Genomic DNA, 57,671 nt, shown 5'->3' with positions numbered 1-57,671 from the left:
ATCGACAGAAACCGTTTGCTGCTGAAGTGGATCCTCATTACGAATAAAGCTCAAGAATGCAGAATCATGGGAGTTATCAGAATAGTATCGTTTAACCCGATTGAGGAAGGGCTTAAGTAATAGGTATTTGGCCTGAATAAGCCGATATTCAGAAGGCCTGACCAAGGGCGCTAACAGGATACGGTGTAGAATCGAATCATCTGATTGGGGGTATAATCGGTGGTGTTCAAGAATAATAGCACCACCCGTACTTTGCCCCACCAATACCATAGGGCCATGATCAGCATGAGGTATTAAGTTAAGCACACGCTGCAATTGCAGCGCGTACTCAGAAAAATGCAAAATAGCATGGGCATCACCCGAGGAAACGCCATGCCCTGGGAGATCATAACTGAGCACATTCCAGTTCAAGGCAAGCAATTGGCGAATAATCTTGGTATACAGCCCAGCATGGTCCATATAACCGTGAACAATAATGACCGTACCAGCGGCTGGTCGTTGTACTTGCTGGTATGAGTAAACGGCAAGCTGATGCTCAGCACTTTCTACTAAGCCAATAGAAACATGATAACTCGATAATATGTTATCTAGTTCATAGATCTTAAAATAATTCTGCCAATCCGATGAAGGCGAAAAACTATGCTCATACGCAAAAACAGGAAGCACATCTCGCAATATTTTCCCTGTGAAAAGGGCCATTAAGATCCTCCTGTGAAAGCCGCACTATTTTTAATTCTTATAGTCAGAGATACTATCAATTAGCACACACCATCAATACGTTACCATTTTTTCAGGGCAACCATGACTAGTATTCGCTTCATCCTCATTTCACTCTTCTTTTGCATTAGTGGCCTGACGTTTGCCGCCAACCAAGATGCCGTAACACAATACAAGCAACGACTTGAACAGATCAATGTCGATGAAAGCAACCCTCTATCTGTTGCCCAAAAAGAGCTATATCAACAAATTCTGAGCGCCTACCAAGAGGCAGTGCAACACGAAGAAAGAGCTGTGCAGCTCAGAAACCTGCTGGAGAGGCAACCTGAAGAAACTAAAAAGTTAGAAGGGTTGCTAAAAGAAGAGGCATCACCGCCTAACTCATTCGCACTCCAAAAATTCAGTCTAGCGGAACTTGAGCAAAAACTCGCCCTAGCAAAAGCTCGCTCTCTTGAACTTGAGCAATCAAGAGACCGATTACGTAAGGAGATAGAACAGAGTGATCAGAAACTTATCTCCCTTCGAGAGACACTCGTTCAACTAAAACAGAAAGCGCTCCCTAACGGTCAGGAGAATGTCGAATTATCAGATGCACTTTTTGCATTGCGCGCTGCGAAAATTCAGGCGCTTGAGTTAGAGATACTGAGTTTACCTGGCCAGAATGAGCATAACCGCCTCAACTTAGAGATTACCAACCGAAAGCTAGACCAAGAGAGCCTGCTCATTATCCAGCTGCAGGACCTTATTCAGTCAAAGCGTCGCGTCGATGCTGAAGAAACCCTACAAAGCCTCAGCGCCGATGATGCTAAAACATCCATGAATCCGCTAATTGCGGCACAACTCTCTGAAAACCAAGCGCTCAGCAAGCAACTAAGGGATGTGCTTGCCGATGGTGAAAAAGCGCTTAAACAACGACGATTTCTTGAAGCAAAGCTCAACCTTGTGAGAGAGAGCTACATCGCCGTACAGCAACAGCTTGAACTGAGTACTAAACCGCTTGGTGTCGAGTTACGCAAATTTACCCGACGACTCACGAAACCCATCAACACAGAAGAGACGCGCGGACAAATTAATCAATTACGATTGATTAATTTGGAGATCGCGCAGCAGCAATTTACAGCAGAGCAACCTGAAAAATCGCTTCCTTTTTTGACAGAAGAGGAAGCCAGTAAGCTGGAGCAATTACTGAATGATAGACGTACACTCTCAAATCGTATTCGCGAGGCAAGTAATCAAACCATTAATGAGCTGTCACAGCTGCTATCGATTCAGGAACAGATTAACAAGCAGATTAAACTCGGTAAGGATTTGATATCCAAACACCTGCTTTGGATTCCAAGCATTTTACCTGTTTCAACCAACTGGTTAACAGAGATCCACCAAGGACTACCTGCTTTACAGAATCTGATACTGCCCAACCAAACGCATACGCTTTGGAAAGCACCCGAAAATTGGCTTCCTGAAGCAGTTGTATTGGTGCTACTTAGCCTTTTGGCAGCCTTTGCAAGAAAGCACTATCGACGTAATGCACTTCGTTGGAAAGAGCAGATTGGCAACGTCATACATGACCGATTTAGTCACACCTTCAATTTAGTTTTGCTTCCATTACTTATTACACTACCGATTCCAGCCAGTATCCTGTTTCTATCGCAAGAGGTGTTCAACACGCTGGCATGGAGCCACGAAGCAATCCCCCTTATCAGTCAGATGCTAGCCGTATTTAGCTGGGCCTATGCAACATTACTATTATGGCTCAACTCCGAACACGGGCTGATGCAACACCACTTTTCGGCACCCGAAAAGCTCTGCAGCACACTGATCAAACTGCTACACCCTCTCTTTTGGATCGCGACCCCATTGGTCACACTGATTCTATTAATTGATGAATCGGACTCTATAACACTTCGTTCAGGTATTGGTCGCTTGGCATTTTTGATGTTGGCGATACTGATTACACTGTTCTGGACCGCCCTTTGGAAAGTTGCCCCGCAGATTAATCAGGTGACTCACAGCACTCATTGGTGGCAACGTGCCCAACTTTGGTTAGCGGGTTTAGTCGGTGTCCACTTACTGATTATTCTGGCGGCTTTTTTGGGCTACGTGTTCACCGGCAGCGTAATCATGCTGATTCTGCTGGTACTTACCAGCATTTTCTATGCGACCTTCATTTTCTTCAAGCTAGGTAACCGCTGGCTGCTGATCGAAGAACGCTGCCTTGCATTCGACCGTGCAAAAGCACGCCGCACAGAAATCCTTGAAGCAAGGGAAAAGAATGAGGATGTTCCGCCTTTAGAAGAGAACTATATCAACCTGCAAACCATCTCTGACCAAGCTAGGGTACTGCTCAAGGCAGCTACGGTGCTCGTGTTCTTTTCATTGGTGTGGCTATTATTGAAAAATGCTCTGCCCACACTGGATGTGCTGGATAAAATCGTACTCTGGAGCAATGATATCACGACCTCAACAGGCATTATTTCGGAGTCGATCACCCTTAAGAACATTCTTTTTAGTATCAGTATTATTGTGCTTTGTATCCTTGCAGCTTATAACCTCCCTGGCCTGCTGGAACTACTCGTACTCAGGCACATAGACTTATCCCCAGGCACCTCCTACGCCATTACCAGCATAACCAAATATATTCTGTTGGTTGTCAGTATTATGGCCGGAGCTTCCCAGTTGGGTCTGGAGTGGGCCAAACTACAATGGCTAGTGGCCGCCTTGGGTGTCGGTTTAGGTTTTGGCTTGCAAGAGATCGTCGCTAACTTTGTCTCCGGTTTGATTCTGTTATTTGAAAAACCGATCCGTATTGGCGATACCGTGACGATCGGTAATTTTTCGGGCACCGTGACACGGATACAAATTCGAGCCACGACTATTGTCGATTGGGATAGAAAAGAGGTGATCATCCCCAATAAAAACTTCGTCACCGACCAATTGATTAACTGGTCTTTGACCGACCCTATCACCCGCCTTGTCATTCCTGTGGGGGTTGCTTACGGATCCGATACCCATCTGGCGCAAGAGCTTCTGCTAGACGTTGCTCATCAGCATCCCAAAGTTCTCAAGGACCCCGAACCTAATGCGTACTTTTTAGCTTTTGGTGCCAGCACGTTGGATATGGAACTGCGCTTATTTGTGAGTAGCATGTCAGATCGTCTGACGACCACTCATGAAATCAATCAAGCCATTGATGCAGCGTTTAAAGCCCATAATATAGAGATTGCCTTCCCGCAACTGGACATACATCTTCACCGAGGCAATAAACCCTGAACGAAAATGTTATTCACAAACGGCAGCCGCTCACTTATTGTCTCTGATCACACTAAATGATCAGAGACACGCCAATGAGTACCGACAAGGGAAAACTAATCTACAGTTGTGATATCGCTGTCCGCTGGGGAGATATGGACGCTTACGGACATGTGAATAACGCCATGTACATGCGATACCTCGAAGAGGCCAGGGTACAATTACTGGCTGAGATGGGCGCATCCATGGACGGGGGCGGCACCGACCCTGTTGTGATTAATGTCGGCTGTACCTTTTTCCAACCTGTCGTCTATCCTGACACGCTCAAAATCAACTGCTACGTTAAAGATCCTGGCCGCTCCAGCTTTATGACGCTATATGAAATTTTTAGTGCATCCAACCCAGAAAGCCCCGTCAGTGAAGGTTACGCCAAGGTCGTCTGGATGGATCATCACAGCGGAAAGTCTGTCCCGCTTCCTGATGCAATTCGCACTAAAATCATCCCCTGATCTTTATGCCCGAAGCTCTCATACTTTAGGCGTGACAGGGGCGACAAACACGTCTTTTTTGATGTATTTTTGCATTGCACAATCCCTGTTGTCTGGGATGTGACTAACCATAACGACCGGCCATGGTTGCCTCGCTCCAGGCTGGACAATATACAATGAGGCATTACTACTATGAGTCAAAGGGTACAGACCGGCGGCCTGAGCGTTGCACAAGGTCTATATGATTTCGTTAACAACGACGCAATTCCTGGTACAGGAATCAGCAACGAACAGTTCTGGGCAGCGCTGGATTCTATTATCCACGACCTAGCGCCACGAAATCGCGAATTATTAGCTAAGCGCGATGATCTGCAAAAACAGATCGATCAGTGGCACTTGAGCCGAAAAGGCCAAGGGTTCGACGCGCAAGCATACAAAGCGTTTCTACAGGAGATTGGCTATCTGCTGCCAGAAGGTGAAGACTTCACAGCAGAAACCAACAATGTCGACCCTGAAATGGCGACGATGGCAGGCCCACAGTTAGTGGTACCTGTGATGAACGCTCGCTTTGCCCTGAACGCTGCAAATGCACGCTGGGGTAGCCTATACGATGCGCTCTACGGCACCGACGCCATCTCGTCAGAAGGCGGCGCAGAAGCTGGCAGCAGCTATAACCCGGTTCGCGGCGCAAAAACCATTGCTTTTGCACGCAGCTTTTTAGACGAAGCGGCACCATTATCCGCAGGCTCTCACAAAGACTCTGCTGGCTATAGTATCCAGAATGGACAACTGGTTATCTCCTTACGTGATGGCAGCGAGTCGGCTCTGGCACAACCAGAAAAACTCGTAGGCTTTATCGGCGAAGCAGGCGACCCTGACAGCATTCTTCTGAAAAATAACGGCCTGCATTTTGAGATCCAGATCGACCGTAACAGCCAAATCGGTAAAGATGACGCTGCTGGTGTAAAAGATATCGTCATGGAGTCTGCGCTAACCACGATTATGGACTGTGAAGACTCCGTTGCTGCTGTGGATGCTGACGACAAAATCGTTGTATACCGTAATTGGTTGGGCCTCATGAAAGGAGACCTGTCTGAGGATGTGAGCAAAGGCGGTAAAACCTTTACCCGTGTTATGAATCCTGATCGTGAATACACCGCTCTGGACGGCAGCACGATAACACTGAAAGGCCGCAGCCTAATGTTCGTGCGTAACGTAGGTCATTTAATGACCAACAGCGCCATCATCGACAAAGAGGGTAATGAAGTACCAGAAGGCATTATGGACGCCATGATGACCACACTGGTGTCGTTACACGATATGAAGGGCTTAGGTAAGTTCCGCAATACGGTTACCGGCTCCATGTATATCGTAAAACCGAAAATGCATGGCCCTGAAGAGGTTGCCTTCTCTAACGAACTGTTCGGGCGCGTCGAAGACGCACTTGGTCTCGATCGTTATACCCTGAAAATGGGTATTATGGATGAAGAACGTCGTACTACCGTTAACCTGAAAGAGTGCATCCGCGCCGCTAAAGAACGTGTGGTCTTTATCAATACAGGCTTCCTTGACCGTACCGGCGACGAAATCCATACCTCTATGGAAGCTGGTCCAATGGTTCGTAAAGGGGACATGAAAGCCGCGAAATGGATCAGCGCTTATGAAGACTGGAACGTTGATACTGGCTTGATGTGCGGTTTAAGCGGTCGCGCGCAAATTGGTAAAGGCATGTGGGCAATCCCTGACCAGATGGCTAACATGCTGGAAGCTAAAATTGCACACCCAATGTCGGGGGCTAATACCGCATGGGTTCCGTCACCAACAGCGGCAACACTCCATGCTTTGCACTACCATAAAGTCGATGTGTTTGCCCGTCAGACTGAGTTGCGCAGTCGTCCGCGCGCAAGCTTGGATGATATCCTTACGATCCCGGTTGAAGCCAATCCAAGCTGGTCAGCTGAAGAGGTTCAGCAAGAATTGGATAACAATGCTCAAGGCCTATTAGGCTATGTGGTGCGTTGGGTAGACGGTGGTGTAGGTTGCTCAAAAGTACCCGACATTAACAATGTTGGCTTGATGGAAGACCGCGCAACACTTCGAATCTCCAGCCAACACATCACTAACTGGCTGCACCATGGCATCTGTACCAAAGAGCAGGTAATGGAAACCCTCAAGCGCATGGCAGCAGTGGTCGACGGTCAGAATGCAGGTGATCCAACCTATCGCCCAATGGCGACTGATTTTGACGGCAGCGTTGCCTTTGCAGCAGCGTGCGAATTGATCTTTGAAGGTTGTGCACAGCCTGCCGGTTATACCGAGCCCGTGCTGCACCGTCGTCGTATCGAGGCTAAAGCCAAGTTTGGTATTTAAAATCTAGTCTTACACAAAAAGCCACCGACCGGTGGCTTTTTTATACCCGTCACTTAAAACCAGCGTTTTTTCTTAAACAACCAAACCAAACCAGCCGCCAGTAGCAACATCACCCCGAGCAGTACAAAGTATCCATAACGGTAATGCAGCTCCGGTATATGCTCGAAATTCATTCCATACAAGCCAGCCAGAAAGCTCAAAGGTACAAAAATCGCCGTGATGACTGTTAATACACGCATCGTGTTATTTAGCTGATGAGAGGTAATCGACAGATAGCCATTGATTAGATCACCACAAATATCGTAGTGCATCCGCGAGAGACTATAGAGGCGTTCAAATCGATCATTCAAATCGTTAATGCGGTGCTGGCTCTCTTGTGAACAACTGACCGGCAATCCCCCCTCCTCCTCTGTGACTAAGCAGTGAGAAATAGAAAGGTGGTAATTAAAGGTTCTTATTAGCTTCAATAGCCGGGATTGATAACTGGTGAGCTCACGTAAAGTTTGATCATTACCAGCATTCAGCAGTACATCCTCAAGAGTCGCTAGCGTTTCATCAAATTCTAATATCGACTCCAAATAAATGCCTGCCGATAAGTGCATGATTTTACAAGCCAAATCCAAAGGGATATTAATTAACGACTGGATATTGCCCTGTAAAACTTTATTGATCCCCTGTACCTCTCGCCGATGAACACTGATCAACAGGTTTTCCGATATAAAAAAAGCAATCTGCTGGTGCTCAAAAGAGAGCGTATCCTCCACCTGATGAATACCTCGGTAAAGGATAAAAATCTGATCATCAAAATACTCTATCTTAGGCGGATGTCGATGGCGCAAAGTATCCCCTATCGCCAACTCATGGCAATGCAATGCAGTCAACAGTGTTTTTATTAACTGATCATCATTGGAGTAGAGATCCACCCAAACGGGCTCTGTCACCTCAGGTAACAGATCCAGCAGCTCACTCACCTGTGTACATTGTTTTTCAGGCTTATTAACATACCTAATCGTAATCACTACATCTCTCCCTCAAGGCCATAAGCTGATGACTAGCTCCAAACACCGTTGTCATATACCCTCACACCTTATACTTCATCATCATGGTCTGTAGTTTGACATATTCTGAACATCAAAAAGGGATTTTTATTGCCGCCTGCGGTGTGTTTATACTCAGCTTTGATGCCATGCTTATTCGCTTGGCAGGTGCTAGTGCGTGGGATATTGCTTTTTGGCGGGGCTGGTTAATGTGCGCCACCTTCACTACTCTGAGCTTACTGGCACGAAAACAAACCGTACTACCACCAAACGCGCGTAGCTGGCAGCTGGCACTTGCGGTTGCTCTCCTTTATGGCATCAACACTTTACTGTTTGTCTACTCTATCAGCCATACAAGCACAGCGAATACGGTTATAATTCTTGCCAGCTCCCCATTATTTTCGGCGCTTTTTTCTAGCCTGTTTTTAAAAGAGAAGCTAAAAACGAGCACGCTGATCACAATGCTTATCACCTTTTGCGGCGTGATTTACATCTTTGCTGGATCATTAGACTCATTGCATTGGAAAGGTGATCTGGCTGCCCTGATCCTCGCTATCTCTACCGGTGCGGTACTCACTTTGCTACGCCGTGCTCATAATTTCTCTATTTTGCCCGTCATTGCCCTATCTGGGGCTGTCGCAGGCTTGCTTTCTAGCAGCCAAGCTAACCCGTTATCACTACCGCCACAAAGCTATATCTGGCTGGGCATTATGGGTATTTTCCAAATCCCTGTAGCGACTTGGTTACTGATGAGAGCACCCCGCTATTTACCCTCAGCGGAAGTCAGTTTATTTCTACTGATAGAAACGATCTTAGGCCCAATTTGGGTATGGTTCGCTGTCAATGAACAGATCCCAGAGCGCACTTTCTTAGGCGGTGCCATTATTCTATCGGCCATCGCACTGAACTCTGTTTTAACGATGAGGCAAAGAACAAAACCTGAAAGCTAGCGTTAAAGTCAGGTAAATGGAATGGGCCGCTGGCATAGCATGATGTCCAGCAGCCTCATTAGCCAATTATTTTATTCTATTTCATGACACACATTATCTTTTTCATTAACTGCACTATCGGTAGACACTTTAATGCAAACAGACCGGCTTCCACTGAAACCAATTGTATTGCCTTGTATATCAATATTGTTACTTCCTGTATTAACATGAATACCATGCGACAAGGTCTGATTAATAACATTATCCAAAATTGATAGATCGTGAGATTCTGTAGATATCTGCAATCCATTAATTTCATTTCCTTGAAGTGTTACATTTTTCGCCTTGCTAAAAACTGAAACTTTACTATCAGTAGATGTTGTGAAGACATTATCTTTAACTTCCATCATATAAGCACTTTGATTTGGTTCGGTATTTATTCCCTGAACCCATAGCGGGTTACCCCTTACATGTACTTTATTACCATTAAAGCTAACATTATTTACTGAGAATCTTGCTCGCATACCATTATAGCTTTTTACTCTACCATCACTATCAGTGCTAGGAGCATCGTTATCAACCACTGCTTTATTATTAAAGATATTTGTATCTTTTGCTCTATATATAGAGAAGGCCAATGGAGCATTTATTATAGTGTTATCATAGATATCAGTATTACTTCCCGAGATAAAGATACCTGCATTTCGGAGCTCATTATTAGCAATAATATTATTTTCCAGTGGCACACCATCAGTGATTGGGTAAAAAGTTGTTTCCCCATCGTGACCATTGAGTATGGCAAATTTTGCGGTATGAGAGCTGTCGTTGTACGTCACTTTATTATCAGTAATAGTTACAAAAGAGGACTGTCCTATACCTAAACGACTTTCAGTCGTATTTTTGATGATGTCGATATGATCACCTATAGCGGCAATGAAAGCACCCTCGTAGCTATTTTTCTCGACATTGTTACTGATAACAATGTTATGCGGACGTTCAATATAGTAAAGCTCGCCCTCGTTATTGCGTAAGCGAGCCCCCTCAACATCCAGCGCCCAACCGGGAGAGGCAAAAGTAGAGTATTCAGTAGGTTGGCCTGAGTTTAAGAATGTATTGCTATCCACTAAGATATCGGAACCACTGGTGATAGCCATACCAAGTCGACGGTTATTGTCAAAAGTACTATTAATGACCGTAACATCTTTCGTTTCAATGTGGTCAGGTCGACCATACCCTCGAAGAGAGCTGATTGATAGGCCATCACCCATCGCATCAATAAAGCTAACGCCATCAATCAAAACATTCGTCGAACCTTGGATCCGCATTAGCGTGCCAGCCCACTGTTTATTCTTATCTGAAAGCGGGTCTTCGTAGTTATGCTGATCTCGCTCACCAATTAGCACCCCACCTTTTACCTTAACATTACTAGCATTGAAGGTACCAAGCAGACTGTACTTTTCGTATCCATTTGGTTGTACACGCAATGTAGTATCTGCGTGCATTACTAAATTAGTGTTCGAAGGTAATAGCATTCCACTTTTACTACCATCAATACGCGAATCGTATTGCCCTACTAAGAAATAAACATCAAAGCTAGGCAATGTAAATGTAGCTATCTGGATAGCGGCCATTTGATTGAAAGCGTGCTGAAGAATTTGTCTATTTATTTTTGCAACAGAATCTTCAACAACACCCTCAGTAAGAGGCCAGCGTTTTTTATCTAACAGATAATTGTCCGATGTAGGACTAACCCCCACACCACTAACGGTAACAGACGAGTTCAGTAATCGAGGATCGATTTCACCATCAGGCATATGCAAAGTGCCGTTAATAACGTCGCCACCAGCCGCAAGTAAAGAAACACCTTCATTAAGGAATACATGCTGATTATTTAAATCAAGCAAACAGTCTAATTTAATATAACTGTATGCAACGATATCACTCACATTATAATTACAAACCTTGGTTGTTCTTGGGGTAAGAAAACTATTTACAAGGTACTCAGGCTCGGTTGTTATCTCACTCTCTGTAATTATCGCAAGTTTTTCAGGATCAAAAAATTGAATTTGCTTATGGAGATTTCCGTCTGCATCTTCGACGTGAACTTCTAGTCGATAAAACAAACCAGGAATCAACGATGGTAATCGAATACCATGCTCTTTCTTAAAATCTGATACAAGAGAGGTATTAGGCCTGAAGCTTGGACCAAAAGTAATCCAGACACGCGTGTCCTCTGCAGTAACTACCTTGGCAAAACCTTCGTTTTTTAAGTAATTCAGGTAGCTGACCTCTATTTTCGCAATGGATGGCTGTTCAGGTGAGCTATCCAGTGTGTAGAAAAATAATGATTTGGATGCGGAGGTCAAACCATTAGCATCAGCTGATTCAACAAAGAATTCATATTCAGAGTAGTCTGCTAAATTGGGTAGTGTAACGCTATGCTCTTTCAGAAACTCAAAGCTTTCTATTTTTTGGTAGTCTGGCTCACCAACCTTACGGTATAAAACACGTCCGGTTGCATGGCGGCTGGTATTCCAGGTGATGGTAGAAGATGTGGTACCTCGTTCGCTCACAAACAGGTGGGTAATATCTGGACCCGATGCCTCTTTGAGACGAAGTAGCTGATCTGATCCATCAGCGAAAAAGCCGTCAGGCGTTTCTGTATCGATTTCAAAATGATAGATTTCCCCTTCATCCAACCCACTTAACTCAAATTGGTGATTAACAGCAACAGAGGAAACCAAAGTCCCCCCATTATAGGCCCCTCGCCCAAAATTTAACGTAGCAGTTGCCGCTCTATCAAGCTCAACGTTAATAGTTGCACTAGAAGAGGTAATGTTTTGCTTATCTATTTTATTAATAACAGCGACAGGAAAGGCATCACTCGTCTTTTTAAGTCGTAACAACTGCCCATCACTAATAAACTCTTCGCCAATACTCGACTTTGCGACAACACGATAGTGATAAATGTGCCCCAACTTTAAGTTATTTAGAGAGATAGCATGATTTCTTTTACTACCAGACACTTGAGAGTTAACAAAATTGGCGGAGTTCAACCCATACTTAACATAGACTTCGCTTGGCTCGTCAGTTTGCACATTTATCTGCGCCTCTCTAACATCGACATTGCTGTTAGCAATGTTTACAAACTCAAGAGCTTGAGCCTCTGATACTAGAGCTAAACTGCATGTTGCAAGCAGGCTAATCACTACTTTTCTAACACTATCTATTCTTATTCTTTTCATGTTCCACTCCTTCAGAGGTAACTTACCTGTACCCAGGGTGAGATTTATGATGCAAAGCTGGCTAGAGACTACTACTTTAGTCATCCTCTTACGAGTTATTCAGATTCTTGATCATAAACCTACCTATTCGAATTTTTGGGCGAATATAGATTGAAACATAGTAGGTAACGGAAGCTACATTCTCGTTGCAAGGAAAATACAGTTAAGGCTGCCTAAGAAAATCCAGACAAAAAAAACCCCGGAAAACCGGGGCAAAACGTCTTTTGTCAATGAAGAGCAGAGTGTCAATTAGCGGTGTGTAAACTTTGCATCGGTATAGATACGGAAAGCTTTTTCCCAAACTTCACCTACGGTGCCATCACCTACAGGCTTACCGTCTATCTGTGTAACAGGGGCTATCTCTTTAGATGAGGAGCTGATCCATACTTCGTCAGCGGCATAGACTTCATCCATGGTCACCGTACGCTCTTCAACCTTAATAGAGCCTTCCTCTTTTAGGCTATCAATGATGATTCGACGGGTAATGCCTGGCAAAATCTGGTTATCTTGGATCGGAGTAATAACGACACCATCTTTAACAATGTAAGCATTGACCGAACTACCTTCAGTCAGTTCGTTTTTGTCGTTGTACAGCAAACATTCGCTGTTACCCGATGCATAGCCTTGCTGAAAGTGCATGACATTACCCAACAGTGCCGTTGATTTGATATGGCAACGGCGCCAGCGCAGATCTTGCGCAGTAGTCACGGTATAAGCGTGCACAGCTGTGCGATCTACCGGCTCAGGGTCTTTGATGTCAAAAGTAAAACAGAAAACCGTTGGCTCTACGTTTTCCGGGTATGCATGAAAACGCTTAACATCTGCACCGCGAGAGACATGAACATAAACGCCCAAGTTCTTTTCTGCGCCGCCGTTACGGCTAATCAGATCATTTAAAAGAGCAGACCATTGTTCCAGCGTAGTTTTTGACTGGATTTCAACAGCGGCCAAGCCATCAATCATACGTTCGATATGAGCTACCAAACCAACTGGCTTACCTGCGTAGTAAGGGATCACTTCATAGATACCGTCACCAAAAAGAAAACCACGATCTAAAGGAGAGATACGTGCTTCTTCGAGTGGGAGGTATTCACCATTTAAATATGCAATACTCATTTGTTAACTGCCCCTTAAGCTACTTGACTAACAGTCAGATTCAATAGCGACTTTATATTACAAATAGGCAATTATTTGCAATACGTATAAAAATTAAACAAAAAACACCCAATATTTTTCATTTAGCATAAAATAATATCAAACCTTTACAATAAAACAGCAAAAAAAACCATTACAAAAAAACCTATAATGCAAACACAAAGCCACGTTATAGTATTTTGCTTATTTAGCACGGTGCCATCATGCGATTACGCAACCTTTCTACCTTTATTAAAGTAGCCCGCCTTGGCAGCTTCCATGCAGCCGCTCAGCAACTGCATACAAGCCAACCGGCAATCTCCGCACGGATTGCTGCACTAGAGGCCGAGCTAGGTGTGGCTTTGCTTCTAAGAGATAAGAGCGGCACCCAACTCACTGCTCGTGGCACTCAACTGTTACCTTATGCCGAAAAGCTCATCGCCATAAGTCAGGAGATGAAAGCACAAATTAGCCAAGAAATTCCTGAAAAAGGCAGCTTACGTATCGGTATTTCCGATACTTTAGCGCATCTTTGGTTAACCAAATTACTGAAACACTGGCAAACTAAACATCCGCTGATCTCTTTTGAACTGACCAGCGATATGACCCCTATATTGATACGCCAATTGCAGAACCACCAGATCGACTTTGCGCTCATGGTAGCAGATCAATCAACGCCAGCTGATATCAGTGTCGGACAATTAAGCAGCTACCCTCAATGCTGGGTTTGCAGCCCTAATCTTCACCACCACTCAACGCCACTGAGCGTGGCAGACTTAGCCACCTTCCCTATAATCAGCTTCCCCCGAGACACACGACCTTGGCATTATTTGCATCAGCTTTTCAATACATTGGATGAGCCGCCGCCGATTCACACCTGTAGCTCGGTTGCGAATATGTTAAAGCTGATTCAGCAAGGAGTGGGGATCGCTTTGTTGCCAATTCCACTTTTAGAACAGCCTCTATCAGAGGGCTCACTGATCAAGATGGAAACCGAACAGACCCCTGCCGAACTAACGTTTTGCTATGCTTGGCGACAGGATGATGACCGAATACTACCCCAGCAACTAGCTGAAAGTAGTCTGGCCATCATGCAAATACCCTAAAACTTATCAGGCCACATTAATCAGCTGACGTAGCGCCAATAAAACGGACTCACCTTCACTCGGATCCAGACCATCTTCGGTCAACTCATTTTGGCGTGTTACGCCATCTACACTGCCTAACCCCGATAGATAGTCGAGAATTTCACGGGGTTTCACCTGACCCAGTAGATCCGTTTGGTTCCAGACACTTAAAAATGCCATGATCCCATAGGCTCCCCAGTTAGAGACGTCGGCAATCAGTAACTCATCTACACAGGTAGCCGATGCAACAATATCTAGATCTTTTAAGGCACTGACTACATTGCCCATGCCGATCTCATTGCCGCCATCACCAATACCAATGGTCGGACATTTGGCATGTTTTACAAACGTATCGAAACAGGCTGTCCGCGCACTGATGCTTTCACCACGCATATTGTAATAACCACCATCCTCGGCTTGCCCTGGGCGCTCAATCGAGACTACGGCATCAGGGTGGAATTTATAGAGCGCTTCAAATGCTTCCAGCTTCTGCTCTTGGTGCTCTCCCACTCGGATTTCATGAACCCGAAAATCCTTCATAAGCGCTTGCGATACCGGCGGACCACACACCAACACGGGGGTTGCACCTAATGTCTCTAATGCACGATATAACGCAATCGCACCGACGGGGCCATCCGTTTCAAAGGTGTCTACAACAGGAAAGCCAGTGCCTATCAGCACGTGGCCTCGACATTTATTCAAGATACGCGCAGCACGTAAGTAGTAACCTGTCTGCAAGGCGGGTTGAATAGTCTTCATACCTCGCAAGTTTCTAGCGACTAACAGGTCTTCAATAAGTTTACTTAACGCTGTGTCATCTCGCGCTATACTTGCATTCGTCACTTTAATTTCTCCACTATCGACAGTTAAGCGATACGTTCTAAAGGGGTATTGGCAAAGCGGTGTGCTGCCAAACAGATAAGGTTATGAGATTGCTCGATCGATACTTCTTCAAAGTGGATACAGCTTCCCGGCAATAGTTGGCTTAGTTTTGCCGTATCAAGGGAGATGACAGAGCCTATCTTGGGATAGCCACCGATAGTCTGTCGATCATTCAAGAGTACGATTGGCTGCCCATCTGCTGGAATCTGTACAGCGCCATGACAAATCCCCTCTGACAAAATACCCGTAAGCGAGGAACGTACTGCCTGCCCCTCTAAGCGAAAGCCCATACGATCAGCACGATCAGTCAGACGGTATTCACTGGAGAAGAACAAACGCTTTTGCACATTATCAAAACTTGCATGCTGATAACCTAATACCAATCGCAGCGTTTCCTGCTGTGAAAAAGAGGGGCGATAAGCTGCTGCCAAGCGATACATCGCTTTTGTTGCATGAGGAGCGCAGGGCAAAAAATCCCCTTGTTGTAGCTTATCTCCTGTTAAACCTCCGATTCCTTCACGGGTCACGGTTGCGCTGCTGGCAAACGAGACAGGAATCGAGAAGCCACCAGCAACGGCCAAATAAGCCCGTGCACCAGCTTGCGTAAAGCCCAATTCAATACGATCACCCGCTTTAATTGCGTGTGTTTGCCATCCTTCTAATTCCACACCGTTTACTTTTAACGGAAGGTTAGCACCGGTCACGGCAAAGTAGGTATCCAGCTGAGCTTCCATGACCAGACCACCAATACTCACCTCCAGTGCAGTAGTACCTTCTGGATTACCACACAATTGATTGGCCCAGCGAAAGGAGGCCATATCTAAGGGACCACCATTGGTGAGTCCTATGCGATGATACCCAAATCGACCAGCATCCTGAATCAGAGTGAGAAGACCTGGCTGGAGTACTTTAAATCCTGTTTCAGCAAGGCTCATAACTCACCTCCCAAGGATAGAAATTCTTGCTTTGAGATCGGTGCAAACTTTACACGATCACCGACTTGTACGGGCATCGTCGGCTCAGCAGCAGGGTCAAACATACGAATCGGGCACAAGCCAATCAGATTCCAGCCGCCAGGGGATACTGCTGGATATACCGCCGTTTGCCGGTCAGCAATCGCCACCGCGCCGCGAGGCACTTTCAAGCGTGGCGTACTTAAACGTGCCGCTGCAATACGCTCATCAACTTCACCTAAGTAAGCAAACCCTGGAGCAAAGCCAATGGCGTAAACGCGATATTCCATCTCGCTATGGATCTGAATCACTTCGTTAGTAGTAAGTCCCGCATTATCTGCCAGTGACTGCAAATCTGGGCCTGCATCCGTTCCGTAATAAACGGGTAGCTCTATTAAATTACCTGTTTGGGGCTGGTCACTTTCTTCTGCATATTGCAGCGCCCTAATCTGCCGTTTAACGGCAAAATGATCTGTCACGAGTGGATTGTAGATCACCAGTAACGAAGCGTAGGAAGGCACCAAATCCACCAGCGCATCACCCATTGTCTGAGACAGCAAATCTACTGCCTGCTGCACGCGTGCCGATACTTGCGGATTAGCCGTTTCGCCAAAATAGACGATCAGTGCATTCTCACCTGCAACTTCTATTAGCATGGCCTAACATTCCTCACTATCAATCATAGCGCGAATGGTTTGAATCGCTTGTACACCCGCCATATTGTCACCATGCACGCAGAGGGTGTCAGCATACAGATTGAGCGTATGCCCACTAATGCTGGTCACGGTTCCTGTTTCTTTGAGCTGCTTTACTTGCGCCAGCATCTTCTCTTTGGAATGAACTGCACCTTCACGTGTTCGTGAAAGCAATTTCCCATCATCGTCATAACAGCGATCAGCAAAGGCTTCGAAAGACAGCTTCAGACCATACTGCTCGGCTTCGGCTCTATGCTGTTCAGCATCCGGCGTACCTTGCAATACCAGCACAATAGGCCGGTGGTAGCTTGCCACCGCAGCCATAACCGCAGCACGTACTGAACTGTCAGCCATCATGTCGTTATAGAGTGCTCCATGGGGCTTTACATAACTCATAGTTAAGCCCTCACAGGCGGCCATTCCATCCAGTGCAGACATTTGATAGCACATTAACGCGCGTATCTCATCCGAGGTAGCTTTTAGTGAGCGACGACCAAAACCTACCAAATCAGGGTATCCAGGATGCGCACCCACTTCTACACCATGAGTTTTCGCCAGCGCCAACGTCTTTTGCATGACCAACGGATCACCCGCATGAAAACCGCACGCAATATTAGCTTGATCAATATGGGGCATAACCTCATCATCCAGACCCATTTTCCAAGCACCAAAGCTTTCGCCTAGATCACAATTTAGTTTGAGACGCATACTCTTCTCCTGCAGCACATTACATAATAGCCAAATGGCTGTTCGGGATATCAGTTACCAACATGTGGCCTGGACTATGGGTGATACAAAACGGAGGACGCGCTTGCTCAATAGCAACCTGCGGTGTCACACCACAGGCCCAAAAGACCGGCACTTCACCATCGTTAATAGTTACCGCATCTCCAAAGTCAGGCGCGTTAATATTACTGATGCCAATATCTTCTGGGTTCCCAAAGTGAAGTGGTGCACCATGAACCGAAGGGAAGCGCGTACAGATCTGAATAGCCCGTATCGCATCTTTAGGCTTCATCGGTCGCATACTGACAACCGTGGTACCACTGAAACGCCCCGCTGGCCGACAAGGGATATTGGTACGATACATAGGCACATTGACGCCTTCGGTTATATTGCGCACTTCTAAACCGTCAGCAATCAGGGATTCTTCGAAGGAGAAGGAGCATCCCAGCAGGAATGTCACCAGATCATCACGCCAGAACTCACGTACATCCGTGACCTCCTGCGTCATTACCCCCTCTTCATAGATTCGATAGCGGGGTAGGTCTGTTCGAATATCTACATCCCGACCCAGATCAGGTAACAAAAAATCACCGGGGTTCGCAGACATACCAATCACAGGACACGGCTTTGGATTCAGCTGGCAAAATTGTAAAAACTCATTCGCCCACTCTTGCGGCATGATTGCTAAGTTACCCTGTACAAAACCTTGCGAGTAACCGGAAGTATTTCCACTAAACTCGCCCTTGCGGATCATTTGTCTCAGATCATAGGGTGTAATATTTAAGTCCATCACGCCTCCACTTGGCCTGTTAAATCAGCACTTATAGCCATTGTTGTTATGACAATAGATTGCCTCGACTCTTAACACCCTGTCCAATGAAAAATAATTTCTACGACTGATAAATAATTTTTATCAGAAAAACAAGCAGCTGGCTTTTCCGGACATAATCGGTAGAGTATCAGCAGCCTTAGCTTATAAACCATGGAATCTGTATGTTGCTTTCAGATACTGCACTACTTGCTCTCATTGCTTTAATCAGTATTGCCTGCCAGTGGAGCGCCTGGCGGCTTAAGCTGCCCGCTATTCTCTTTCTATTGATTGCAGGTGTTTTGCTTGGCCCTGTTTTCGGTGTACTCAATCCTGACCAGCTACTGGGAGACCTGCTTTTCCCTGTTGTTTCCTTATCGATCGCAATTATTTTATTTGAGGGCAGTCTGACACTTCATTTTTCAGAAGTACGTGACGTCAGCAAAGTGGTCAGGCGTTTAGTCACATGGGGCGCTTTAGTGACTTGGGGAATGATTGCTTTAGCCAGCCATTGGCTTATTGGTTTATCGGTAGAGCTTTCAGCACTCTTTGGCGCCTTGGTCGTCGTCACAGGGCCAACCGTTATTGTCCCTATGCTGAGAACCTTACGCGCTACCAGCCGAATATCTAACGTCTTACGCTGGGAAGGCATTATCATCGATCCAATCGGTGCTCTTATGGCAGTATTAGTCTATGAATGGATCATCAGCAGCCAACAGGGAGAGAAGCTCGCTCATACAGCATTCCTCTTTGCAGAGATCATCTTGATAGGTACCTTTCTGGGTGGATTGGCCGCCTACTGCCTTGCCTTTGTTATCCGTCGCCATTGGCTGCCCCACTATTTGCAGGCTTTCGGAACCCTTGCATTGGTACTGAGTATCTTTACCCTATCCAACCATTTAGCGCATGAATCCGGACTTCTGGCGGTTACCGTCATGGGGATCTGGCTGGCAAACTCGCGCAATATTAACCTGAGCGAGATTCTATCGTTTAAAGAACATCTCACCATTTTACTGATCTCTGGCCTATTTATTCTATTGGCCGCACGTCTTAATCTTAACGAACTTATAACGCTGGGAGTTCCTGCCCTTTTGTTACTGGCGGTTATCCAATTTGTTGTACGGCCGATTTCTGTCGCCCTATGCACACTAGGTAGTGATTTGAATTGGCGTGAGCGCACGCTAATTGCTTGGGTAGGACCACGCGGTATTGTTGCAGCTGCGGTATCAGCACTGTTTGCTTTACGGCTTGAAGAGAGCGGATATGAGCAAGCCAATATTCTGACAGCACTTACTTTTGCGGTCATCATCGGGACTGTAGTCTTTCAAAGCGCCACCTCAAAATGGATAGCAAAACGCTTAAAGGTCACGGAACCTGAACCTAGAGGACTAGTTATTATAGGAGCAAACAGAGTAGCCAGAGCTATTGCTGATATTCTTCAAAAGCAAGATATTCCGACCCTATTAATTGATCCTAGCTGGGAAAATATCAGCGAAGCACGTATGAAAGGCCTAAACACCTTCCATGCCAATCCACTATCTTTACGCGTTTCAGAAAAGCTGGAGTTTGGAGGTTATGGACAACTCTTAGCCACCACGCCTCAGCGCGATGTTAATACGCTCGCAAGCCTGCACTTTAGAAACGAGTTTGATGAGCGCAATATTTACTCTGTATCAACCGAAAAACCTGAAGAGTCGACCGCTAGAGCGTCAGTATCCCATACCCACCAAGGACACTTTTTAGGTGAGGATGCCTTTTCCTTCAAAAAGCTTTCCAGTTTACTAAGCCAAGGTGCCAATATTAAGGCAACACGCTTAACTGTGGACTACTCTCTAGAAGCATGGCGCGAAGCAAATCAATCTGACCGCTCTCTATTAATGGCGATATCACCAGAAGGGCGACTGAGAATACTCTCGCCTGAACACCAGACCACCATTAAAGAAGGCTGGATAATTATCTCGATAGATAGCCGTCAGGAAAAACCACCAGAAACATCTACAGACCCAAAACATGCAGCTGTTTAATAAGACCAACGAAGCTGGCAACGCATTGCGTGACTTCATCGAGAAGCACCCACGCTTGGTAGTACTGACCGGTGCTGGCATCAGTACCGACTCTGGCATACCGGACTACCGCGATCAGCAAGGCGAATGGAAGCGCAAACAACCCGTGCAACATCACGCTTTCATTACTGATAAAGCCACACGTCAACGGTTCTGGGCAAGAAGCCTAATAGGTTGGCCTATCATGCGCGATGCAGAGCCTAACCAAGCTCATCACCATTTAGTACAGCTTGAGCAGCAAGGCATCATTGAGCTTCTCATTACACAAAACGTCGACGGGCTGCACCAAAAAGCAGGGCACAAAAATATTATTGATCTTCATGGCCGCTCAGATCGAGTTGTATGTATAAACTGCTCTGTAATACTGAGTAGGGACGAAACGCACAATATGATGATGGATCACAACCCATCATTTATGCACTTCAAAGCCTCACCCGCTCCCGATGGCGATGCCGACCTAGACAATGTCGACTTTAGCCAGTTTCACGTATCAGAATGCCCAAACTGCGGCGGCATCCTCAAACCCGACGTTGTATTTTTTGGCGATAATGTACCCAAATCAACCGTAGCAGAGACCCTTCAGACACTCAGCCAAGCAGATGCTTTATTAGTCATAGGTTCCTCGTTGATGGTCTATTCCGGCTATCGCTTTTGCAAACGAGCTTACGAGTGGAGACTACCTATTGCTGCACTTAGTTTGGGAAAAACCCGCGCAGACGAGCTACTCACTTTAAAGCTTAACACCTCTATCAATGACACATTGAAACACTTAATCAAAAGCTAAGTATTCCCTTTTTCAGTATGTAACTATCTTTTTATACTTCCTTGTATATATGAAAATTCTATCCTAACCTCAAGGTACTGATGTAATCACAGATGGTCCATTTCATCTGTAGTTGAGTACTGCATGATAGTCAAAAATAAGATCAAAGAGCCGCATATTTATACTTAATATATCTCTTTGGTCGCCGACAAGGAGGGCAGTTCTATTTCAATTTTTGTTGCTACGAGGCACGACTATGCTGATATCATCCCTGAGCATTCGCATAAAACTTCTTATCCTGCTGGTTTTACCCATTATTGCTCTTATTGCCGTATTGCTGATTAGCCTTTCAGAACTCAAAAACTCCCACGATGGGCTTGAGAGGGTTTATCACAATAGAGTCGTTCCACTTAAAGACCTTAAGGTGATCGCTGATGACTATGCCGTACTCGTAATAGATACCGCTAACAAAGTTAACGCAGGCCTGATGGATTCCAATGAAGCCATCTCCAACTTAGATACAGCCACAGCACGCATAAAAGAGAAATGGGCTGACTATCTATCATTAAAGCATTCACCAGAGGAAAAACGTCTTAGCAAAGAAGCCGAGCAATTTTTCGGCCCCGCGAATGATTCTATTGCAGGATTTCGCTCTTTTCTAACGGCCAACCAAGGCACCAATCTAGAAGGAAAAGTGGATAAATATGACGGCCCGCTATACGCCACGATTGATCCTATTGGTGGAAAAATAACTGATTTAGTTAATTACCAATTAGCAAACACGCAGAAAACGGTAGACACTCTCGATAAAGCTTACGAAAAGAACTTTACGCTGCTGCTAACGATCTCCGGTATATTAATTGCGGTGTTAGCACTACTTGGCTACTTCATCTACCAGTCGATTCGCCAGCCCATTGAGCATCTAAGGTCAACCATGGAGGCGATATCGCAACAGTCTGACCTAACGCTAGCTGTCAATGTTAAAGGTAAAGATGAGCTGGCTACAATAGGCCTCAGTTTCAATACCATGATTGCACAAATGCGCGAGTTGATTAACCAGATCAATACCTCATCCAAGCATCTCTCAACATCCGCTAAAGAGCTAAATACCGTCAGTGGAACTGCACAGGAAAATATCAGCTTCCAAAACCAGGAAGTGCAGCAAGTTGCTGCAGCAATGAATGAAATGGCCTCCACCGTCATAGACGTTGCCAAAAGCGCAGAGATGGCGGATTTGGCAGCCCAAGATACGCTAGTGAAGGCACAAGAAGGTAACAACATCGTGGCGAAAGCGGTGAGCGCTACCAACGAGCTAATAGAAGAAGTACGTTCAGTTGCTGATAAAATTGGTGCTGTTGAAACTGATAGCAACAATATCGGATCAATTATCGAAGTGATACGGGGTATCGCAGAGCAAACTAACCTACTAGCATTGAATGCGGCGATTGAAGCAGCCCGCGCAGGTGATCAAGGGCGTGGTTTTGCGGTAGTTGCCGATGAAGTAAGAACCTTGGCGCAACGCACACAACAATCCACTGCAGAAATTCAGCAGGCCATTGAGCGCTTACAAACAGGAACAAAAACAGCGGCTGAAGCAATGGAACATAGCCGTCAACGGGCAGAAGCAACGGGTGAGCAAGCCGCTGCAGCCGGTGAAGCTTTGATTGCTATCCAGCAGGCAGTATCTAGCATCACAGATATGAATGCGCAGATTGCCAGTGCATCTGAAGAGCAAAGCAGTGTAGCGGAAGAGATTAACCGCTCTTTAGTAACCATAAACGATGCATCGGATGCCTCTACCGCAGGCACAACTCAGATTCTCCAATCCAGTGATGAACTCGCCAAGCTGGCTGCAAACCTGGATTCATTAGTGAGACGCTTCACCGTCTAACAAACGCCTACCTCTTTGATCCTCCCCTAAAAACGGACTTTAGGGGAGTCTATCGTTTATGAGAATCACTCGATAAGCCCCTTCCTTTCTTCTGATAGATTTTTTACCTAAGATATTTGCGTTACTTTAAATGAGGATATACACTCGATATCTGATCTGTGTTTTGAGATCAAGTGTTTTGTGTTGAAGTGGTTACATCTTACAAAGCTTTATCTGCTCCAGCCCTCTCTCTTGTGCTCCTGACGCAGTGATTAAGCCCTCTTGGATTATTCTAAGAAGCTACCGTTAATTACTATTGAGTGTTATTACCGTGTCAGATACACAAACTGGAACCGTTAAGTGGTTCAATGACGAAAAAGGTTACGGATTCATCCAGCGCGATAGCGGTTCGGATCTGTTCGTTCACTTCCGTTCAATCATCGGTGAAGGTCGTCGTACCCTAACTGAAGGTCAGGCTGTAAGCTTCGTTGAAGTGCAAGGCCAGAAAGGCCCACAGGCTGATCAGGTAACTCCGCTGTAAAGCGTAATCTACCCGATTCCTAAAAAAGCAGGCTCATCAGAGCCTGCTTTTATTTTATCTGTTAGAAAGGGTGTGACTAGCGAAAGAACTTCGAAGCCATACCTGCCAGACCACCGACACCGCCAACAGCATCCAGCAAACCACCTGCAGAGCTATTCTGATCAATAAGTTCAGGAATCATTTCAGATAGCGCTGAGCTTGCATCGCTCTCTTCTATGCCCAAACCTGCCGAAAACTCACTCACTTGAGATGCACCCAGTACTGACAAAACTTGGTCAATAGAAAAATTAGCGTTAGCACCGTCACCTAACCAAGATTGTGCCAACGATGCTAAATCCCCTTGACTGAATTTTGCCACTAAGGCACCTAAATCCAGTTGGCCATTCTCCCCACCTAGCAATGCGCTAAGCGCCGACGCTACTACGTCGCTATTAAGGTTTCCTGCAGAGCTGCCCAGCTTCTGAAGAAAAAGGTCAGTCGCCATTTTCATTAAATCCATCTGTTCGTTCCCCACATAGTCTAGATAGTTACCCGAAAGGTTACGGGATGTGTTATGAATCCGGTATTAATTTACTAAACCAGAAGTTGCTATAAATCCATGAATACCTGTCAGTACAATCTGCGACGCCATAGCCGCCAGAATCAAACCGGTTATTTTACTCAGTACATTTAACCCTGTTTTGCCTAAGATTCTCTCAAGCCAAGTCGATAGGTGTAAGCAGATCAGTAAACAGAGCAGCGCCAATACCAAGCCTACTAATCCATAAATAATATCTACACCATTCAACTCTGCACCATAAACAAGAATGGCACCAATCGTCGCAGGGCCGATAATGGTAGGAATAGCTAGCGGCACCACAGATACATCATCGCGCTGCTCTGCCGGCACCTCTGCATTCACTCTAACACCATCTCTTACCAAGCTGATAGCCGATAAAAAAAGCAGAATTCCCGCACCAATCCTAAAAGAGTCCAAGGTTATGCCTAACAACTCAAACAAGGGTGAGCCAAAAAAGAATAATACCAAACTGGTCAGCAATGCAGCCAAGACGGCTCGGTTAGCGATTTTCCTCCGCTCTGCTGCGCTATCCGTTCGCGTGAGTGCGAGAAACATTGACACCACGAAGAAGGGTGCAAATAAAAATACAAACTTTATCCACGTGGATACAATCAGGGCCATTTAGATCTCTCTGCTCAGGCATTCATCATTAATAAAAAAGTACCATCAAAAAAGCCGCCAAAAAGCGGCGGCTTTTCAGTATTTCTCAAAGATTAAGCAATCTTTGCATCCAGCTTGCCCGCTTCATAGGCTGCCGCCATATTCTCTAAAGAGATAGACGTAATTTTAGAAGCCTGACCTGCTGTGCCAAAGGCTTCATAGCGAGCAATACAAATCTCGCTCATTGCATCTATCGTCTTCTTCAAATATTTACGCGGATCAAATTCAGACGGGTTTTCTGCCAAAAAGCGGCGAATCGCACCCGTTGATGCTAAACGCAAGTCGGTATCGATATTGACTTTACGAACGCCATATTTGATCCCTTCTACAATTTGCTCAACTGGCACGCCGTAGGTTTCTGGGATCTCTCCGCCAAATTCGTTAATGATCGCCAACCACTCCTGCGGTACAGAAGAAGAGCCATGCATAACCAAGTGCGTATTAGGTAAACGCTCATGAATTGCACGAATACGGTCGATGGCCAGAATATCCCCTGTCGGCGGACGTGTAAATTTATAGGCCCCGTGGGATGTTCCACAAGCGATCGCTAGAGCATCCACATTGGTTTTGCTGACAAAGTCAGCCGCTTCATCAGGGTCTGTTAGCATCTGATCGTGGGACAAAATACCTTCAGCACCGACACCATCTTCTTCACCAGCCTGCCCTGTTTCCAATGAGCCTAAGCAGCCTAGCTCACCCTCAACAGAAACACCACACGCATGTGCCATTTCAACAGTGCGACGAGTCACATCAACATTGTACTCGTAGCTTGATGGTGTTTTACCATCACTCATCAAAGAACCATCCATCATGACGGATGAAAAGCCCATGGCGATTGAGCGCTGGCAGATCGCCGGAGATGTACCGTGATCCTGATGCATACATACAGGAATATGCGGAAACTCAGCCGTTGCCGCCAAAATCATATGACGCAGGAAATTTGAGCCTGCATATTTTCGGGCACCGGCAGAAGCCTGAACGATCACTGGGGAGTCGGTCTTATCAGCCGCTTCCATGATGGCACGCATCTGCTCAAGGTTATTTACATTGAATGCAGGAATGCCATATCCGTTTTCCGCCGCGTGATCCAGCAGCTGACGCATTGAAATTAAAGCCATGCTTGTTCACCTATTTTAAAAAATGATTGTCGCTCAACGAGCACTCGATTACTGAGCCGCGCGGGTCTCTAAAATCGCTACTGCAGGTAAAACCTTGCCTTCTACAAACTCTAAAAAGGCGCCACCACCTGTCGAGATATAGGATACCTGAGCGGCAATGCCATATTTATCAACAGCCGCCAGCGTATCACCACCACCGGCGATGGAAAAGCCTTCACTTTCCGCAATCGCCAATGACAATACTTTGGTGCCGTTACCAAACTGATCAAACTCAAAAACACCCACAGGACCATTCCAAATGATGGTGCCTGCGCTTTTTAATAAGGCTGCTAAATTTTGTGCTGATTGAGGCCCTATATCTAGAATCATGTCATCTTCAGTAACATCATCTACCAGCTTGACAGTAGCTTCTGCGGTCTCCGCAAACTCTGTCGCCACGGCCACATCAACCGGCAGAGGAATATTGACTCTCTTCATCAACTCTTGGGCAACAGGAATGAGATCATGTTCACAAAGCGATTTACCAACCGGTTTGCCAGCTGCCGCCAAGAAGGTATTAGCGATCCCACCACCTACAATGAGCTGATCAACTTTGTCTGATAAAGAGTTCAATACTTCCAGCTTAGTCGACACTTTGGAACCCCCAACAATCGCTGCAAGCGGTCTCGCTGGGTTATCTAACGCTTTACCTAATGCATCTAATTCATTAGCCAATAAGGGCCCCGCACAAGCAACCTCTGCAAAGCGTGCTACACCATGGGTTGAAGCTTGAGCGCGATGTGCCGTACCGAAGGCGTCCATCACATAGATATCACATAAAGTTGCCATTTTTTGTGACAAGGCTTCGTTATCTTTTTTCTCGCCTGCATTAAAGCGAACGTTTTCAAGTAATACCAGTTCACCTTCTGCCACATCAAAGCCGCCATCCAACCAATCTTTAATCAGAGGCACTTCACAACCTAGCATTTCAGACAGATGCGCCGCCACAGGTGCTAACGAGTACTGCTCTTCATATTCACCTTCGGTGGGGCGCCCAAGGTGAGACATCACCATCACTTTTGCACCGGCTTTCATAGCTAACTCAATGGTGGGCAATGATGCACGGATACGCGCGTCCGAGGTTACCCGTCCATCCTTAACGGGAACATTGAGGTCTTCACGGATCAAGACGCGTTTACCGCTTAGATCCAGATCAGTCATCTTCAATACACTCATGGTCATGTCCTACTTACTTAATTAAACATAAAAATTAGTTAATTCGATCTTCAAGCTGCAGCCAGTCGGTAGCAACATCTAACATTCGATTAGCGAAACCCCATTCGTTATCAAACCAGCATAGCAACTTAATTAACGAGCCACCGCTGACACGGGTCTGCGTTCCGTCCACAATGGCCGAGCGCGGATCACTATTAAAATCTACGGATGCGTGGGGTTCTTCGGTATAACCTATTAACCCGCTTAGATGGCCTTTGGCTGCCTGACTTAGCAATTCATTGACGCTTTGGGGTGTGACACTCTGACTTACATTAATACTCATATCCATCACCGAAACGTTGATGGTCGGCACACGCAGATGCAAACAATCAAAGCGCCCTGCAAGCGCCGGTAAAAGACGATCAATACCTTTCGCAAGACCGGTATCAACGGGGATGATGGACTGCATAGCACTTCGAGTCAGGCGCAGATCCGTTTGATGATAACTATCAATCACAGGCTGGTCATTCATAGCCGAGTGGATAGTTGTTGTCACACCGTTAATAATCCCAAAGGAGTCATGTAACAATGACAAGACGGGCACCACACAGTTAGTGGTACAGGATGCCGCTGATACAACTTGCATATCATTAGATAGTAACCTTTGGTTCAGACCATAAACGATGGTGGCATCAACCTCTGGACGGGCAGGCTGCGAAAACAATAAGCGCTTAGCACCAGATTGGATGTGTAGATCTGCTGTTTCCCGATCACTAAAAGACCCCGAGCACTCAATGACCAGATCAATATTTAACTCACCCCAAGGAACGCTTCGCGGATCCGGCTGATTCAAGATATGGATACGGTCCCCACCAACCCATAAGTCTTTACCATCATGCTCAACCGCGATCGGAAAACGTCCGTGAGTTGTATCATAGCGGGTCAAATAAGTGACCGTTTCAATATCAGAAAGCTCGTTAATGGCGACAACCTGCAATTTTTTTTGCAAATTATTAGCATAGATAGCACGCAACACGCACTGCCCGATACGACCATAACCATTAATTGCTATTCGGTAGCTCATTGGATTCGCTATAACACAAGAAAAGAAAGAAGCCGGACATGATTGCCCGGCTTGATATTTATCACAGAACGGATTTAGCCGTGGCAACAACATTATCAACCGTAAAGCCGAAGTGCTTAAACAGTTGATCTGCAGGGGCCGATTCGCCAAAAGTAGTCATACCAACGATAGCACCATTGAGGCCAACATATTTGTACCAGAAGTCAGCCTGTAGCGCCTCTACAGCAACACGCGCTGTGACAGACGCTGGCAATACAGATTCGCGGTAAGCTGCATCCTGTTTATCGAACACACCCGTTTCAGGCATCGAGACAACACGTACTTGCTTACCTTCTGAGGCTAATACTTCTGCAGCATCCATTGCCAAGCCCACTTCGGAACCTGTCGCAATCAAAATCGCATCAGGCTGTCCGTCTGTATCGCGCAAAATGTAACCACCACGGGCAATGTTAGCGATCTGTTCAGGTGTTCGCACCTGGTGTGGCAGATTCTGACGAGAGAATACCATAGCTGTTGGGCCATCTGTACGCTCTAGAGCCGCCTTCCATGCAACCGCGGATTCAACCGCATCCGCAGGGCGCCAACAGCTCATATTGGGCGTATGACGAAGGTTCGAAACTTGCTCGATTGGTTGGTGAGTCGGGCCATCTTCACCAAGACCGATCGAATCATGCGTATAAACATGAATCGTGCGCTGCTTCATAAGAGCAGCCATACGCAAAGCGTTGCGCGCGTACTCCATAAATACGAGGAAGGTAGCACCGTAAGGAACAAAACCACCATGCAAGGCGATACCATTCATGATGGCAGACATGCCGAACTCGCGCACACCATAGAATAAGTAGTTACCGGAGGCATCATTTTTCTCGATACCTTTAGCACCGGACCACAAGGTCAGGTTAGAACCTGCCAAGTCTGCAGAACCACCCAGTAGTTCCGGTAGAAGCGGGCCATAAGCATTGAGTGCGTTCTGAGAGGCTTTACGTGACGCAATCGTCTCACCTTTTGCAGCAACATCAGCAATATAGGCATCCGCTTTCTCAGCGAAATCAGCAGGCAGTTCACCAGAAATACGACGCAGCAGCTCGTCAGCCAGTTCAGGGTAAGCCGCTCGGTAAGCCGCAAAACGCTCATTCCACTCATTTTCTGCGTGCTGACCAGCTTCTTTTGCATCCCAATCGGCATAAATATCTTCTGGCACCTCAAACGCTGAATGTGTCCAACCCAAACGTTCACGGGTCAATGCGATCTCATCATCCCCAAGTGGAGCACCATGACAATCTTCTTTGCCTTCTTTGTTTGGTGAACCAAAACCGATAATGGTTTTGCAGCAGATCAGCGTCGGTTGATCCGTGTTTGCTTGAGCCTGCTCAATAGCGGCACGGATTTGATCAGCATCATGGCCATCAACACCCGGAATCACTTGCCAGCCATAAGATTCAAAACGTTTTACGTTATCGTCGGTATACCAACCTTCCACTTCACCGTCGATAGATATGCCGTTGTCATCCCAAAATGCGATTAGCTTACCTAGGCCTAAGGTTCCTGCCAAAGAGCACGCTTCATGGGAGATACCCTCCATCATGCAACCGTCTCCCATAAACACATAGGTGTTATGGTCAATCAGCGCGTGGCCTTCTTTATTGAATTGTGCGGCCATTGCTTTTTCGGCAATCGCAAAACCTACCGCATTGGTAACACCCTGCCCTAATGGTCCAGTTGTTGTTTCAACGCCAGGGCAGTAACCATATTCAGGGTGACCTGCCGTTTTAGCATGAAGCTGACGGAAGTTTTTGATGTCATCAATCGATACATCGTAGCCCGTCAGATGCAGCAGAGAATAGATCAACATGGAGCCATGACCGTTCGACAAAATAAAGCGGTCACGATCAAACCATTGTGGATTAGTTGGATTATGTTTCAGAAAATCATTCCAGAGCACTTCGGCAATATCTGCCATGCCCATTGGCGCGCCCGGATGGCCCGATTTTGCTTTCTGAACAGCATCCATACTTAATGCACGAATAGCATTAGCCAGTTCTCTGCGAGAGGACATTCAATCAACTCCTGGGATATACCCAATTTCAGTAAAGGGGAAGGAAAAAAACTGGCGCAATTTTCTCGCAGATGCGGTTTATCTTCAACGAAAAAACCGGAATAAAACAAAAAGTGAAGGATTTTCATGATGATTCATGAAATTTTCATTAAAAATTGAATCATAAATCATGCATTACCTCAGTAAGGGCGATAAAATGCTTCCCTGACTTTCATATTGCTATGATGTCCGTACGTACCTTTTTACCGACATCTACTTAACCCAGTTTTTGAGGATACCCACACGCGATGAGCGAATACAGCCTATTTACCTCTGAGTCCGTTTCTGAAGGACACCCAGACAAGATTGCCGATCAGATCTCTGATGCCGTACTGGACGCTATTATCAGCGAAGATAAATATGCGCGCGTTGCCTGTGAAACACTGGTAAAAACCGGGGTTGCTGTTGTTTCTGGTGAGATTACAACATCCGCATGGGTCGACCTTGAAGATCTAGTACGTGGTGTAATCTGCGATATCGGTTATACCTCATCGGAAGTGGGCTACGATGGTGAGACCTGTGGTGTTATCAACATCATCGGTAAGCAATCACCAGATATCAATCAAGGTGTCGATCGTGCCAAACCAGAAGACCAAGGCGCAGGCGACCAAGGCTTAATGTTTGGTTATGCATCTAACGAAACAGATGTTCTAATGCCAGCACCAATCACTTACTCACACCGCCTAGTGGAGCGTCAAGCGGAAGCACGTAAATCAGGCCTACTACCTTGGTTACGTCCCGATGCAAAATCTCAGGTAACTTTCCGTTACGAAAACGGCAAACCTGCCGGAATTGATGCAGTTGTCTTATCAACTCAGCACAATCCTGAAGTCTCTCAGAGCGACCTGAAAGAGGCAGTAATGGAGCTGATCATTAAGCACGTTCTGCCCGCAGAGTGGATCAGCAAAGAGACCAAATTCCATATCAACCCAACAGGCAATTTCGTCATTGGTGGCCCAGTGGGTGATTGCGGTTTGACTGGCCGAAAGATTATCGTTGACACCTACGGCGGCATGGCACGCCACGGTGGAGGAGCATTCTCTGGTAAGGATCCTTCAAAAGTAGATCGATCTGCTGCATACGCTGGCCGCTATGTTGCTAAAAACATTGTAGCCGCTGGTTTAGCGGATCGCTGTGAAATCCAGGTTTCCTATGCAATTGGCGTTGCGGAGCCGACATCAGTATCATTAAACACATTTGGCACAGGTAAGATCTCTGACGAGAAGATCATCGAGCTGGTCAACCGTCATTTTGACCTTCGCCCTCATGCCATTACACGTATGCTAGATCTGCTTCACCCAATGTACCGAGCTACGGCAGCCTACGGTCATTTTGGTCGCAACCCCTATGAGATGACGGTAAACGATGACACGTTCACCGCTTTCACATGGGAACGCACGGATAAAGTTGAAGCACTTAAAGCCGACGCAGGCCTTTAAATCTTCTGACGCTTCTCAAGAAAAGGCGCATTAGCGCCTTTTTTATTGCCTTTAATCTAGTATAAGACTAGCAAAATCAGATAATTCAGCTAATGATTAACAGCAGTATGTAAAACGCAGTAGGATTAATAAGGATATTCAGAGAACTCATGCGCCTAAAAGATATCAGCATTCGCTGGAAGCTCCTAAGCCTTGTTGGGCTGATGGTAGTCAGCATTTTATCGTCCTACACACTCTCTCTAAGATATTCCCAACAGGACCTTATAAACTCCCATAAGAATGTTATACAAAGCGTTGTCGAGAGCACTGCAAGCATCCTTCAGCCTATGCTAAATGCCAACATCAGCGAGGCAGAAAAACTCCACCAAACACGTTCAATACTCAACAATTTACGCTACGACGATGACAACTATTTATTCCTCTATAACCTAAACGGCTTCAACATTGTCCACCCGATCAAGCCAGAATTAGAAGGTCAAGACCTTAGCCACATCACCGATAAAAATGGCGTCGCAATTACACAACTCATGCTCACAGGCATTAAAGCGTCAGGGCAAGCTTACTGGCAATTCCTTTGGCCAAGACCTGGAACAGACTTACCTGTGGATAAATTGGGGTACGCCATGCTCATACCCGGAACAGACTGGATTCTAGGTACAGGTATCTATCTTGATGATTTAGACCAGACCCTATCTCAACGTAGCATGACTTATACACTAGCGATTATCGTCTCTTTACTATTAGCGTACCTGATCGCCTCTTGGATCGCTCATAACATTACAGCACCAGCTTCAAGAATCGTCGACGAAATAGAAAGAATCACACGTGATGAATTTGACGGGGATATTCAAGATACTGATAGGCAGGATGAATTGGGAAAAATCGCACAAGCACTCCTGCACTATCGAAAACAAATCGAGGAAAACGCCAAACTCAGACAAGAAAACGAGCAAGCCAAATACCTCGAAACTTTCGACCCTGCCACTCAGTTGTTAACTCGCAAGGCTTTGAGCGAGCAACTTTCCTCTCGACTGAGACTCGTCGGCCCCAATTCCAATCCTTGTACCTTGATCATCACAAAAATCCCATTGTTACGGGACATTCAAGCACAGTGGGGAACAGAGTACTGCAACCAAGTGCTTAACAGCCTGACGAACAGAATAAACACGCTGTTAAACACACATGATCTGCTCGCCAGACATAGCGACGACTCACTTGCCATCGTAAAAAGCGAAGTGGTGGGCTTTCATGAGATAAGCAGCTTTGTAAATGACCTGCAAGAGATCATCATGCAACCCACAACAATAGAAGGTCAGCAGCTGTCTTTTCAGTCAAGGACAGGGATTAGCATCTCACCAGAGGACGGATCACAAGAGTTACAATTGATCAGTCATGCAGAAGAAGCGCTCGGTGAAGCCAGACGCCTAGAGTTAGACTATATGTTTTTTAATCAGCTCAGAACCTTCGCGCTAGATGAAAGACTGGAACTCTGGAAAGATATACAACAAGCCCTCGAAGAGGACCAATTCTACCTCGTATTCCAACCGCTCTATGATCTTAAAAGTAATCACATGATTTCTGCAGAGGTGTTACTGAGATGGGAGCACCCTACAAGGGGGTTTATCTCCCCAGCTAAATTTGTCACCTTCGCTGAACAGAGTGGTTTGGTATCCCGCTTAGATAACTGGGTGCTAAATGCTGCGGCCAAACAGATACAGCAGTGGATCGACCAAGGGATCGAACCACCCCATTTAGCTATTAACTTATCAGGCTTAACCTTTATGCGTAGCGATTGGGACTCGATAATCAGCAGTATAACCGAGCGCTATCAGTTTCCCCTTGCAATGCTGGAGCTTGAGTTAACCGAAGGCGTTCTTATCGAATCCGTAGATTTATTACAGAAAAAGATCGCAGCTATTCGTAAAACCGGCTTATCAATCTCTATAGATGATTTTGGGACAGGCTACTCCTCACTCAGTCGAATCCGTAGTTTAGATATCAACAAAGTCAAAATTGACCGTGCCTTTATTGAGGATCTTGATGGCAGTACAGGCGATAAGAAAGTCGTCGAGGCGATTATTCAAATGGCACAAGGACTAGGCTTTAGCGTCGTTGCAGAAGGGGTAGAAACGGCTGAACAACTGAGTATTCTACGCAACCTGAACTGCGACATCGTACAAGGATTCTTGCTAAGTAAACCCCTAATGGCTTCGCAACTGGAAAGACTGATGGATAATCAGAATTTAGTCATAGAAGTGGCCTAACTCGCTCTTAACAATGGCATAATAGCCCTTTTAGTTTGCCGGAAAACGACCATGCGGATACCCCGATTCTACGAACCCACGCAATTAGCAGAAGGGCAACTCCACTCCCTAAGCGACACAGTGGTTCAGCATGTTTGCAAAGTATTGCGCATGAAAACAGGGGATCACATACATCTATTTGACGGCAACGGCAATGAGTACTCGTGCATCATTGAGCAAGCAGACAAACGTAGCGCAAGTGTAAAAGTACAAGCCACCCGCGCTATCAACCGCCAGAGTCCTCTTAACATTCACATAGGGCAGTCCATCTCCCGCGGCGAGCGTATGGACTATGCCGTACAAAAAGCAACCGAGATGGGAATGTATGCGATGACGCCGCTGTTTACAGAGCGCTGCGAAGTCAGATTAAACAGTGAGCGGCAAGATAAGCGGATACGCCATTGGCAACAAGTCGCTATCAGCGCCTGCGAACAATCATTGCGCAATACGTTGCCTGTTATTAACCCTGCAGACAAATTACAAGATTGGCTTGGCAGCGTAGAAGCCGATTTGAAACTAGTCTTGCATCACCATACGCAAACCCCTCTTAACCAAATGGCAACACCAACCAGCATAGCTCTGCTGATCGGGCCCGAAGGTGGGCTAACTGATGAAGAAATATCTATGGCGGTTGATGCAGGCTTTCAACCCGTAACTCTGGGGCCGCGAGTTATGCGCACCGAAACCGCGCCTGTTGCTGCTTTATCAATTCTGCAATACTTATGGGGCGATCTGGGCTAGGTACAGACACCTAAATAGACTACACTTTGGCGGCAAATAACCTGAGGAATCGATCAAATGGCACTAAAAGTCGGCATCGTCATGGATCCCATTGACAGTATCAATTTTAAAAAAGACAGTTCGCTTGCGATGTTGCGTGCCGCCCAGGAGAAAGGCTGGGAGCTTTGGTACATGGAGCAAAGCCATGTATATCTTCGAGATGGTAAAGCTTTAGCGAAGATGGCACCGCTGACGGTTAGAATGGATCCAGAAAATTGGTTTACCCGCGGCGAATATCGTAGCGCACCTTTAAGTGACCTAGATGTCATTTTAATGCGCAAAGATCCTCCGTTCGACAATGAGTTTATGTACACCACTCACCTGCTTGAAATGGCTGAAAAAGAGGGAACTTTAGTTGTTAATCGTCCCCAGAGTTTACGAGACTTCAACGAAAAGCTGTTTGCGACACATTTCCCCCAATGCTGCCCTCCAGTCTTGGTTACTCGCGACAATCAGCTTCTAAGGGATTTTCACAAAGAGCATGGCGATGTCATTTTCAAACCATTAGATGGCATGGGCGGCGCTTCGATTTTTCGTATTCGCGAAGATGGTGTCAACTTGGGCGTAATCATCGAAACGCTGACCGATCATGGGAAGCAGACAATCATGGCGCAAAAGTATATCCCCGAAATTGTAGACGGTGACAAACGTATTTTAATGATTAATGGCGAACCTATCCCTTATGCGCTTGCTCGCATCCCTACAGGGGGCGAAACACGAGGTAACTTAGCAGCAGGTGGGCGAGGAGAAGGCAGACCACTGACAGATCGTGACCGCTGGATCTGCGAACAAGTAGGCCCTTCATTAAAAGCACAGGGATTGCTTTTTGTTGGCCTAGACGTGATTGGTGATTACCTAACCGAAATCAACGTAACCAGCCCAACCTGTATCCGCGAGTTGGATACGCAGTTCGATCTAGACATTGCTGGTCAACTCATGGATGCCATCGAAGCACAACGGAAAGGTTCTGAGTGATCAACGCAGCACCTTCTCTACCAAAACCCAAGTCGATCACCCCGGTTGACCGACTTGGTTTCACCCTGTTTATGGCAGTGGCTCTACATGCTGTTGCCATTATGGGTAGCTCCTTCGTTAACACCCAAAAAGCGCCTCCTATCAGAACGCTAGAGATCACCTTGGCGCAACAGCCCACTGAAACCAAACCCAAAGAGGCCGACTTCCTTGCCCAAGCGAATCAGGAAGGAAGCGGAACACTGGAAGAAAAGAGACTACTTTCTACAACGGAAAAGTCTGTCTTTCAGGATGACAAAATACGTGACCAAGCAGCACTACCCACGCCTCAGATTGAGGAGCCAACACCCCTCACCAGCGAACAGCCTAAAGCGGTAATATCTGATAAAGACGGTAGCGCGGAGCGGACCGAAAAAACACCTCGCAAGGTTGTGACAACAACAGAAAAGAAAAAGACGCAGCGCTCCCCTAAGCCTAAAAAAACCGAAGCGACTAAGAGCCAACCCAAGAGCGGTCAATCCAGCGCACTACTCGCCCATAGTTTAGAGATTGCTAATTTACAAGCGCAACTCAAAATGCAGCAGGAACAGTTTGCAAAGCGGCCTAGAGTTCGCCGTTTAACCTCCGTTTCAACCACTATTCATGAAGATGCGATCTATCTTGATAATTGGCGACGACGTGTCGAGATGATCGGCAATCTTAACTATCCAGAAGATGCGCGGAAGAATAAGCTGTATGGCACGCTAAGGGTATTAGTTTCTATCAAACCTGACGGCAGCCTGAAAAACGTTGAAATACTGAAGTCTTCAGGGCATAAAACCCTTGATGATGCTGCCGTTCGTATCGTCAGACTCGCCGCGCCTTTCCAACCGTTCAGCGTCGAGATGCGAAAAAGCACAGATATTCTCGAAATTATCCGCACCTGGAAATTTGAGAAAACCACACATTTGTACTAAACCTATTAAGGTCAGTTTCAACTTTAACGTGTGGTTTTATCATGTCTGAAATGAAGACCTGTTTACGCGATAACTTTCTTATCTCAATGCCTCATCTCGACGATGATGAGTTTGCCGAGACTATTATCTATATCTGCGACCACAGCGAGTATGGCGCTATGGGGCTTGTCATCAATCGCCCCATGAGTTTCTGCTTAGACGAGATGCTCAGCCATCTAGAACTCCTCTCCAAGCCTGAAGCAGCCACAACCCCCATCTACGCTGGCGGCCCTTTACAAAATGACAGAGGCTTCGTACTACACAGGAACTTATTAGGTAATCCATGGCTTTCTAGCCGCTCCATTACCGATGAGATCACATTAACCACCTCCCTTGATATTCTGGAAGCACTAGGGCAAGGCCTCCCTACAAATAATGAAATACTCATAGCACTTGGCTATGTAGGCTGGGGGGCTGGCCAACTGGAGCAGGAAATTAGTGACAATGTCTGGTTAAGCTGCCCGTCAAATTCAGATATAATGTTTAATATGCCTGCAGAGGAAAGAATGCAGGCCGCCGCCGCATTGCTGGGGGTTAACTTAAATCTACTGACAGCCCACTCAGGGCATGCTTAATAAGATAACTAATGATACAACCCAGCCAACAACTGCTGGCTTTTGATTTTGGTACGCGCCGCATAGGGCTTGCCATCGGCCAGTCATTAACTGCCACCTCTACGGCACTTGCTCCTATTTCAGCACAAGATGGCAAACCTGACTGGGTAGCTTTGGATAAAGTCATGGAAACATGGCTGCCCGACGCACTGATCGTAGGCATCCCTCTCAATATGGATGGCTCCATCAGTGACATGTCACGACGCGCACGTAAGTTCGCCAATCGCATTCAAGATCGCTATCAAAAGCCTTGTTACCTCATTGACGAACGCCTCTCCACCAGCGAAGCCAAAGAGATACATTTTTCGAGAGGCGGAAGCAATAATTTCCGCAAAGAGTCGGTAGATGGGCTTGCCGCTCAAATTATTTTTGATCGCTGGATCAACAGCACTCAACACATTCCAAGTCACACCCGACTGGAGGACCTTTATGGTAACGGGAACGCTTAACGTCGACATCCTGCTCGACAAAATGGCATCTGAATTAAGTACACTGCTTACGCACCGACAAATAGATAACCCCTTAGTGATTGGCATAAGAACAGGCGGCATCTGGATCGCTGAGCGTTTGCATAATGCCCTTGAGCTTGATAGCCCAATAGGTACCTTAGATATTTCATTCTATCGTGACGACTTCTCGCAGATTGGCCTTAACCCTAAAGTACAGGCATCTCAACTACCCTGCCCTACGGAAGGCAGAGATATTATTCTGGTTGACGATGTCATTATGAGCGGCCGTACAATTCGCGCAGCGATGAATGAGTTATTTGACTACGGGCGCCCAGCTTCTGTCACTTTGGTAACCCTGTTAGATTTACAACGTAGGGAGTTACCTATTCAAGCCGATGTATACGGCGGCACATTAACACTCGGCCCAAATCAGCAAATAAAACTGACAGGGCCAGAACCTTTGTCCCTCGACATTCGCCAGAAAGACTAACCCCGACCCGGAGCATGCCATGTTTGCAACAAAAGATCCCAATCGCATTCAGCTGAACCGCGAAGGGCACCTAAAGCACTTTATTACGATTGAAGGTCTGTCTCGTGAGACGCTTACTGAGATACTGGATACCGCCGACTCTTTTGTGGACATGAGCGCCCAACAGGTCAAAAAAGTTCCACTGCTTCGGGGCAAGACCGTCGTTAATCTTTTTTTTGAAGCCAGCACTCGGACTTTAAGTACTTTTGAGTTGGCGGCAAAGCGTTTATCCGCAGACGTATTGAACTTAAATATTAGTACCTCTTCCACCTCAAAAGGCGAGACCCTCAAAGATACATTGCAAACACTAGAGGCAATGCATTCTGACATGTTCGTGGTGCGACATTCAGATAGCGGTGCTGCGCACTTTATTGCAGAACATGTTACTCCTAATGTTGCTGTCATTAACGCAGGCGATGGACGCCACGCCCACCCTACGCAAGCCATGCTCGACATGATGACAATCCGACGCCACAAAGGTGACTTTGCACCTTTGGTTGTGACCATTGTGGGTGATATTCTCCACTCTCGGGTTGCCCGCTCACAAATACATGCTTTACGCACGCTAGGGGTTGCCGAAATACGGGTCGTTGCCCCCATTACTCTACTGCCTCGGCATATAGAAATGCTGGGAGTCAAAGTGTTTACCCATATGGAAGCAGGTCTAAAAGACGCCGATGTTGTCATCATGCTGCGGTTACAAAAAGAGCGTATGCAAAGCGCCCTACTCCCTAGCGAAGCTGAGTTTTACAAACTTTATGGTTTGACTAACGAAAAACTAAAACATGCACACCCTGATGTCGTGGTAATGCACCCTGGCCCGATAAATCGAGGGGTCGAGATAGAGTCTGCGGTTGCCGATGGTCCACGCTCGCTAATTCTAGATCAAGTAACCAATGGCATTGCCGTACGCATGGCTGTCATGTCTATGTCTATGAGCGGCCAAATGGCCGAGAAAAACTTTAAGGCGGAGGTCTGATCAATGTTGGTGATTAAAAACGGGCGGGTTATCGATCCCAAGAATCAGATTGATCAGGTACAAGATGTTTATATCATCGATGGAAAAATCGTTGACTGCGATAAGGTTGACCCCCAGATACAAATAACCAGCACACTGGATGCTACAGGTAAAGTGGTCGCCCCTGGGTTCATTGATCTATCTGCCCATGTTCGCGAGCCTGGGCAAACCCAAAAAGGCACCATCGCCAGCGAAACGGCCGCCGCTGTTGCCGCCGGTATCACCATGCTGGTAACGCCTCCGACAACATCGCCTGTTGTGGATACCGCGGCAGTCGCAGAGTTGATCATTGATCGCTCTGAAGCAAACGGCTTAGCTAAAATCCTTCCAACCGGCGCACTCACTCGCGGCCTCGAAGGACAACAGCTCGCCCCTATGCACGCTTTGCATCGCTCTGGCTGTATCGCTTTTAGTAACGCCCGTGAGCCTGTCCCGAGCGCGTTAGTGATGCTGCGCTGTTTGGAGTATGCAGCCACTCATGATTTCTTGGTTATATTTAAGCCACAGGATCCGGAGCTTACTGGGAAAGGCTGCATGCACGACGATACGACGTGTACCCGCCTGGGTTTAGCAGGTATTCCCGAAACCGCAGAAACAGTTGAATTAGCTCGTTGCTTATTACTTGTTGAACAAACAGGCGTGAGGGCTCATTTTGGGCAGCTTTCCTGCGACCGCTCCGTCAGAATGATTATGGATGCCCGAAAACGCGGCCTAAATGTAACGGCCGATGTTGCGGTCCACCACCTGTTCTTGACCGATGAAAACGTCGATGGATTTGATAGCCAATTCCACGTCATTCCACCATTGCGCAGCCAACTGGATAGAGCAGGGCTACGTCATGCTCTGGTAACAGACGGTATCCAAGCGATTTGCTCAGATCACCAACCCCACGACCCGGCAGCTAAACAAGCGCCCTTTGCTGCGACAGAGCCTGGTATATCCAGCCTTGAAACCCTGCTGCCCCTTGGTCTGATGCTAGTCACACAGCAATTAATTACACTACCTCAGTTAATTGATAAATTAACAGCATCGCCTGCCGCCATACTAGGACTCAATTCTGGCTCTTTAGAGCATGGCGCAGCAGCAGATATCTGCATTTTCGACCCAGAACTTGAGTGGCAATTGAACAGTGAAACCTGCACATCTGCCGGGAAAAACACACCGTTCATGGGAAGTAATCTAATCGGGCGCGTAACGCATACACTGGTGGATGGTAAATTGGTTTATCAGCTCTAGCCGCCCGAGCAGTTTATACTCAAAAAAAAGCCGCGATCGTTCTTCACTTTCGCGGCTTTCTTATATTTACCAACGTTTACATATTACGCACTTCCATCTCACCGGAGAGGTTCATGAAATCTTCCTCTTCCTGCAAGAAGAGCGACTCAGCACTTTCGTTCGCCGATAACTCAGGATTAGTATCGGCACTGAGTTTAATCATCAAGCGCAAATCGTTTGCTGAATCGGCATGGGCTAGTGCCGTGTCGTAATTTACTACGCCATCTTTGTAGAGCTCAAACAACGCCTGATCGAATGTTTGCATACCTAAGTTGGTAGATTTCTTCATAACATCTTTGATTTCATGGACTTCACCCTTACGGATCATATCCTGAATCAGCGGCGTACAAATCATAACCTCGATTGCAGCGCGACGCCCTTTGCCATCTTTCGTCGGCAATAGCTGCTGTGCAACAATCGCCTTAAGGTTCAGCGATAATTCCATCCACAACTGATCATGGTGCTCAGGCGGGAAGAAGCTGACTATTCGATCCAGTGCTTGGTTAGCATTATTCGCATGCAAAGTTGCCATACACAAGTGACCTGTTTCAGCAAACGCTAAGCCATACTTCATCAGTTCCTGAGTTCGGATCTCACCCATCAGAATCACATCAGGCGCTTGTCGCAGCGTGTTTCTAAGAGCAACTTCGAAAGAGTCCGTATCAATACCCACTTCGCGCTGGGTAACAATGCTTTCTTTATGCTCGTGAATATACTCAATAGGGTCTTCAATGGTAATGATATGCCCACGGCTATGGCGATTGCGATAATCAATCATCGACGCCAAGGATGTAGACTTACCCGTTGATGTACCACCAACAAACAGAATCAAGCCTCGCTTCGTCATGGACAGGTCTTTCATGACCGGTGGCAAGTTCAGCTCTTCAAACGAGGGGATAGTGGTATTAATACGTCGCAAAACCATACCGGGGGAGTTTCGTTGCACATAAGCACTGACACGAAAACGCCCTAGTCCTGGCGCACTGATAGCAAAGTTACACTCACGAGTACCTTCGTACTCTGCTATCTGCTTGTCATTCATAGTGGAGTAAACCAATGAGCGCGCTTGAGAAGGCTTCAGCGGCTCTTTCGTCAGCGGCTTGAGCGTACCATCGACTTTTATGCTCGGACGTGCACCTGCCGATACGAACAGATCCGAAGCACCTCGTTCAATCATGACCTTGAGTAGTTGCGTAAACTCCACTATCTCTTTCTCCTAAAAAAATCCTAACAAGCCTGACATTAGAAACCTTGTGGGTTTTTCGCTTTTTGGCGAGCGGACTCACGTGAAATCAATCCCTTTTGTACCAACTCAGTTAATGACTGGTCGAGGGTCTTCATACCAAACGCTGCACCAGTCTGAATCGCCGAGTACATCTGCGCGACCTTATCCTCTCGAATTAAGTTTCTGATCGCTGGCGTGCCTATCATTATTTCATGAGCGGCTACTCGTCCACCATTAATTTTTTTCAATAATGTTTGAGAAATAACACCCTGCAGTGATTCAGATAGCATCGAGCGAATCATATCTTTTTCGGCTGCTGGGAAAACATCGATAACACGGTCAATGGTTTTTGCTGCTGATGTGGTATGCAAGGTACCAAAAACCAAATGCCCAGTTTCAGCAGCAGTGAGCGCAAGACGAATGGTTTCTAAGTCTCGCATCTCACCTACAAGGATCACATCCGGGTCCTCACGAAGTGCTGATCGTAGCGCGTTAGAAAAGCTATGGGTATCACGATGTACTTCACGCTGGTTAATCAGGCTTTTTTTACTTTCATGCACAAATTCTATCGGGTCTTCGATGGTCAAAATATGATCAGAGCGCACCTCATTCACATAATCCACCATAGCCGCTAGTGTCGTAGATTTACCTGACCCGGTAGGCCCTGTTACTAGCACAAGACCACGTGCCTGTAAGGACAAATCCTGAAACACTTTACCCATACCAAGCTCTTCCATCGTAAGTACTTTACTAGGAATGGTACGGAAAACTGCCGCAGCGCCTCGGTTTTGGTTAAATGCGTTCACACGAAAACGCGCCAAACCTGGCACTTCAAAAGAAAAATCCGCTTCCATAGTATCTTCATACTCTTTACGGATCTTATCATTCATAATGTCGTAAATGAGAGTATGGACTTGCTTGTGCTCAAGTGCCGGGAGCTTGATACGACGAACGTCGCCATCCACACGAATCACCGGCGGCATACCTGCAGTAATATGCAGGTCGGAAGCTCCTTGCTGCACCGTAAAAGAGAGAAGTTCTGTAATATCCATAATCTTTAAACTCAAGGCTTACTTAAAATCGTTCGTTCCTTCAGAATAGAAGCATGCATCTAAACCAAAGAACTATCAATTAACTTATGTCTAGCATAGCAGAGAACTTCCAAAGCGTTCGACAACAGATCGATCAGGCAGCGACCCAATCTGCTCGTATGCCGCAAGATATTCACTTATTGGCTGTCAGCAAAACACGTCAGCCAGATGAGCTTCGTGCTCTGTATCAGCTGGGCCAAACCGCTTTTGGCGAAAACTACTTGCAAGAAGCACTGGATAAAATAGAGGCCCTTAACGACTTGCCGATCACTTGGCATTTCATTGGTCCAATTCAATCCAATAAAACCCGTGCAATCGCCGAACACTTCAGCTGGGTACACAGCGTTGATCGGTTAAAAATCGCACAACGTCTCTCAGAGCAACGACCAGCAACGCTACCTCCACTCAATATCTGTTTGCAGATCAATATCAGCAAAGAAGACAGCAAAGCGGGATGTTTACCCAACGAAGCTGAAACATTGCTGAACCAAATGGCTTTGCTGCCCAATATTGTTGTAAGAGGCTTGATGGCGATTCCCAAAGCAACCACAGACTCTGAAGCACAAGCGCATACCTTTACTCAGATGCAAACCTTATTTCATGAGTTAAAAAAGCAACATCCCCTGCTTGATACGCTGTCCATGGGGATGTCAGATGATATGGCAGTCGCCATTGCGCACGGAGCAACGGTTGTCCGCATTGGCACAGCGCTCTTTGGCCCCAGACACTACCCACAGAATTAAGTATACATAGGTGATCACTTTGAAAAACTACCCTACCCTTGCTTTTATTGGTGCCGGAAACATGGCCCGCGCTATTATTGGCGGTCTGATAAAACAGGGATACCCTGCCAATAAAATTTGGGCGAGCGAACCTGACTTATCCCGTATTCAAGACCTGCAAACACAGGGTTTAAATGTTACCGACAGCAATATTGATGTAGTAAGTAATGCTGATGTAGTGGTTCTGGCGGTGAAGCCTCAGATATTAAAAGCAGTGCTCTTGCCTCTAAGCGAGGCCGCTCAACAGAGCAAGCCGCTGTTTATTTCGGTTGCTGCCGGTATTACCTCTAGCAGTATCAATAGATGGCTAGGCGGCAATCAATCCGTAGTTCGCTGTATGCCTAACACACCAGCGCTGGTAGGCCTTGGTGCCAGTGGCTTATTTGCCAATAGCGATGTTAGCGACGAGCAACGCAATCAAGCCGAAGCGGTTATGTCGGCTACTGGCTTAACATTGTGGGTAGAGGATGAACAACAGCTGCACGCGATTACAGCCGTTTCAGGCTCAGGGCCTGCTTATTACTTCCTGTTTATGGAAGCGATGATCTCAGCTGGCGTTCAACAAGGGCTTACCCTTGACGCGGCTACTCAACTCACTTTACAAACAGCTAAAGGCGCTGCCGAAATGGCATTGCAAAGCGATGTAGATCCTGCTGAGCTAAGGCGTCGAGTCACCTCACCTAATGGCACAACAGAACAAGCTATCTTAGCGTTCCAGCGCCATGATCTCGAAGGGATCGTTGCCGATGCTATGGGCGCCTGCGCGACACGCTCTATCGCCATGGCTGAAGAATTAGGTAAATAAGACTAATAACCGGGGTGTTCATTCATCCCCACAAAGACACTATACTGGCACGCAAACAGAACTAACGGGGAATCAATCCAGCCATGGAACAAGATCCGATTACACTCATCATCAGGACACTCGGTGAACTTTTCATTTTCGTCCTACTGATGCGCTTTTTGCTGCAGCTTGCAAAAGCGGACTATTACAACCCGATCTCCCAGTCGATTGTGAAACTGACGCAGGTGCCGCTGACGCCTTTGCAACGGATTCTTCCTAAAGCAGGTCGCATGGACCTCTCCCCCCTTGTACTGGCCTTGGTTGTAAAACTAGGTATGATCGCACTGCTTATCGTGATCTACAAAGGCAGCATTCAGGTTGACATTATCTCTTTAGTCCTAAGAAGTATTGCCGGTCTGGCGAATAGTATTCTCTCAATCTATTTTTGGGCAACGTTAGGTTCCGTCATTATAAGTTGGGTTGCGCCGGGTAGTTATCATCCTGCGCCTCAACTCATTTCTCAACTGACAGAACCACTATTTAAATTAGCGCAAAAAGTTATTCCGCCATTGGGCGGATTGGATCTTTCACCGATTCTGATTTTTCTGGCGATCCAGATTATTCAGGGGCAGCTTGCGCCATTTGCATTGTAGGAATGAACATTGAACGCACGTGAACTGATACCTTATCAAACACCGACCCTCGGTCGCGTGCTGCTATTGCTGTACGAGATGTGATGCTCGACTAAGACCACCCCTGCGTTTTAATTTTTTGTCGAGGTTAATCACGATGCCAACTACATTTGCGGCTGACTCTGTCGGCCTTGTTACTCCTCAAGCGATTGAGTTTACACAGCCTTTAGCTTTGGCTTGCGGAAGAACATTAGACCAATACACGCTCATGGTAGAGACTTATGGTGAGCTAAATGCGGATGCATCCAATGCCATTCTGATCTGTCATGCACTGTCGGGCCATCATCATGTTGCTGGCTATTATGAGGGTGATACCAAGCCGGGCTGGTGGGATTCAGCCATCGGCCCAGGCAAGCCGATTGATACCAACCGCTTTTTCGTGGTTGGGTTAAACAATCTGGGCGGCTGCCACGGCTCCAGCGGCCCTAACCAGATAGACCCAAAAACGGGCAAGCCCTATGGCCCAGACTTTCCTCTGATGACCGTGAAAGATTGGGTCGAAAGCCAAGCACGCCTTGCCGATTATTTAGGTATTCAGCAATGGGCTGCCGTCATCGGTGGCAGCTTAGGAGGCATGCAAGCCTTACAGTGGTCTATTACTTATCCTGACCGCCTGCGCCACTGCATGGTTATTGCCGCCGCGCCTAAGCTCTCTGCGCAGAATATTGCTTTCAATGAGGTCGCACGCCAAGCAATCTCGAAAGACCCCCAGTTTCATGATGGCCGCTACTACGATGTCGGTGAAGTACCTAAAACGGGTTTAATGCTTGCGAGAATGGTTGGGCACATCACCTATCTCTCTGATGATGGCATGCGCGAAAAATTTGGCAGAGAGATGAAAGAAGGTAAGCTTCGGTTTGACTTTAATCCTCAGTTCGAAGTGGAATCCTACTTGCAGTATCAGGGAGAACGTTTCTCAACTGCCTTTGATGCTAATACCTACCTGCTGATGACCAAGGCACTGGACTACTACGATCCGGCCTCTGAGTTTAATGATGATCTGTCACTGGCACTCCAGCAAGCAACCGCGAAATTCATGCTGATCGCGTTCACGACTGACTGGCGCTTCTCCCCAGAACGATCACGCGAGATTCTTGATGCTCTTGTCGATGCAGGTAAAGATGTCTCCTATGCAGAGGTCGACTCACCACAAGGCCATGATGCGTTTCTTATTCCAATTCCACGCTACATGGAGATCTTCCGTGCCTATATGGAGCGCATAGCCGCTGATATACCACCGTCAACACAGGAGAAAGGCAATGCGAGCTGATCTGGAAATCATCCGTGAATGGATACGCCCTAACACCCGCGTCATTGACTTAGGCTGCGGTGAAGGCGAGTTGCTGCGCCATCTGATCAATGAAAAGAACGTACGTGGTTACGGCATCGAGAATGACCATACTAACATTACCGCCTGTATCGAAAAGGGTGTGAATGTTATCGAAAAGGATATTGACCAAGGCTTAGCTTCGCTTAGAGACAACAGTTTTGATACCGTTGTAATGACGCAAGCACTGCAGGTCATGCACCGCCCAGACCTAATCGTTGATGAAATGCTACGTATCGGCAAAGAGTGCATTGTCACTTTTCCAAACTTTGGCCACTGGCGCGCACGTGGCTATTTAGCGCTGCGTGGGCAGATGCCGGTATCTAAGTTTCTGTCCTACTCTTGGTACGACACACCTAACATACATTTTTGCACCTTCAAGGATTTTGAAAGCCTTTGTGTACAGAAAAACATTCACATCCTGAATCGAACCGTTGTGGATAATGAACATCAACATAGATGGTGGACAAACTTATGGCCCAACATGCTGGGCGAAATTGCTATCTACCGAATAACCCGTTAGAAAGAGGTAACACCATGAAAACCTTTATAGCGTTACTACTTAGCTTAATGATTCAGCCAGCGTTGGCAGAGCAATCGGTAGAAACCGATAATTACGTGATCCATTACAACGCTTTCAACAGTACTATCGTAGCGCCTGAAGTAGCCCAACGGCACGGCCTGACACGCAGCCGCTTTACTGCCATGCTCAATGTTGCTGTTTTCGAAAAACAGACCGACGGCAGTGAAAAGGCAGTGCCTGCCGTACTCACTGGGAAAGTGGCTAATCTGATGCAGCAAACCCAACAGTTGCAGTTTAAACCAATCAAGGAAGGCACTGCCCTCTACTACATCGGCAGCTTTACTTTCGGGAACGAGGAGATCATGCACCTGACCCTTGATGTACAGCCAGACCCGAACAAACCGGCAAAAACCATACGCTTTACCCAAAAGTTTTACACGGATTAACCCCATGATTGATCAAATCGTTCTTGCCAGTGGTAACCAAGGCAAACTAAAAGAGTTCGCTCAGATCCTCAAAGCCTATGCTATTGATCTGATACCCCAAACTCAGCTAGGCGTAACCGACGCTGATGAAACGGGTCTCACCTTTGTTGAAAACGCTATTATCAAAGCACGACATGCCTGTGAAGCAACCGGCTTACCCGCGCTTGCAGATGACTCAGGTTTAGAAGTCGATGCACTACTTGGCGCGCCAGGCATCTACTCAGCTCGATATGCCGGTGAAAAGAAAGGGGATAACGCGAATAACGCTAAGTTAACGGAAGCCTTATCCAACACACCCGATAGTGAACGCTCTGCTCGCTATCGCTGCGTGCTGGTATTTATGCGCCACGCAAAAGATCCCATGCCTTTAATCTGCCAAGGAACCCTAGAAGGGATGATTGGCCACACACCTCAAGGCGAGCAAGGCTTTGGCTATGATCCGCTTTTTATCGTCAAAGGGATGGATAAAACAGCAGCCGAACTGACACCAGAAGAGAAGCATGCCATTAGTCACCGCGGCCAAGCGGTACGTGAGTTTATGGAAAAAATTCAGGGCTACCTGAACTAATGCTAAGTTTGCCTCCCTTATCGCTGTATATTCATATCCCTTGGTGCGTTAAAAAGTGCCCTTATTGCGATTTTAACTCTCATGCTGTCAAAGGGGATGGCATACCCGAAGCGGATTACGTAAAAGCGCTTCTGAATGATTTAGCATTAGAGCGACATGCCGCTCAAGGAAGGTCGATCCAAACGATATTCATTGGCGGTGGTACACCTAGCTTGTTTTCAGCACAGGCCATCAGCGATATTTTAGAAGGCGCAAATCAGCTCATACCCTTTAGCCAAGATATAGAAATTACGATGGAAGCTAATCCTGGCACCTTTGAGCAACAACGTTTTGCTGGGTACCTAGCCGCTGGCGTGAATCGTTTATCCGTCGGTATCCAAAGCTTTAACTCAACCCATCTTAGCCATTTAGGCCGAATCCACAGTGGCGAAGAAGCCTATACTGCTGTCGAAACCGCCTTAAAGCTCGGCTATAAACGCCTCAATATCGACCTGATGCATGGGCTACCCGACCAAACGCCAGAACAAGCCCTGCATGATCTAGACACGGCCATAGCACTAGGCCCTGACCATCTTTCTTGGTATCAACTCACCATTGAGCCCAACACCGAATTCTATACCAGGCCGCCAATTATCCCTGCAGACGAGACCTTATGGGACATTCAGCAAGCAGGACAATCACGCTTAAAAGAAGCAGGATTTGACCAGTATGAGATCTCAGCTTATGCGAAAAGCTCCCAGTCACAAGCCCGTCACAACCTCAACTATTGGCAGTTTGGCGACTACATCGGTATCGGAGCGGGCGCGCATGGCAAACTCACTTTCCCAGAAGAAAACCGCATCCTACGCCGCTGGAAACAACGCTCCCCAAAAGCCTATCTACAGCACATCAACCCTTGCGGCGACGAACAGCCAATCTCATCAGATGACCTACCTTTTGAATTCATGATGAATGCTCTAAGGCTACAATCTGGAGTGGAAGAAAGTCTATTCGAGCAAAGAACAGGGCTAAGCCTAACGGTAGTAAGCGAGCAACTGACGCAAGCCCGTAAGCAAGGCTTACTGGAGCCATCACCAAAGCTACAGCCCACTAAACGCGGTCATTTATTCTTGAATGACCTTTTGGAAATATTTATTCCATAAACTTGAAAACGCCGGATTTCTGACTCCTTTACTCTAGAGAAGATACTATCAGTAGTGTTGACGAAGCAATGTAGGCTTTCGCCGAATTACCAATAAGCACTGTAAAAAACCGAAAAGAAATCGCTCTCTGATGTGTAAACAAACTCACTCCTTGCCCACAGCATCTAAGGAAAATGAGTTGTAACTTATTATTAGATATGTAATGATCATTCCATTATGTATTTATGAGTCTAGATTTGACATGGGAAGACCTCGAGTTTTTAACGAAGATCATGTGCTGCGCGGCGTTATGAAAATCTTTTGGCGTAAAGGGTATATGGCAACTTCTGCCGAGGACTTAGTAAAAGCTAGTGGTCTAGGACGCGGTAGTTTATATAATGCTTTTTCGAACAAAGAGACCTTATTTGAGCGCGCCTTAGATTATTACTTAGTACACACGCGCGAGGTGGCATCGGTACTCTCGGACGAGAGCTCTTCAGCAGCAGTGGCTATTCAAACAGTACTTATATCCACTCTTGAGTCGGAAGCTTTAATAAAAATGGGCTGTTTAGTGACTAATACTGCAATTGAGAGAGCCGGGCATGATAAACGCATAAGCCAAATTCTACAGCGACACTTTGATTTATTACGAAAAGCTTTAGTCTTAGCTATAGAGCGAGGGCAAGCGAATAATGAAATAAATTCGGAGCTGAATCCGACTATCGCCGCGGAGCTTTTGCTTACTGTGTTGCAAGGTTTACGCGTACAGGCAAAATCTGGCACAGATTCTGCGATACTTCTTCAGACAATTGATCAAACTTTGAACCTTTACAGGGCTTAATTACATGTAAAAAATATCGGTCTCTTTTCGTATAAACAATGTAACTATTTTTTTATTCAATTTTGTAACAATCGTTACAGAAGGTAAGATAATGAATAACGTAAAAACTCACTCAATCGTAATTGCAGCCTCTGTAATTATAATTGCTCTTAATCTTCGTCCGGCAATAGCCGCTATTTCGCCCCTAGTGGAACAAATTTTAAACTCTACTACATTGAGTGCTTCTGATATTGGCTTACTTAGCACCCTTCCTATCCTACTAATGGGATTAGGGGCTCTACTAGCACAACCATTACGCCAATTTTTGGGAGAAAAAAGTGGCATCACACTAGGTATTGCTATGATTAGTCTTGCCTGTTTCTCGCGCATTTGGGGTGACCGCGATGGATTGATGATTATTTCAGCGATTGTTGCAGGCTTAGGAATTGCTGTAGTTCAAGCCCTATTGCCTGGATACATCAAGCGCGTGTTTTCTAAATCTGCAAGTGGAATGATAGGATTGTATTCTAGTGCTATTGTAGCCGGCGCTGCACTTGCTGCCGCTTCAGCAGTCCCCTTGGCCGAATGGCTAAACTGGGAATCAGCATTGGCTTTATGGGGGGCCCCTGCTGTGCTCGCAATTATGTTATGGCACGTTACATTCTATAAAGACAAGGCAAAAGGGGGTTCCCAGAGCACAACAAAGATAGCGTATCGTCGTGATGTAAGGAGCTTATCTTTACTTATGTTTTTTGGCGTTGGAACCGGCGTGTTCATGTTAATCCTCGCTTGGCTGCCGGCCTATTTTTCCGCACATGCTATGACTGCTGAAACGTCTGGTTTTCTACTAACGTTTTTTATAGTGATTGAGTTGGTTACCGCGCTCCTGTTATCAATGAAAATCAAAAATATAGAAGACAAGCGCTTACTACTTTTGATATCCATTATATCCACTGTCGCCGGCTTAGTTTTTTTGGCATTGTTTCCCACTCAGCTTTCACTGATATCGGTGGCTTTATTAGGACTAGGAATTGGTATTCACTTTCCTCTGTCATTGATAGTCGCTTCTGAACATTTTAACAACCCTCAACATGCAGGCAATCTAACAGCCTATGTCCAAGGAGGCGGTTACATTGTTGCAGCTACTACTCCTGCCTTGGCCGGTTGGATACGGGACAGCTTTGGTCAGATAGATATAATCTGGATGATTATGGGAGGGATGATGGCTTTGCTAACGCCTTTGGCACTTAGCTACTCCCCGCAAAGTTATAGTATTTATTATAAGCGGGTCACTAAAGCAGAAAATGAAAACTTATGAATAAATGCAAGTTTCAACTCGATAGGCTTTATAGCCATGGTCCTACGCTAGGATAGAACCTAAAAATCAATTGCGGTTGCTTCAGCAATAGCGCCAACGCTCAGTTGATTTAAAGAACTATGGCCTTTTTGCTGCACCAAACATGGTTATCGCATCAGGTATCTCCCGCAGGCTCCGGACCTCAGCATCTGGAGCTTTGCCCGCCCCCCATAGTGTCCCATGCAAATTAACCCAGATCGTGCGCATACCCATCTGTTGTGCACCGAGGACATCATGCTCGGGGTGGTCGCCGATATGCACCACTTCATGCGGGTACATGCCGGTATACTGCAGCATTTGTTGGAAGATCTCAGCATCCGGCTTTTCTACGCCTACCTGATCTGCGCTAAACTGAAAGTCCATACAATGGGATAGCCCCACATGCCGAATATCAGCATTACCATTGCTGATAGCGCCAACGATATAACCTGAAGCTTTTAGGGATTCTATAGTTTCCAGCGCGCCTTCAAAAAACTCAACTTGCTGGCGTGCCTGATGAAAAACCTTAAAGCCCTCCTCAGCTAAGGCGCTGGCTTGATCGCAAGAGTAGCCCGAATTCACTAGCCCTAACTCCAGTACTGCCAAACGAATACGGGTGACGCTATAACCTATTTCAGGTTGTACAGTTAACACTTGTTGCTTTAGTTGATTAAGATCCCGCAAGGTGTACATCGCATTAAAGAGAGGTGCATTCTCTGCAAGCCACTCGTACATCGTGTGGTTGGCAGCTCGTACCACTGGATTAACGGCCCACAACGTATCATCAAGGTCGAATGTAACGCACTTAATCATCTTTTTTCCTTGCTCTAGGGTGGGCTTTCTCATACACCTCCATCAAATGTTGAAAATCGAGGTGGGTATATATTTGCGTTGTAGATATATCTTCATGGCCTAGCAGCTCTTGCACAGCACGTAGATCACTGCTGGACTCCAGCATATGACTGGCAAAGCTGTGACGTAATCTATGCGGGTAAACTTTTCCTTGAGTATTCATCTGCTTGGCCCTATGATCAAAGCGCAACTGTGCGCTGCGCACCGTGAGCCTCTGTCCTCTGGCAGAGATAAACAAGGCTGACTCTGCATAATTTGCCCACGTTTCACGATATTTAAGCCACACCTGAAGCGCTTTAACCGCCTGCCCACCCACAGGCAACATACGGGTTTTGCGCCCTTTACCGGTCACAATAAGGCTTGCCGCTCCAAAATCAATATCATGGATATTCAGGCTTATTAACTCAGAAACTCGCAAGCCAGATGAATAAACCAGCTCCATCATCGCTTTATCACGAGCTGAAATCGCATCATCAACCGGAAAAGACAGTAGGTAATTAATCTGATCAACATTTAAAGTTTCAGGCAGAGGTCGTCCGACTTTGGGTGCTTTAACCCCTTGGGCTGGATTTTTTTCCACTAAACCCTGTTTCGCCAGATAACGATAAAAACTACGTATGGATGAAAGGTGACGCTGAATACTCTTAGCTGATAAACCTTCTCGATGGATTTCGGCGACATGGGCCCTGATTTGCCGCTCACTAACATCCGACCACTCGCTTATACGGCAGTCGGCTACAAAGTCGATCAATCGTTGTAGGTCTTGTTGGTAATTGGCACATGTATGAGGAGACAGCTGCCGCTCGGTCTGCAAGTAAACCAAGAAACGGTCAAGATAAGGCGCTAACTGTTCAAGAAAGCGTTGATTTAGCATACCTTACTCAGACTTGTTCCTCATGCAGGATACGGCTGGTTACCCGGCTCATCACTTCCCCAACATAACTAAGGAAAAGTGTACCTTGGCTACTCTGAAAGTAATAAGGGTCGTAGCTGCCAATTGCTAATAAACCCACCGCTTCACCCTTGACCAAAGGCACAACTGCCGCTGATTGTATCTTGACGGCTTCTTCGCCAAACAAGAAACGGTTTTCAATGAGTTGCAGTTGTCCGCACGTCGGCAAGTTGGTGCGAATTAAGGATTCAACGACCCCTGCTGTTTCTCGGGGCAGTATGCGTAAGTTATTAACATTAATAGGCTTTTCACTAAAGAGAATCAATGACGTGGCATCACCATAAAAGTCTCGACACAGACTTTCTTCGATAGCCACGGCAACATCATCCAATGTGGCAGCATCAAGTAGCGCTAATACCATACGCTTCGTTTTTTCAAACTGGCCATCATTATGCCGCGCTATGTCAATCAGGTCCGACAAATGCGTGGTTAGCTGCAGGTTTCGCTCCCTTAGCAATGAGGTTTGCCGCTCCACTAACGATACCGCTTTACCGGTATTATGGGGCACCGTCATCACCTCAAGCAGTGCTTTATGGGTCAGAAAGAAATCCGGATGGCACGCAAGGTAATCTGAAACATCCTTTTCACTCAATCCCTGTTCAGCCTCAAGCCGATTTTCTTTCTGTGTCATAAATATATCTGCCCTTCAAATACCGTAGCTGTCGGCCCTGTCATCATAACAGGATCGTTTTCACCACCTTTCCAACTAATTTTAAGCACACCACCTGGCAGGTTGACCCGAACCGTTTCGTCTAAAAGGCCCCGTAAACGACCTGCAACCACCGCAGCACATGCACCAGTTCCACATGCCATGGTTTCACCAGCACCGCGCTCGTATACACGAAGCCGTACTTCGCTAGGAGACACTACCTGCATAAAACCAATGTTAGCCTTAGCAGGGAAGCGCGAATGAGGCTCTAGCAGCGGCCCCAGCGTTTCAACCGGTGCGCTATCCACATTATCGACCACCAACACACCGTGGGGATTACCCATAGAAACAGCGGACAGCGTAACGCTTTCATTACCAACTTCTACCTCGTAGGTTGGCGAAGCCTGCTCTGCCTGAAATGGGATATTCGCAGGCTGCAACTCAGGCGCTCCCATGTTGACCTCAACTTGCTGATGATCACGAATCCGCAGCACCGCTTGGCCATTTGCCGTTTCGACATGGATTTCATCTTTCGTCGTCAGACGCTTATCTCTGACAAAGCGAGCAAAACAGCGCGCACCGTTACCACAATGTTCAACCTCCGACCCATCGGCATTAAATATGCGGTAACGAAAATCCATATCGGGATTGGCCGGAGGCTCGACCAGCAACAACTGATCAAAACCTATACCTAGATGACGATCGGCTAACTTTTTGACTTTATCTTCGCTAAAGCGTACTCGCTGTGTGACGAGATCGACTACCATAAAGTCGTTACCTAGCCCATGCATTTTTGTAAACCGAACCAGCATACTAGTTACCCTTTGGCAGCAGTGTCTCACCACGCATTAAGTCATGCAGCGTTTCTCTGGCACGGATTTCATGCATGGCATTGTCATCAATCATCACCTCAGCCGCACGAGGACGCGTGTTGTAATTGGAGCTCATTACAAAGCCGTAGGCTCCTGCCGAGCACACCGCTAACAAATCACCTTCTTGCAAGTTCAGCTGACGATCTTTACCCAGAAAGTCACCCGTTTCGCACACAGGCCCCACTAGATCATAAGGCTGAGTCTCACCTTCGCGGATCTCTACAGGGATAATTTCTTGATAAGCGCTGTACAGTGATGGGCGTATCAAATCATTCATAGCGCCATCAATAATGGCAAAGTTTTTATGCTCGTTGCATTTCAAAAACTCTACACGGGTTAACATCACCCCCGCATTGGCAACAATGGATCGACCAGGTTCGAAGATCAGCCCCATATCCCGATCAGCCATTTTTTCTAGCACCGCAGCAATATAGGCTTGTGGCGTAGGGGGCGTTTCATCGGTGTAACAAACACCCAATCCACCGCCTAGGTCGAGGTGCTGAATAATAATGCCCTTCTCTGCCAACGCATCCACCAGCGCTAACAAACGATCTAATGCATCCATAAAAGGGGCGATTTCTGTTAACTGACTACCGATATGGCAGTCCATACCCACGACATGAACGTGCTCAAGGCTAGCGGCATGTGTGTAGATACGATCCGCTTCTGCGATCGCGATACCAAATTTGTTCTCTTTCAGACCCGTCGAAATATAGGGGTGAGTCCCCGCATCCACATCAGGATTCACTCGGAAGGAGATATCCGCCACTTTGCCACATTCACCAGCTACCTGATTGACTCGCTCAAGTTCAGACTCTGACTCGATATTGAAGCAATGAATACCCACGTCCAACGCTCGAACGATTTCATGAGGTTGCTTGCCTACACCAGAGAAAACAATCTTCTCAGGCTGAGCGCCCGCTTTGAGTACCCGCTCCAACTCTCCAAGAGAGACGATATCAAAACCCGCCCCTAAGCGAGCCAGAATATTTAAAACCGCCAAGTTGCTATTGGCCTTTACCGCGTAGCAAACAAGTGCTTTTTTTCCTTCAAGCGCTTGAGAATAGGCGAGATAAGCACGCTCAATCGCATCACGAGAATATACATAAGTAGGTGTGCCAAAGCGCTCCGCTACTTGGCTTAATAGAACTTCTTCGCAATGCAAGCGACCATTGCGATATTCAAAACTATCCATTATCTATCTCTATTGCAGAACTTATTGCGCGTTTTGCTGGGCAGGGGCATCTGGCTCAGGTAGATATAACGGCCCTTTTTGCCCGCAACCTGATAGCAGTAATACTCCAGCAATAATTCCAATCCAGCAAAATTTCACGATCATGTTCTCATTTGTAGGTTAATGGCCAGATTATAACCTTGAATGTGGGTTAATGAGTACCGTTCAAAAGCTGATATACTCTACAGCCTGCTATTTATCTTTCACTAGAGTCTAATGATGAGCATGATGACAGAATCCGATTTTTACCAGCATGTCGATGAAACACTTCAGAAGATTGAAGAGCAACTCGATGAAGCAGAAACCGATCTTGACTACCTGATTAGCGGTGGTGTGTTGACCATTAAGTGTGAGAACGGCAGCCAGATCATTTTTACACGTCAGACTCCTGTCAGACAGCTATGGTTGGCAACTAAAGAGGGCGGGTATCACTTTGACTACGACGCTTCCTCTAAAACGTGGCTAAGGGATAGCGATCAGGCAACGATAAAAACAGTGTTTGAAGCGGCCTTCACCACTCAAGCAGGTGAGCAGCTATCTTTTGATATTTAAAATAGATAGGGCGTGACTTCGTGATAGACACGATCCAGCGCCCCTCTCTGAGAATCCGCGTAAGCTTTCGCTATGCTACCTAGCTGCTGGCGCTTTTGTGGCACCTCAATTAGTTGATTTATACAGGCTGCAGTCTGTTCAAAAGAATTAACCAGCAACATGCCACCTTTTTCTGCCATCGCAGCACTTATCGCCGCAAAGTTATGGTGATATGGCCCCATAATCACAGGTGTGCCCAATGCTGCTGGCTCCACAGGATTGTGCCCGCCCACATCAACAAAACTGCCTCCCATAACGACCAGATCTGCCGCCGCATACAGCCCCATTAATTCGCCCATGCTATCTCCAAGATAAACACGCGTACGCTTATCGGGCAACACCCCTTCAGAGCGACGCTTCGCCTGCGGGTCTACCTTCAAGCACTGATCCCATACTGAGTCAAAGCGCTCTGGGTGTCGGGGCACAATAATCAACAGAAGGTCAGGGTAACGCTGCCAAACAGACTGCATCATTGTAAGGCATTGTTGCTCCTCATCAGAATGGCTGCTCGCTAAAACCACCGTGAAGCGTTCACCCGCACGTGTGCGCACAGCATGCCCCTGCGCTAATAGAGAATCATCAATAGAGAAGTCAAACTTAATGCTACCCGAAATCCGGACCCGATCAGAAGGCATGCCTAAGGCAGCAAAGCGCTTTGCATCAGCCTCGCCTTGTGCAATTAGCAGGGTTAGCTTAGATAACATCTGCGCCGTTAAGCACTCAATCTTCTGATACCCTTTTAAGGAGCGCTCGGATAAACGCGCATTCACCACCATCACTGGCACGTTCTTTTGGTGGCATGTGTGAATCATATTTGGCCACAGTTCGGTCTCAACAATCATACAGGCCCGTGGTTTGATACGACTTAAAAAGCGGTTAAGCGCAAAAGGTAGGTCGTATGGGCAATAAATATGATGGACACTTGACCCAAAGTGAGCACTTACTCTACTCGCCCCTGTGGGTGTCATGGTCGTTATTAAGATCGGCATATCCGGCCGCTCGACTAACAACCGTTCGACGAGTGGAATAATCGCAACCGCTTCTCCT

At 46.6% G+C, this 57,671-nt stretch carries 54 protein-coding genes (2 of these 54 only partly in view); 30 read left to right on the top strand and 24 right to left on the bottom strand.

Translation table 11 applies throughout. The annotated features are described in order from the left end of the window. Nucleotides 1-699, bottom strand: the 5' portion of a protein-coding gene (locus tag F0U83_RS01625; RefSeq protein WP_138986212.1) for an alpha/beta hydrolase. Its footprint begins 318 nt before the window's first position; only the first 699 of its 1,017 coding nucleotides appear in the window; it begins with the start codon at nt 697-699; the stop codon falls past the left edge of the window. A 102-nt stretch (nt 700-801) separates the two neighbouring features. On the opposite strand from F0U83_RS01625, the gene F0U83_RS01620 reads away from it, so the two are divergent. The 3 genes from F0U83_RS01620 (at nt 802) to F0U83_RS01610 (ending at nt 6,824) form a co-directional block, all read left to right on the top strand. After that, on the top strand, nt 802-3,987 hold the full coding sequence (locus F0U83_RS01620; RefSeq protein ID WP_138986211.1) for a mechanosensitive ion channel domain-containing protein: 3,186 nt from the start codon (nt 802-804) through the stop codon (nt 3,985-3,987). Between the two features lie 74 nt (nt 3,988-4,061). Next, nucleotides 4,062-4,475: an acyl-CoA thioesterase gene (locus F0U83_RS01615; protein WP_138986210.1), complete on the top strand. Its 414-nt coding sequence runs from the start codon at nt 4,062-4,064 to the stop codon at nt 4,473-4,475. Nucleotides 4,476-4,646: 171 nt separating this feature from the next. Continuing rightward, complete coding sequence (locus F0U83_RS01610) at nt 4,647-6,824, top strand: malate synthase G (protein WP_138986209.1); 2,178 nt, start codon at nt 4,647-4,649, stop codon at nt 6,822-6,824. Nucleotides 6,825-6,877: 53 nt separating this feature from the next. On the opposite strand, the gene F0U83_RS01605 is transcribed toward F0U83_RS01610, so the two are convergent. Beyond that, a complete protein-coding gene (locus tag F0U83_RS01605) occupies nt 6,878-7,843 on the bottom strand; it encodes a magnesium transporter CorA family protein (RefSeq protein WP_138986208.1) in 966 nt (321 codons plus the stop codon). 95 nt (nt 7,844-7,938) lie between these two features. Between F0U83_RS01605 and F0U83_RS01600 the strand changes: the two genes are divergently transcribed. Then, nucleotides 7,939-8,811 (top strand): DMT family transporter, encoded by an 873-nt coding sequence (locus tag F0U83_RS01600; protein ID WP_246077595.1) that lies wholly within the window; start codon nt 7,939-7,941, stop codon nt 8,809-8,811. A gap of 71 nt (nt 8,812-8,882) precedes the next feature. Here F0U83_RS01600 and F0U83_RS01595 read toward each other — a convergent pair whose 3' ends face one another. Both F0U83_RS01595 and F0U83_RS01590 read right to left on the bottom strand, forming a co-directional pair. Continuing rightward, nucleotides 8,883-12,035: a right-handed parallel beta-helix repeat-containing protein gene (locus F0U83_RS01595; protein ID WP_170221696.1), complete on the bottom strand. Its 3,153-nt coding sequence runs from the start codon at nt 12,033-12,035 to the stop codon at nt 8,883-8,885. A 288-nt stretch (nt 12,036-12,323) separates the two neighbouring features. Continuing rightward, nucleotides 12,324-13,190, bottom strand: a complete 867-nt coding sequence (locus F0U83_RS01590; protein ID WP_138986205.1) for an aminotransferase class IV — start codon at nt 13,188-13,190, stop codon at nt 12,324-12,326. Nucleotides 13,191-13,432: 242 nt separating this feature from the next. On the opposite strand from F0U83_RS01590, the gene F0U83_RS01585 reads away from it, so the two are divergent. Further along, nucleotides 13,433-14,314: a LysR family transcriptional regulator gene (locus tag F0U83_RS01585; RefSeq protein WP_138986204.1), complete on the top strand. Its 882-nt coding sequence runs from the start codon at nt 13,433-13,435 to the stop codon at nt 14,312-14,314. A gap of 6 nt (nt 14,315-14,320) precedes the next feature. Here the strand turns inward: F0U83_RS01585 and F0U83_RS01580 are convergent, their stop codons facing one another. Genes F0U83_RS01580 through F0U83_RS01560 form a run of 5 tightly spaced genes read right to left on the bottom strand, consistent with a single transcriptional unit; the run spans nt 14,321 to nt 18,381 of the window. Beyond that, nucleotides 14,321-15,178: a DUF4392 domain-containing protein gene (locus tag F0U83_RS01580; protein ID WP_138986203.1), complete on the bottom strand. Its 858-nt coding sequence runs from the start codon at nt 15,176-15,178 to the stop codon at nt 14,321-14,323. Nucleotides 15,179-15,201: 23 nt separating this feature from the next. Continuing rightward, a complete protein-coding gene (locus F0U83_RS01575) occupies nt 15,202-16,152 on the bottom strand; it encodes a 5-oxoprolinase subunit C family protein (RefSeq protein WP_138986202.1) in 951 nt (316 codons plus the stop codon). Next, nucleotides 16,149-16,826 carry a 5-oxoprolinase subunit PxpB gene (gene pxpB, locus F0U83_RS01570; RefSeq protein WP_138986201.1) on the bottom strand — a complete coding sequence of 226 codons (678 nt, stop codon included), beginning with the start codon at nt 16,824-16,826 and terminating at the stop codon, nt 16,149-16,151. Before pxpB ends, F0U83_RS01575 begins: the two co-directional genes overlap by 4 nt. A gap of 3 nt (nt 16,827-16,829) precedes the next feature. Next, entirely contained in the window at nt 16,830-17,573 is a 744-nt protein-coding gene (locus tag F0U83_RS01565; RefSeq protein WP_138986200.1) for a 5-oxoprolinase subunit PxpA, read from the bottom strand. A 19-nt stretch (nt 17,574-17,592) separates the two neighbouring features. Further along, nucleotides 17,593-18,381, bottom strand: coding sequence for a putative hydro-lyase (locus F0U83_RS01560; protein WP_138986199.1), 789 nt, complete (start codon nt 18,379-18,381; stop codon nt 17,593-17,595). Nucleotides 18,382-18,584: 203 nt separating this feature from the next. On the opposite strand from F0U83_RS01560, the gene F0U83_RS01555 reads away from it, so the two are divergent. From F0U83_RS01555 to F0U83_RS01540, 4 genes are all read left to right on the top strand, one after another. Next, on the top strand, nt 18,585-20,423 hold the full coding sequence (locus F0U83_RS01555) for a cation:proton antiporter (RefSeq protein WP_138986198.1): 1,839 nt from the start codon (nt 18,585-18,587) through the stop codon (nt 20,421-20,423). After that, nucleotides 20,410-21,246: an NAD-dependent protein deacetylase gene (locus F0U83_RS01550; RefSeq protein WP_138986197.1), complete on the top strand. Its 837-nt coding sequence runs from the start codon at nt 20,410-20,412 to the stop codon at nt 21,244-21,246. The genes F0U83_RS01555 and F0U83_RS01550 overlap by 14 nt, the downstream gene beginning before the upstream one ends. Before the next feature lie 235 nt (nt 21,247-21,481). Further along, a complete protein-coding gene (locus tag F0U83_RS01545) occupies nt 21,482-23,116 on the top strand; it encodes a methyl-accepting chemotaxis protein (RefSeq protein WP_138986196.1) in 1,635 nt (544 codons plus the stop codon). Between the two features lie 310 nt (nt 23,117-23,426). Then, a complete protein-coding gene (locus F0U83_RS01540) occupies nt 23,427-23,636 on the top strand; it encodes a cold-shock protein (protein ID WP_138986195.1) in 210 nt (69 codons plus the stop codon). A 76-nt stretch (nt 23,637-23,712) separates the two neighbouring features. Here F0U83_RS01540 and F0U83_RS01535 read toward each other — a convergent pair whose 3' ends face one another. The 6 genes from F0U83_RS01535 to tkt form a co-directional block, all read right to left on the bottom strand. After that, complete coding sequence (locus F0U83_RS01535; RefSeq protein ID WP_138986194.1) at nt 23,713-24,135, bottom strand: YidB family protein; 423 nt, start codon at nt 24,133-24,135, stop codon at nt 23,713-23,715. 66 nt (nt 24,136-24,201) lie between these two features. Then, a complete protein-coding gene (locus F0U83_RS01530) occupies nt 24,202-24,816 on the bottom strand; it encodes a MarC family protein (RefSeq protein WP_138986193.1) in 615 nt (204 codons plus the stop codon). 92 nt (nt 24,817-24,908) lie between these two features. Next, complete coding sequence (fba, locus tag F0U83_RS01525; RefSeq protein ID WP_138986192.1) at nt 24,909-25,973, bottom strand: class II fructose-bisphosphate aldolase; 1,065 nt, start codon at nt 25,971-25,973, stop codon at nt 24,909-24,911. Between the two features lie 48 nt (nt 25,974-26,021). Further along, the gene (locus F0U83_RS01520) at nt 26,022-27,188 is read right to left on the bottom strand and encodes a phosphoglycerate kinase (protein ID WP_138986191.1); all 1,167 of its coding nucleotides are present in this window, start codon (nt 27,186-27,188) and stop codon (nt 26,022-26,024) included. Between the two features lie 34 nt (nt 27,189-27,222). Beyond that, nucleotides 27,223-28,251, bottom strand: a complete 1,029-nt coding sequence (locus F0U83_RS01515; RefSeq protein WP_138986190.1) for a type I glyceraldehyde-3-phosphate dehydrogenase — start codon at nt 28,249-28,251, stop codon at nt 27,223-27,225. 61 nt (nt 28,252-28,312) lie between these two features. Continuing rightward, nucleotides 28,313-30,307: a transketolase gene (gene tkt / locus F0U83_RS01510; RefSeq protein ID WP_138986189.1), complete on the bottom strand. Its 1,995-nt coding sequence runs from the start codon at nt 30,305-30,307 to the stop codon at nt 28,313-28,315. A 287-nt stretch (nt 30,308-30,594) separates the two neighbouring features. Here tkt and metK point away from each other — a divergent pair, with 287 nt between their 5' ends. The 10 genes from metK to F0U83_RS01460 all read left to right on the top strand — a co-directional run bounded on the left by metK (nt 30,595) and on the right by F0U83_RS01460 (nt 40,681). After that, nucleotides 30,595-31,785 (top strand): methionine adenosyltransferase, encoded by a 1,191-nt coding sequence (gene metK, locus F0U83_RS01505; RefSeq protein ID WP_138986188.1) that lies wholly within the window; start codon nt 30,595-30,597, stop codon nt 31,783-31,785. A gap of 149 nt (nt 31,786-31,934) precedes the next feature. Further along, a complete protein-coding gene (locus F0U83_RS01500) occupies nt 31,935-34,049 on the top strand; it encodes an EAL domain-containing protein (RefSeq protein WP_138986187.1) in 2,115 nt (704 codons plus the stop codon). A 51-nt stretch (nt 34,050-34,100) separates the two neighbouring features. Further along, nucleotides 34,101-34,829: a 16S rRNA (uracil(1498)-N(3))-methyltransferase gene (locus F0U83_RS01495; RefSeq protein WP_138986186.1), complete on the top strand. Its 729-nt coding sequence runs from the start codon at nt 34,101-34,103 to the stop codon at nt 34,827-34,829. A 57-nt stretch (nt 34,830-34,886) separates the two neighbouring features. After that, on the top strand, nt 34,887-35,843 hold the full coding sequence (gshB, locus tag F0U83_RS01490) for a glutathione synthase (protein ID WP_138986185.1): 957 nt from the start codon (nt 34,887-34,889) through the stop codon (nt 35,841-35,843). Further along, nucleotides 35,840-36,796 carry an energy transducer TonB gene (locus F0U83_RS01485; protein WP_246077593.1) on the top strand — a complete coding sequence of 319 codons (957 nt, stop codon included), beginning with the start codon at nt 35,840-35,842 and terminating at the stop codon, nt 36,794-36,796. The genes gshB and F0U83_RS01485 overlap by 4 nt, the downstream gene beginning before the upstream one ends. A gap of 41 nt (nt 36,797-36,837) precedes the next feature. Beyond that, on the top strand, nt 36,838-37,410 hold the full coding sequence (locus F0U83_RS01480) for a YqgE/AlgH family protein (protein WP_138986184.1): 573 nt from the start codon (nt 36,838-36,840) through the stop codon (nt 37,408-37,410). A gap of 11 nt (nt 37,411-37,421) precedes the next feature. Next, nucleotides 37,422-37,898 (top strand): Holliday junction resolvase RuvX, encoded by a 477-nt coding sequence (ruvX, locus tag F0U83_RS01475; protein WP_138986183.1) that lies wholly within the window; start codon nt 37,422-37,424, stop codon nt 37,896-37,898. Then, a complete protein-coding gene (gene pyrR / locus F0U83_RS01470; protein ID WP_138986182.1) occupies nt 37,879-38,388 on the top strand; it encodes a bifunctional pyr operon transcriptional regulator/uracil phosphoribosyltransferase PyrR in 510 nt (169 codons plus the stop codon). Before ruvX ends, pyrR begins: the two co-directional genes overlap by 20 nt. Nucleotides 38,389-38,407: 19 nt before the next feature. Next, nucleotides 38,408-39,406 carry an aspartate carbamoyltransferase catalytic subunit gene (locus F0U83_RS01465; RefSeq protein WP_138986181.1) on the top strand — a complete coding sequence of 333 codons (999 nt, stop codon included), beginning with the start codon at nt 38,408-38,410 and terminating at the stop codon, nt 39,404-39,406. Between the two features lie 3 nt (nt 39,407-39,409). Beyond that, on the top strand, nt 39,410-40,681 hold the full coding sequence (locus tag F0U83_RS01460) for a dihydroorotase (RefSeq protein WP_138986180.1): 1,272 nt from the start codon (nt 39,410-39,412) through the stop codon (nt 40,679-40,681). Between the two features lie 76 nt (nt 40,682-40,757). Here the strand turns inward: F0U83_RS01460 and F0U83_RS01455 are convergent, their stop codons facing one another. Next, the gene (locus tag F0U83_RS01455) at nt 40,758-41,924 is read right to left on the bottom strand and encodes a PilT/PilU family type 4a pilus ATPase (protein WP_138986179.1); all 1,167 of its coding nucleotides are present in this window, start codon (nt 41,922-41,924) and stop codon (nt 40,758-40,760) included. A 38-nt stretch (nt 41,925-41,962) separates the two neighbouring features. Next, complete coding sequence (locus F0U83_RS01450) at nt 41,963-42,997, bottom strand: type IV pilus twitching motility protein PilT (protein WP_138986178.1); 1,035 nt, start codon at nt 42,995-42,997, stop codon at nt 41,963-41,965. Nucleotides 42,998-43,083: 86 nt separating this feature from the next. Between F0U83_RS01450 and F0U83_RS01445 the strand changes: the two genes are divergently transcribed. The 10 genes from F0U83_RS01445 (at nt 43,084) to F0U83_RS01400 (ending at nt 51,456) form a co-directional block, all read left to right on the top strand. Further along, the gene (locus tag F0U83_RS01445; RefSeq protein ID WP_138986177.1) at nt 43,084-43,779 is read left to right on the top strand and encodes a YggS family pyridoxal phosphate-dependent enzyme; all 696 of its coding nucleotides are present in this window, start codon (nt 43,084-43,086) and stop codon (nt 43,777-43,779) included. A gap of 10 nt (nt 43,780-43,789) precedes the next feature. Continuing rightward, complete coding sequence (gene proC, locus F0U83_RS01440) at nt 43,790-44,623, top strand: pyrroline-5-carboxylate reductase (RefSeq protein ID WP_338036380.1); 834 nt, start codon at nt 43,790-43,792, stop codon at nt 44,621-44,623. A gap of 83 nt (nt 44,624-44,706) precedes the next feature. Continuing rightward, nucleotides 44,707-45,255, top strand: a complete 549-nt coding sequence (locus F0U83_RS01435) for a YggT family protein (RefSeq protein WP_138986176.1) — start codon at nt 44,707-44,709, stop codon at nt 45,253-45,255. Between the two features lie 136 nt (nt 45,256-45,391). Beyond that, nucleotides 45,392-46,564: a homoserine O-succinyltransferase MetX gene (gene metX, locus F0U83_RS01430; RefSeq protein ID WP_138986175.1), complete on the top strand. Its 1,173-nt coding sequence runs from the start codon at nt 45,392-45,394 to the stop codon at nt 46,562-46,564. Beyond that, entirely contained in the window at nt 46,554-47,144 is a 591-nt protein-coding gene (gene metW / locus F0U83_RS01425) for a methionine biosynthesis protein MetW (protein ID WP_138986174.1), read from the top strand. Before metX ends, metW begins: the two co-directional genes overlap by 11 nt. A gap of 14 nt (nt 47,145-47,158) precedes the next feature. Then, nucleotides 47,159-47,590, top strand: coding sequence for a DUF4426 domain-containing protein (locus F0U83_RS01420; protein ID WP_138986173.1), 432 nt, complete (start codon nt 47,159-47,161; stop codon nt 47,588-47,590). Nucleotides 47,591-47,594: 4 nt separating this feature from the next. Next, a complete protein-coding gene (rdgB, locus tag F0U83_RS01415; protein WP_138986172.1) occupies nt 47,595-48,197 on the top strand; it encodes an RdgB/HAM1 family non-canonical purine NTP pyrophosphatase in 603 nt (200 codons plus the stop codon). Next, the gene (hemW, locus tag F0U83_RS01410; RefSeq protein ID WP_138986171.1) at nt 48,197-49,339 is read left to right on the top strand and encodes a radical SAM family heme chaperone HemW; all 1,143 of its coding nucleotides are present in this window, start codon (nt 48,197-48,199) and stop codon (nt 49,337-49,339) included. The genes rdgB and hemW overlap by 1 nt, the downstream gene beginning before the upstream one ends. A gap of 202 nt (nt 49,340-49,541) precedes the next feature. Next, on the top strand, nt 49,542-50,159 hold the full coding sequence (locus F0U83_RS01405; RefSeq protein ID WP_138986170.1) for a TetR/AcrR family transcriptional regulator: 618 nt from the start codon (nt 49,542-49,544) through the stop codon (nt 50,157-50,159). 91 nt (nt 50,160-50,250) lie between these two features. Next, nucleotides 50,251-51,456 carry an MFS transporter gene (locus F0U83_RS01400; RefSeq protein WP_138986169.1) on the top strand — a complete coding sequence of 402 codons (1,206 nt, stop codon included), beginning with the start codon at nt 50,251-50,253 and terminating at the stop codon, nt 51,454-51,456. Between the two features lie 117 nt (nt 51,457-51,573). Here F0U83_RS01400 and F0U83_RS01395 read toward each other — a convergent pair whose 3' ends face one another. The 6 genes from F0U83_RS01395 to lptM are packed head-to-tail and all read right to left on the bottom strand — an operon-like array spanning nt 51,574 to nt 56,138. After that, the gene (locus tag F0U83_RS01395) at nt 51,574-52,287 is read right to left on the bottom strand and encodes an HAD family hydrolase (RefSeq protein ID WP_170221692.1); all 714 of its coding nucleotides are present in this window, start codon (nt 52,285-52,287) and stop codon (nt 51,574-51,576) included. Continuing rightward, a complete protein-coding gene (gene xerC, locus F0U83_RS01390; protein WP_138986167.1) occupies nt 52,280-53,200 on the bottom strand; it encodes a tyrosine recombinase XerC in 921 nt (306 codons plus the stop codon). Before xerC ends, F0U83_RS01395 begins: the two co-directional genes overlap by 8 nt. 7 nt (nt 53,201-53,207) lie before the next feature. Further along, complete coding sequence (locus tag F0U83_RS01385; protein ID WP_138986166.1) at nt 53,208-53,909, bottom strand: DUF484 family protein; 702 nt, start codon at nt 53,907-53,909, stop codon at nt 53,208-53,210. After that, on the bottom strand, nt 53,906-54,739 hold the full coding sequence (gene dapF / locus F0U83_RS01380; RefSeq protein WP_138986165.1) for a diaminopimelate epimerase: 834 nt from the start codon (nt 54,737-54,739) through the stop codon (nt 53,906-53,908). Before dapF ends, F0U83_RS01385 begins: the two co-directional genes overlap by 4 nt. Nucleotide 54,740: 1 nt before the next feature. After that, the gene (gene lysA, locus F0U83_RS01375) at nt 54,741-55,994 is read right to left on the bottom strand and encodes a diaminopimelate decarboxylase (protein WP_138986164.1); all 1,254 of its coding nucleotides are present in this window, start codon (nt 55,992-55,994) and stop codon (nt 54,741-54,743) included. A gap of 21 nt (nt 55,995-56,015) precedes the next feature. Continuing rightward, nucleotides 56,016-56,138 carry an LPS translocon maturation chaperone LptM gene (lptM, locus tag F0U83_RS01370; protein WP_138986163.1) on the bottom strand — a complete coding sequence of 41 codons (123 nt, stop codon included), beginning with the start codon at nt 56,136-56,138 and terminating at the stop codon, nt 56,016-56,018. Between the two features lie 114 nt (nt 56,139-56,252). Between lptM and cyaY the strand changes: the two genes are divergently transcribed. Beyond that, nucleotides 56,253-56,585, top strand: coding sequence for an iron donor protein CyaY (cyaY, locus tag F0U83_RS01365; RefSeq protein ID WP_246077590.1), 333 nt, complete (start codon nt 56,253-56,255; stop codon nt 56,583-56,585). Here the strand turns inward: cyaY and waaA are convergent. Beyond that, nucleotides 56,582-57,671 carry the 3' portion of a lipid IV(A) 3-deoxy-D-manno-octulosonic acid transferase gene (gene waaA / locus F0U83_RS01360; RefSeq protein ID WP_138986162.1) on the bottom strand. 182 nt of this gene lie beyond the right edge of the window, so 1,090 of the gene's 1,272 nt are visible here — the last part of the coding sequence; the start codon falls outside the window, past its right edge — the gene reads right to left on this strand; the stop codon is at nt 56,582-56,584. The two genes, cyaY and waaA, sit on opposite strands and share 4 nt — an antisense overlap.

The organism is Neptunomonas concharum, from assembly GCF_008630635.1.
Taxonomy (GTDB): Bacteria; Pseudomonadota; Gammaproteobacteria; order Pseudomonadales; family Balneatricaceae; genus Neptunomonas; species Neptunomonas concharum.
The sequence above is the reverse complement of the archived record's forward strand: the minus strand, read 5'-3'. Positions and strand labels throughout refer to the sequence as shown.

Coding starts and splice junctions, on each gene's coding strand:
- F0U83_RS01620 (WP_138986211.1), top strand. CDS start 802: ATGACTAGTATTCGCTTCATCCTCATTTCACTCTTCTTTTGCATTAGT.
- F0U83_RS01615 (WP_138986210.1), top strand. CDS start 4,062: ATGAGTACCGACAAGGGAAAACTAATCTACAGTTGTGATATCGCTGTC.
- F0U83_RS01610 (WP_138986209.1), top strand. CDS start 4,647: ATGAGTCAAAGGGTACAGACCGGCGGCCTGAGCGTTGCACAAGGTCTA.
- F0U83_RS01595 (WP_170221696.1), bottom strand. CDS start 12,035: ATGAAAAGAATAAGAATAGATAGTGTTAGAAAAGTAGTGATTAGCCTG.
- F0U83_RS01590 (WP_138986205.1), bottom strand. CDS start 13,190: ATGAGTATTGCATATTTAAATGGTGAATACCTCCCACTCGAAGAAGCA.
- F0U83_RS01585 (WP_138986204.1), top strand. CDS start 13,433: ATGCGATTACGCAACCTTTCTACCTTTATTAAAGTAGCCCGCCTTGGC.
- F0U83_RS01575 (WP_138986202.1), bottom strand. CDS start 16,152: ATGAGCCTTGCTGAAACAGGATTTAAAGTACTCCAGCCAGGTCTTCTC.
- pxpB (WP_138986201.1), bottom strand. CDS start 16,826: ATGCTAATAGAAGTTGCAGGTGAGAATGCACTGATCGTCTATTTTGGC.
- F0U83_RS01565 (WP_138986200.1), bottom strand. CDS start 17,573: ATGCGTCTCAAACTAAATTGTGATCTAGGCGAAAGCTTTGGTGCTTGG.
- F0U83_RS01560 (WP_138986199.1), bottom strand. CDS start 18,381: ATGGACTTAAATATTACACCCTATGATCTGAGACAAATGATCCGCAAG.
- F0U83_RS01555 (WP_138986198.1), top strand. CDS start 18,585: ATGTTGCTTTCAGATACTGCACTACTTGCTCTCATTGCTTTAATCAGT.
- F0U83_RS01550 (WP_138986197.1), top strand. CDS start 20,410: ATGCAGCTGTTTAATAAGACCAACGAAGCTGGCAACGCATTGCGTGAC.
- F0U83_RS01545 (WP_138986196.1), top strand. CDS start 21,482: ATGCTGATATCATCCCTGAGCATTCGCATAAAACTTCTTATCCTGCTG.
- F0U83_RS01535 (WP_138986194.1), bottom strand. CDS start 24,135: ATGGATTTAATGAAAATGGCGACTGACCTTTTTCTTCAGAAGCTGGGC.
- F0U83_RS01530 (WP_138986193.1), bottom strand. CDS start 24,816: ATGGCCCTGATTGTATCCACGTGGATAAAGTTTGTATTTTTATTTGCA.
- fba (WP_138986192.1), bottom strand. CDS start 25,973: ATGGCTTTAATTTCAATGCGTCAGCTGCTGGATCACGCGGCGGAAAAC.
- F0U83_RS01520 (WP_138986191.1), bottom strand. CDS start 27,188: ATGAGTGTATTGAAGATGACTGATCTGGATCTAAGCGGTAAACGCGTC.
- F0U83_RS01515 (WP_138986190.1), bottom strand. CDS start 28,251: ATGAGCTACCGAATAGCAATTAATGGTTATGGTCGTATCGGGCAGTGC.
- tkt (WP_138986189.1), bottom strand. CDS start 30,307: ATGTCCTCTCGCAGAGAACTGGCTAATGCTATTCGTGCATTAAGTATG.
- metK (WP_138986188.1), top strand. CDS start 30,595: ATGAGCGAATACAGCCTATTTACCTCTGAGTCCGTTTCTGAAGGACAC.
- F0U83_RS01500 (WP_138986187.1), top strand. CDS start 31,935: ATGCGCCTAAAAGATATCAGCATTCGCTGGAAGCTCCTAAGCCTTGTT.
- F0U83_RS01495 (WP_138986186.1), top strand. CDS start 34,101: ATGCGGATACCCCGATTCTACGAACCCACGCAATTAGCAGAAGGGCAA.
- gshB (WP_138986185.1), top strand. CDS start 34,887: ATGGCACTAAAAGTCGGCATCGTCATGGATCCCATTGACAGTATCAAT.
- F0U83_RS01480 (WP_138986184.1), top strand. CDS start 36,838: ATGTCTGAAATGAAGACCTGTTTACGCGATAACTTTCTTATCTCAATG.
- ruvX (WP_138986183.1), top strand. CDS start 37,422: ATGATACAACCCAGCCAACAACTGCTGGCTTTTGATTTTGGTACGCGC.
- pyrR (WP_138986182.1), top strand. CDS start 37,879: ATGGTAACGGGAACGCTTAACGTCGACATCCTGCTCGACAAAATGGCA.
- F0U83_RS01465 (WP_138986181.1), top strand. CDS start 38,408: ATGTTTGCAACAAAAGATCCCAATCGCATTCAGCTGAACCGCGAAGGG.
- F0U83_RS01460 (WP_138986180.1), top strand. CDS start 39,410: ATGTTGGTGATTAAAAACGGGCGGGTTATCGATCCCAAGAATCAGATT.
- F0U83_RS01450 (WP_138986178.1), bottom strand. CDS start 42,997: ATGGATATTACAGAACTTCTCTCTTTTACGGTGCAGCAAGGAGCTTCC.
- F0U83_RS01445 (WP_138986177.1), top strand. CDS start 43,084: ATGTCTAGCATAGCAGAGAACTTCCAAAGCGTTCGACAACAGATCGAT.
- F0U83_RS01435 (WP_138986176.1), top strand. CDS start 44,707: ATGGAACAAGATCCGATTACACTCATCATCAGGACACTCGGTGAACTT.
- metX (WP_138986175.1), top strand. CDS start 45,392: ATGCCAACTACATTTGCGGCTGACTCTGTCGGCCTTGTTACTCCTCAA.
- metW (WP_138986174.1), top strand. CDS start 46,554: ATGCGAGCTGATCTGGAAATCATCCGTGAATGGATACGCCCTAACACC.
- F0U83_RS01420 (WP_138986173.1), top strand. CDS start 47,159: ATGAAAACCTTTATAGCGTTACTACTTAGCTTAATGATTCAGCCAGCG.
- rdgB (WP_138986172.1), top strand. CDS start 47,595: ATGATTGATCAAATCGTTCTTGCCAGTGGTAACCAAGGCAAACTAAAA.
- hemW (WP_138986171.1), top strand. CDS start 48,197: ATGCTAAGTTTGCCTCCCTTATCGCTGTATATTCATATCCCTTGGTGC.
- F0U83_RS01405 (WP_138986170.1), top strand. CDS start 49,542: ATGATCATTCCATTATGTATTTATGAGTCTAGATTTGACATGGGAAGA.
- F0U83_RS01400 (WP_138986169.1), top strand. CDS start 50,251: ATGAATAACGTAAAAACTCACTCAATCGTAATTGCAGCCTCTGTAATT.
- F0U83_RS01395 (WP_170221692.1), bottom strand. CDS start 52,287: ATGATTAAGTGCGTTACATTCGACCTTGATGATACGTTGTGGGCCGTT.
- xerC (WP_138986167.1), bottom strand. CDS start 53,200: ATGCTAAATCAACGCTTTCTTGAACAGTTAGCGCCTTATCTTGACCGT.
- F0U83_RS01385 (WP_138986166.1), bottom strand. CDS start 53,909: ATGACACAGAAAGAAAATCGGCTTGAGGCTGAACAGGGATTGAGTGAA.
- dapF (WP_138986165.1), bottom strand. CDS start 54,739: ATGCTGGTTCGGTTTACAAAAATGCATGGGCTAGGTAACGACTTTATG.
- lysA (WP_138986164.1), bottom strand. CDS start 55,994: ATGGATAGTTTTGAATATCGCAATGGTCGCTTGCATTGCGAAGAAGTT.
- lptM (WP_138986163.1), bottom strand. CDS start 56,138: ATGATCGTGAAATTTTGCTGGATTGGAATTATTGCTGGAGTATTACTG.
- cyaY (WP_246077590.1), top strand. CDS start 56,253: ATGAGCATGATGACAGAATCCGATTTTTACCAGCATGTCGATGAAACA.